The organism is Micromonospora sp. NPDC049171 (genome assembly GCF_040648275.1).
Classification (GTDB): domain Bacteria; phylum Actinomycetota; class Actinomycetes; order Mycobacteriales; family Micromonosporaceae; genus Micromonospora.
The window spans coordinates 1-47,794 of the sequence record NZ_JBEZDJ010000044.1 but is presented as its reverse complement, the minus strand read 5'-3'; the positions used below and the strand labels follow the sequence as shown (position 1 = coordinate 47,794).

Sequence of the window (47,794 nt, the reverse complement as noted above, 5' to 3'; positions counted from 1 at the left end):
GTCGAGCCGAGGCGGAGTCCGGGCGGCGATCCGGCAAGGCGCGGTTTCGTCCGGATACCGGTGTCGTATCCGGACGAAACCGCAACGCCGCCGGTCGTCGTCCGGGCCCGCCGCAGGCCGGCCAGTCCTTATGAAACAGGCCCGAGGGGCCCTGGCCGACGCCAGGGCCCCTCCTTCGTCAGTAGACGCGGGAGCCGATGAAGTCGTCGTGCCCGTAGCCGACCGGGTTGGCGGCGGTACGGGCCTCGTACGACCACTGCTGTCGGGTACTGCTTCCGCAGGTGGCCAACCGCAGGCGGGAGCTGCCCAGCAACGGGTTGTCGAACGCCACGCAGAGGTTGCTCGCCGCCGCCGGCCGGAGCTGGTTGCCGACGAACACGAACTGCTGGGCGCCGGTGCCGTTGCAGTCGTAGATGTTGATCGCGGTGCCGGCGGTCATCGAGCTGTTCGACACGTCCAGGCAGCGGTCGTGGGACAGCTCCGAGTGCAGCGACCGCCGGGTCGAGTCGTACCAGAAGCCCTGGTTACGCCCACCGTGGCAGGAGTGCGGCTGCTGGACTGTGCCGTTGCGGGAGTCGTAGCCCCGGCCGTCGACGCAGGTGCCGGTGGCCAGGTTGCGCAGTTGCTTGAACTCCAGCAGGCCCGGGTAGAGCACGCTGCCGCCGGTGCTGGCCGGGTCGACGCAACTGGCCCGCTCCTGGCCGGAGTTCCAGAACTGGGTGATGCACTGGGCGAACATGCCGTGCCCCCGGGCGTTCGGGTGGAACGACTGGCGGGCGGCGTTCTCGTTCCAGATCCCGACCTCGATGAACAGGCCGCGGACCGAGGTGTTGTCGGTGCACACCTCGTGCCCGTGGAAGAGTCGGCTGGCGTCCAGGTAGCGGGTGCCGGTCGCGGTGGCGGCGGCGCGCAGCGCCGACTCGAACAGCGGCACGGCCTTGTTGCGGGCGAACGCCGCGTCGGCCAGGTAGAGCAGACAACCACCGGAGTACCAGCCGGGGAAGTTCGGGTTGTCCTCCACGTCCGGGCTACCCGGGCTCGGGTACGACATGAGCACCAACTCGTAGTCCGAGCGTAGGTAGCCGGCGTTGGTCATGGTCTGCCGGATGTCGGTGAGCGCGTCGGTCACGGCCTGCCGACTGCCGTCGGTGCGGATCGTCCACTGGTCGGTGTAGGTGGGATAGCAGGCGCCCTGGAAGAACACCCGACGGATGGCGCAGTCGGTGGCGACCGGGCCGAACTGGATGGTGCCGTCACCGTTCGCGCCGACCACCACCCAGATCAGCTTCACGTGCGTGTTGCGCGCCTTGATGCCCAGGTAGTCGCCCTGGTTCAGCTCGTTGTGCTGGGTGGGGCCGCCGGCGATGAGGTTCCACGGGGTGGCACCGGAACAGGCGATGTTGTACTGCGTGTCGGACGGGATGCCGGTGCGGAAGACCGCCTGGTCGTACGAGCGGTCACACCAGTTGCCGTCCTGGTGGGTGCCGGGGACGTAGTTGCCGACGCCTTCGCCGGAGATCTCGCTGTCGCCCATGGTGACCAGCGCGGTGCGGCGTTGCTCGATCGGGCGGATCGCCGGGCTGCCGTAGAGGGCGGTGGCCTCGGCGGCGCGGACGGCCTCGAGGTTGGCGGGGAGTGGTTGGACGGCCGGTCGGTCGGCGGCGGCGGCCGGTCGGTCGGCGGCGGCGGGGGCGGCAGGTCCGGCGAGCATCGGTAGCACGAGAGCGGCGACGGCGACGACCACGGTGCTGGCCCGTCGTCGGGTCGCGCGTTCGGGCCTGGCGGGGATTGCAGGCATCGACGCACTCCTTTCGGCTCAGTCGCGGGACGTCGACTGAGTTACCAGACGGTAACGTGCGGATCAACCGATGTGAATGCGTCTCGGATCCTTGCGCGCGGGCTGCCGAACCGCCCGGATCGGACGATCCGGGCGCCGGCCGCCTGGCGGTGCGGGTCCGGTCCGAGTGTCCGGCCGGATCAGCGGCCGGGTGGCAACGCGTAGCCCACGTAGTCGCGGAACTCCAACCGCCAGCCGGCCGGAACGAGCTTCGCGCAGGCCGCCTTGGCGCCGGTGCAGACGATCGCGTCCACCGAGGTGGGGTCGGCCGGCAGCCGTTCCGGCAGCACCGACTGCAACGACACCAGCTCCGGCGAGCGGCCGTCCGGCTGGCGCAGCAGCAGCCACCACGGGTACTCCCAGTTGTCGTTCTGCTCCACCAGCCCGATCCGCCGCGCGCCGCTGTCGCGGACCGCCCCGGCAGCCCAGCGGAACTCGTCGGCCCACTGCGGGCGGCGCAGGAACCGGGTGTCCCAGTCCGAGGTGGTGAAGACCGAGCCGGAGCCGACGAGTCGGCGCGGGAAGCCGTACGACAGTGCGAGCATCCCGGCCAGCGCCGAGGTGACCAACACGACGACCACCGTCAGGGTGGCCAGCGACCGTCGCCGCCCACCCGGGCCGGCCGTGTTCGTCGCGTTCCGGGCGGCGCTGGCGCGGCGCCGCAGGAGCGCGTCCAGCCACAGCCCGGCGAGCGGCACGGCCAGCACCAGGGCGTAGAGAAGTAGTCGGTTGCCCCACGGCTGCCACTTGATCATCGCGGTGTGCAGCAGGACTGTCGCGAGCACCACCACCGCGTACGCCCGCAGCGGCCCGACCTGCCCGCTGTCGATCCGGCGCGGTCGGGCCAGCGCGACCACCGCGCCGATCAACGCCAGCGCCCCGGCGATCGGGAACGCCACCCGGTCCTCGTCCGGGTACCAGGCGGGTTCCGGGAAGATCTCCCGGCCGAACGTGATCGCCCGGTCCTGGGGGTCGACCCCGATCGCGTCCGCGCCGCCGATGATCGCCTTCCCGCCGACATTACGCAGCGGCGCCAGCGGCGTGTCGAACGCGGTGTGCCCGATCCGCAGCGCGTTGACCAGGATCGACGGCGGGTCGTGCCGTTCCATCGGGATCGACTCCCGCAGCCGGGGCGGGCCCAGCGGATGCCCGAACTCGGCAGTGACCCGGGCCAGGAACGGGCCGACCACCACGGCCGCGACCAGCAGGATCAGCACCGAACCACCGATGACGCGCGCCGCGCCGGCGACCGGGCGGGCAGTCGACCCCTCGGCAGCCGGTGCCCGGCTGGCCAGGGCCAGTCGGAGCTGCGCCAACCCCCAGAGCACGAGCAGTGGACCCACCGCGATCAGGCCACTGGTCTTCGTCACCGCGGTCAGCCCGGTGGCCGCCCCCAGCCCGAGCAGGGTGCCCCAGCCGGTCCGCCGACGCAGCCCGTCCAGCACCAGCGTCGCCGCGCAGGCCACCCAGGCCGCGCAGACCAGGTCGGTTTGCGTGCTTGTCGCCTGGAGCACCACCATCGGCGTGGTGGCCAGCACGAACGCGGTCAACAACTGAGCCCGCCGGCCGCCGCCGAGTTGCGCGGTGATCCGTGCGGCCACCAGCAGGCAGAGCACCCCGGCGGCCCACTGCACCAGGTTGTGCAGGTGGTCCCCGCCGGTCAGCAGGCGCAGGTGCAGCAGCAGGTACTCGGCTCCGGGCGGGATGGTCACCTGCCGGTGGATGGCGGTGGGCCAGAAGTCCAGGTCGCCCTGGGCCACCCAGTGCTCCACCTTCGGCAGGTGGTACGTCTGCGAGTCGAAGTTGTTCGGCTCGGCCAGCAGCGCGACGAGCAACTCCACCAGGACCAGCCCGCCGACCGTGCCGGCGAGCAGGCGCTCGCCCCGCCCCGCCGTACGCCACCTGTCCAGTGCCCTGGCGAGCAGGCCGCCGCGGGACCGACCGACCGGCCGGTCCCCCCGCCCGGCTGGGCCCTCGTCGATGCTCGGCGCGGGCAGCTCCGGACCGACGCCGGCGGCCACCGCCGCGCCGACCGGCACCCGTCGGGGTGTCGCGGCGGGCTGCCGCGCGGCGGTGGCGTCCCGACGCCAACGCACCCGAGCCGCCGCCGCGCAGGCGCACAGGAAGAGCAGCCAGGCGGCGACGAACGCCGGCCGGGTCAGCGCGTGCGACGCGCCGAGCACCTCGACGACGAGCACCGCGTACGCCCCGCTGAGCAGGGCGGCGCGCACCACGGCGAGCCGCAGCGGTGCCACCCCGGCGGCCCCGCGCGGCCTCGTCACGACGGTGAGCAGGAGCACCGCGGCGGCAGGCACCACCGCGAGCAGGGAGCCGGCAGCCGACATGGCGGGAAGTAAACACCATCGGTCTGGGACTGCCACGTCGACTGCCCGGCGGTGGCGGCCACCGTCGCGCTGACCAGCCGGGCTAGGCTATGCCCGACGTGTCGTCGCCACCGTGGAGATTCCCGTGAAGCTCTCGATCCTCATGCCGGTCTTCAACGAGGAAGAACGCATCGCGGATGCCCTCAAGCAGGCATTGGCGGTGGACTACCCGTGCGAGATCGAGCTGGTCGTCGTCGACGACGGGAGCCGGGACGGCACCGGCGAGGTCCTCGGTCGCGCCGACGACGCACGCCTGCGGGTCATCACCCACCAGCGCAACGCCGGTAAGGGTGCCGCCATCAAGACGGCCGTCGACAGCGCCGAGGGCGACTACATGGTCATCCTCGACGCCGACCTGGAGTACGACCCGCAGGACATCCCCAAGCTGCTCGACCCGGTGCTCGACGGGCGCGCCACAGTCGTCTACGGCAACCGCACCTTCGGCAGCCACAGCGCCTACAGCTTCTGGTACGTGATGGGCAACAAGGGCGTCACGATGGCGGCCAACGTGCTGTTCAACTCGTACATCGGTGATCTGGAGACCTGCTTCAAGCTGATGCCGGTGGCGCTCTACCGGTCGCTCGACGTGCGCTCGCGCGGCTTCGGCATGGAGGCCGAGGTGACCGGCAAGCTGCTGCGTCAACGGATCCGCCCGTACGAGGTGCCGATCAGCTACCGGGCACGTGGCCGGGAAGAGGGCAAGAAGATCACCTGGAAGGACGGCGTCGAGGCGATCTGGATCCTCGGCCGCGAGCGCGCACGCCGCCGTCCCGCCAAGTCAGCCGCGCGTTGAGCCCAGGAACGCGCTGATCGACCGCCGCAGACCGGCGGCGTCCAGGCCGTGCCACCGGGTGTGGTCGGCCGGGCTTCCGTAGCGTCGCAGGTCGGTCCGACCCACCCCGAGCGCGAGCAGCCGATGCGGCACGTCCGCCATCGCCCGGCTGACGAGGGCGCTCGACGTGCCCGCCAGGTACGGCTCGACGAGCACCACCTCGGTCCCGGCGAGCGCCCGTAGCCCGAGGGTGTCGAGCGGCCGGGGCGTGTGGGTGTACGCGACTGTCACGTCCATCGCCTCGGTCGCCGCCAACGTGGCATCGAGCATCGGCCCGACGGCCACCACCAGCGGCGCGCCCGGCCCGCCCCGCCGCAGCACCCGCAGCCGGTCCGCATCCGGGTACGCCTCGGCGTTGCGCTGCTCACTGAGCCGCAGGTAGATCGGGTCGTCACCGGTCGCCGCGTGCCGGAGCAGCGGGGCGACCTCGTCCGGGTGGCCGGGCACCCGCACCCTCCAGCCGTCGCCGAGCGAGTCGAAGAGCGCCACGTCCCCGGGCGACTGGTGGGTCCGGCCCTCCGCCGACCCGTCGTACGACGCGCCGATGCTGACCAGTACGGCGCCCATGCCCTGGTGGTCCAGATCCAGCTTGATCTGCTCGTACGCCCGATCCACCAGGAACGTCGCGTACGAGTGCACGATCGGGCGGAGCCCGGTCAGGGCGAGCCCACCGGCCACACCGATCATCAGTTGTTCCCGGATGCCGACGTTGAGCACCCGGTCCGGGTGCCGGTGACCGGCCGGCGCGAACTGGCTGGCCGAGATGTCGGCCACCACGAGTGCGGTACGCGGGTCCTCGTCGAGAAGGGCGGCGGTGGTGTCGATGAAGGCGTTACGCATGACTGTCATCCCCTGCTCTCGACCCGGGCGACCACCAGGTGCGGCAGTCGTGGCCGGTGCCCGGTCAGCGCCGCGTACAGGGCGGTGTGGTCCCGGCCGTCGACGGTGTCGGCGGTCCAGCCGTTGACGGTGAACCGGCTGGCGATCCCGCCGGCCCAACCATGGGTGGCGGACGAGTTGTCCACCACGATCGCGGTGAGGCTGTCCAGGCCGGTCGCCCCCGCGTACGCGATCGCCTCGTGGTTGGCGCCCTCGTCGAGTTCGGCGTCGCCGAGCAGCACGTACACCCGGGGGGTGAGCAGCCCCTGGGCTCGCAGGCCGAGGGCGGTGCCGACGGCCAGCCCGAGCCCGTGACCGAGTGAGCCGGAGCCGATCTCGACGCCGGGCACCAGCACCCGGTCCGGGTGGTGGCCGAGCCGGCTGTCCGGCCCGGCCAGGTCGTCGAGCCAGGCGTCCGGGATGAAGCCGTGCGCGGCGAGCACCGCGTAGTAGGCCGCCGGCCCGTGCCCCTTGGAGAGCAGGAACCGGTCCCGCTCCGGGTCGTCGGCGGTGTCGGGGGTGACCCGCAGCACCCGGTCGTAGAGCACCTGGAGCACGTCGATGGTGGAGTGCGCGCTGGGCGCGTGCTTCTCGTCGCCGGTCAGTCGTCGGATCAGCCCGGGAAGCCGGGCGCCGGTGTCGGTGGTCAGTGTGGTGGTCATGCCACTACTGTGTGACTTGAAGTGGACTTCAACTCAAGGGCCTGGTGATGCAGGATCTACTGACCATCGGCGAGTTGTCCGCCCGCTCCGGTGTGGCGCCGTCGGCGCTGCGCTACTACGAGCGACTCGGGCTCATCCGCGCCGACCGTACCGGCGGCAACCAGCGCAGGTACGCCCGCGCCGAGTTGCGCCGGGTCGCCTTCATCCGGATCTCCCAACAGGTCGGCGTCTCGCTCGACGAGATCCGGGCGGCGTTGGAGTCGCTGCCCGAGGCCCGCACGCCCAGCCCGCAGGACTGGGCGCGGCTCTCCGCGAGCTGGCGCGGCCGGTTGGACGAGAAGATCCGGCTGCTCACCAACCTCCGCGACGACCTGGACGGCTGCATCGGCTGCGGCTGCCTGTCCCTGCAACGCTGCACACTCAACAACCCGGGTGACGCGCTGGCCGGCGAGGGGCCGGGCGCCCGTCTGATGCTGCCCCGCCCGGCGGACGACACGCTCGTCTGATCACCCGCGGGTGAGCAGCACCTTGCCGAAGTGGTCGTTCGACTCGACGAGCCGGTGGGCCGTCGGCGCCTCGCTCATCGGCACCCGCCGGTCCACGATCGGTCGGACCGTGCCGGCCTCGATCAACGGCCACACCTCGTCCCGTACGCCCTGGACGATCTCCGCCTTCTCGGCGAGCGGTCGGGAGCGCAGTGACGTCGCCGCGACGCTGGCCCGCTTCGTCAGCAGCGCGCCGAGATCCAACTCGGCCTTGCGCCCACCCTGCATCCCGATCACCACCAGCCGGCCGCCGGTGGCCAGCGCGGAAACGTTCCGGCCCAGGTAGGACGCACCCATGATGTCCAGGACGACATCCGCACCCCGACCGTCGGTGACCCGCCGGACCTCCTCGACGAAGTCCTGCTCCCGATAGTCGATCGTGTGGGCCGCGCCCAACTCCCGCAGCCGGGCGTGCTTGGGCTCCCGCGCGGTGGTCAGGACCGTCGCGCCGAGAGCCGCCCCGAACTGGACCGCGAACGTGCCGATCCCGCTGCCCCCGCCGTGCACCAGCAGCGTGTCACCCGCGCCGAGCCGACCCACCTGGATCAGGTTCGACCAGACCGTGCAGGCCACCTCCGGCAGCGCCCCGGCGTCCACCGGGTCGCAGGCCGGCACCGGCAACAACTGCCCGGCGGGAACTGCGACCCGCTCGGCGTACCCCCCACCGGCCAGCAGCGCGCACACCTGCTGCCCGACCGCCCACCCGGCGACCTCCGACCCCACCTCGGTGACCACCCCGGAGCATTCCAACCCGGGGTACGCGGACGCACCCGGCGGTGGCGGGTAGTGCCCCTGCCGTTGCAGCAGGTCAGCGCGGTTGACCCCGCTGGCCCGCACATCCACGATCACCTCGTCGGGGCCCGGCTCCGGGTCGGGCACCTCGGCCCAGACCAGCGCGTCGGGTCCACCGGGCTGCGGAATGGTGATGGCTCGCATGGGCCCAGTCTTCCCGATCTCGTCGGGTGCCGCAGGCGCACCCTTCAGCCCACTGTGGACGGCCGAGATGGCCTGGTCGTCGCGTTCGGGGAGGGACGCCGGGCCGACCGGAGGGAGTCGTGGCAGACTGTGCGTGGCCGTACGCCCGCGGGTGGCGGCTCAGGAGGGTTCGCCTAGTGGCCGATGGCGCTGGTCTTGAAAACCGGTAAGGCAGCGATGTCTTCGTGGGTTCGAATCCCACACCCTCCGCCTGCTGGTGATCTACGTAGACGCAGCTCAGCCCCCGTTTCCCGACGAGGGCTGAATGCTGCTGGGGGGCTGGTGGGGGTACTCCGCGCCGCCGTTGCCGCTGATGGATCGAAGTGTGGCGATGGGCTGGGTCTGCTCATCGTGTGCGTTGGCCTCAGCGGGGGACGGCCGAAGCACCACCCGATGTGTCGGTAGACGACGAGCGCCCCCAGCCATCACAGCCGAGGGCGCATAGTAGGGCGTTAGATCATGCCTCTTGCAGCTCCCGCAGGTTGCGGTCGGTCGCTACGTACTGCGGCCAGTCGTCAGTGTGGCACTCGGCCGCGTGTAGGGCTGTGCGGATCTGGACCAGCAGGGCGTTGGCGGCGCTCTCGAAGTCAGGGGCCTTGATGCTCGTGGCGAACTCGACCGTGCGGTCAGCGAGACTCGCGGCCATTTGCACCTCGTGCTCCAGCTCGTCCAGGTGCTCCTGGACGGCGTCGAGGAAGTCTTCGTACTGGGCGTCAGTTCCGTGAGGGTCGCTTTCGAGCGTCATCTGGATCGCGATGCGATGCTGCCGCATGATCAACCTTTCTCCCAGCATGTAGCCCGCTTGAGCTGCCCGATCAGGTCTCTCAAGTAGTTCGCCCCCGAGGGGGTGCACTTCACGGTCTTCCAGTGCTTCTCCGGACAGGGGCAGTACATCTTGAAGTAGCTCTTCCCACCGCCGGTGATCCTCCAGTCCTTGCGCTCGGCGTCCTGGAGAACGTCCTCAAGTTCTTTGTACCTGTGCTTGGGGCGTGACACTTGGTAAACGCTCCTTGCCTCTTGAGGTTACATACCCAGAAGATCGACTAACAGGCGCGCTCGGTCACAGCCACTTGAACGGGATAAGACCGAGACTGAGCACGGTATGAGACACCTGCGGCGAAACGCCCTACTCGGGTCGTCAATGCGACAGTCCAGGAGTTCGTAGGCATAACGCGAAGCGCCCCGGCCGGTATGACCGGGGGCGCTTCCGTGTGTCGGTGGTGGCGGTTACTTCCCACACCCTCCGCCAACCCGAATGCCGAGCTTGATCCACTCGGCTTCCCGGAAGCCGGGGTGTTCGGTGTCAGGAATACCCGACACCAGTGAATGCGAGTCGATCAACTGCCGCAGCGAGTAGGCATCGACGGGCACCTCATCGCGGCGTACGGTCAGGGGTACTCGATGTACCCAATGCGGCGAGGTGCCTCATGGCGGATCAGCAACCCACCCCCGGCCAGCGCGTCGAGCGGCTTCGTCGAGCCGCCGGCCTCTCCCGCGAGCAGCTTGCCGGCCTTGCCGGACTGTCGCCGACCACGATCAAATTCGTGGAGAACGGGCGTCGGAGCCTGACCTTGCGGGCCGCCCAGCAGATCGCCCCGCACCTCGGCGTTCGTGACCTTGGTGATCTGTTCGGGCCGCAGGTGACCCTGTCTCTGGATGGCCGACCCAGCCACCCCGCGATCGGCGATGTCCGTCGGGCGTTGACCGCCTGGCACATTTCTGTCTCTGGTGAGCCGGAGTCCCCCGACTATCTGCGCGGCGCTGTCGACTCCGCGTGGCAGACCTGGCACACCTCTCGGCATCAGCGCACAGAGGTGAGCGTGGTCCTTCCCGGGCTGCTCGGAGCAACTCAGCGAGCGGCGCGGCTGCACACCGGCGACGATCGGCGTGACAGTCTCGCTCTGCTCGCCCAGGCGCATCACCTCGCGCAGGCTTACCTTGCCTGGCACGGTGATCGCGAGCTGTGTTGGCTCACCGTCGACCGCGGTATGGCTGCGGCCCTCGATGCTGATGACCCCCTGGCCATTGCCCAGTCCACCTGGTACGCGGCGCACCTGTTGCGCGCCGTCGGCCGGGGTGACGAGGCGTTGGAGCGTTTGCGGGAGGCTCGCGGCCTGATCGAGCCCCGAGTTGCCGATGGTGGCAGCGAGTGGGCCGAGATGTTGGCCGACCTGCATCTCTGTACGGCGTTGACGCGGGCTCGTGCCGGTGACCAGGGCGCCTGGTCCGACTGGGATGCCGCTCGTCGGGTGGTCGAGCAGGCCCTGCCGACCGGTTTCGTTGGCCTTCGCACCCGGGTGTCGCGGCCGTTGGTCGACGTGTACGCCGTGATGTGCGCGGTCGACCTGGGTGATCCTGACGAGGCGCAACGGCGGGCGCACTCGCTCGACCCGGCATCGATTCCGTCGACTGAACGGCGCGGCCGGCACTACGTGGAGTTGGCGCGCTCCGCCGACCTGGAAGGGGCACGAGAGGCGACGCTTCACCTGTTGAGCCTCGCGGAGTCCACCTCTCCCGAGACAGTCCGTTACTCACCAGCGGCACAGGAGTTGGCGGGCCGGCTGGCCAGGGAGGCGCCGGCCGCCATCCGCGACGAGGCGATCCAGTTGGAGAGCAGGATCGCGGTGCCGGAGTTGTAGGGGTACCTCCTGTCGCCGGGTACACCGCGTACCCTTCACGCCCTTCGTCGCTGCATAACGTGTTCTCGCGATTGCAGTGGGTGTGCGGCATTAGCTCCGAGTTGGGGCGATGCCCGCCACTTCTGAGACGGGAGGGCACCGCAATGATGTGGCCGTTCAACCTGCTCCGTCGGCACGCCAGACGACTGGCGGCTTCTGTACCGCTCGGTGCCACCGGCCCGGCGATTCAACGCGCGGAGCAGGAAGCTGCGCGGGAACGCTTGTTGGCTCAGGCTCGGCGTCACTCCGCCGGCAAACGCGACGGCGGGGCTGGCCGATGATGGGCGAGGTCCCCACCACTGTCAGAGCGGCCACGGATGCCCGATCGGTACAGGGGCAACGGGCTGCCGCTGTTCTGGCGAGCCGCCTCGCCGACCAACACATTCCGCGCCGGCCCGAGTGGACCTGCCGTACCTGCGAGCAGGACACCCCGTGGCCCTGCGCGCCAGCCCGAGTACGGCTGTCCGAGGCGTATGGCGGTGATCGGGTCGGTCTGTCGATGTACCTGGGCAGTTTGCACGTGGTGGCGATGACTGAAATGCCCGCCATCCCGGCGGCTGAACTGTTCGAGCGCTTTGTTCGGTGGGCGTGTTGAGCAGCCCGCTCACTGTGCCCCGCCGTTCGTCGCGGATCGCCTGGTCCACGCCTCGTAGCTGAGGAGGGCGACGAGGAACGCGGTGAGCAGGCCGAGTGCGGCCAGACCGGGCAGGTATCGACCGACGGGCAGCAACAGCAGCGCCAGACCGGGCGCGACATACTGCTCCAGCCGCACCGACTGGCCGCTGAGACCCAGGAAGATCGCCCTGCCCACGAGGTACAGGGCGGCCCCGCCGAACAGCGCGATGGTCGGGGCCCAGTTCAGGGTGGCGTGGGATTTCTCGTGCGTCAGGGCGGCGAGCACCTCCTCGACTCCCAGCGCCACGTAGATCGTCCCGGCGAGCAGCGGGAGGTGGGCGACGCTGTAGGCGTTGCCGGCCACGAAGCCCCGTCGCAGCCCGGGCGCCATCGTCAACGCTCGTTCGGCGTGCGCCGTGTTCGCGGAGTACAGCCAGTACAGGCAGATCGTGAGGACGAGGGTGAGCAGCGCCGCCACCAGGGTCGGCGTGCGGATCATCCGAGTGCCGATCCCGGCACCGACCGAGATCAGGGACTCACCGAGCGCGATGATCACCACGAGGCCGTGCCGCTCCACGAAGTGACCGGGGCTGCGTACCGGCCACCCGCTCACCAGCAGGGCGAGCACCCCACCGCTCATGTCGACGATGAGTGCCGCCGCCCAGAGCAGGAGTTGCGCGGTGCCGCCGAGCACGGCCCCGAGGACGAGCGGTAGCCAGGACAGCGCGGTGGTGAGGGCGTAGAGACGAACGGTGCGGCTCAGTCGGGGGTCGTCCGCCGCCGCCCAGTGGAAGAGGGCGGAGTCGATCACTCGCACCACGACGTACGCCAGCACCAGGATCAGACGTGGTTTCGTCGTATGCGGGCCGGTCTGCCAGGCCTCGGGGATGACAAGCGCGATGAGGAAGACAGCGGCCATCGCCACGGTGACGCCGGCCCGGGTGAGCCCGACGTCGAGCCGGACGTAGTTGCCCAACCAGGCGTAGACCAACCAGGAGTTCCACAGCAGCACGAGGACGAGGAGCCCCTGCGTCAGGGTCTCCGACGAGGGCCGCTCGCTCATGAACGTGGTGACCCGGATGAGCCCGAAGACCAGCACCAGGTCGAAGAAGACCTCGAACAGCGTCGGTCGGTGTTTCTCCGCCGTGACTACCGGCCGCGGCCAGGAGATCCACCCCATCGGGTCATCTTGACTGTTCGTCCCGAAGCGGCTCGCCGCCTCGCGTCCCGGTCACTCTGGCGGGTTCGCGGCCCGCCGCTCCTCGCGGATCGTCTCGTCGGCCAGCCGCTCGACCGCACGTCGCCGTTCTCGGGCGAGCGACTGCTCGTCCGGCTTGCGCAGCGCGGTGACGACGGCGATCAGGAAGTCACGCCAGATGCTCAAGAATTTCCCCCGTGGACTGTTGCGGCGATGATCGTATCCGCGCGGCGTTCCCCGGCAGCGCCCAACCGGTCGTCGGCGGCCCCTCGACGGGGTAAGAAGAGGCGGAAAGCTCCGCACACCGGAAGGACGCGTCCCGATGACCCTGGAACGACCGATCGCCCCGGACCCGTACGAGCTGCTGCCGACGCTGCCCTCGTTCACGCTGACGAGTGACGACGTGCAGAACGGTGAGCCGATGGACGCCCGGCACGCGCATGGCAGCACCGGGGGTGACAACGTCTCGCCGCAGCTCACCTGGTCGGATTTCCCCGCCGAGACGAAGAGCTTCGCGGTGACCTGCTACGACCCCGACGCGCCGACCGGCAGCGGTTTCTGGCACTGGGTGCTCGTGAACGTGCCGGTCGAGGTCACGCAGTTGCCCAGCGGCGCCGGTGGCGCGGCCGGCACCGACCTCGGCGGGGCGTTCGCGGTCCGCAACGACTACGGCGACCAGGGCTACGGCGGTGCGGCCCCACCCCCCGGCGACCGCCCGCACCGGTACGTCTTCGCGGTGCACGCGGTAGACGTCGACCGCCTGGACCTGACCCCGGACGCAAGCCCCGCCTACGTGGGCTTCAACCTCACGTTCCACACCCTGGCCCGAGCGGTGATCCGCCCGACTTACCAGATCAAGGAGTGACCCGTACCCCGCGATCTTGCACTTTCAGCCCCGACGATCTCCGCGTAAAGGAACGTTTGGGCGACCGGAAGTGCAAGATCGCGGGGGCGGGGCGCGTGGGGGTCTAGGACGGTACTCGGGCTACCGCGAAGACGGACTGGCCGAACGGGGGGCGTACCAGTTGCTCGGCGGCCTTGGTGGCGGGCAGGACGACTGTGTCGTACACCTTGACCATCGGGCCCTCCTTCGGCATCAGCCGGAAGACCTTGGTGGCCATGAAGTAGCCGATCAGGCCCAGCGCGTTGGCGTAGTGGATCTTCTCGACGGTCAGGCCGGCCTCGGTCATCGCCGCGTGGAGGGTCTTCTTCGTGTAGCGGCGGACGTGCCCGGTGGCGACGTCGGCCGGGCTCATCGCGAACTGGAAGGCCGGCACGATGATGATCACGGCACCGCCGGGTCGGACCAGGTCGCGCATGCTGCTCAGCGCACCCACGTGGTCCTCGATGTGCTCCAGGACGTTGTACGAGACCGCGGCACTGTAGTTGCCCCGGTCGCTCTGCGGCAGCAGCATCTGCCGGACGTCGATGTTGGGTCGGTCGGCGAGGCGCTCCTTGAGCTGCACCAGCCGGTCCGGGTCGGCCTCGGTGGCGGTGAACCGGGGCAGCAGCTCGGACCACTCCAGCGCGTAGTCACCGAGGCCGCTGCCGATCTCGATCGGGTCGTCGCCGAGGTACGGCACGGCCAGCTCGATGAACCAGCGCCGGTGGTTGACAGCCGTCGCGAGGCCTTCCAACACCTCGGACTGAACGCGCTGATCCCCAGTGATTTCTGCCATGCGTCGATTCCTCACGATATGAACTCGACCCGTGCCTGGACCGACAGAGTGAATCATCCGCTGGGACGGCAGAAGAATCGGGGCATCGGGGGTGGCCGAATTATGGTCGGGGGTGGGCTCGTGATCGGCGGTCGGCGAACCCGGCACATAGTACGGCAGTACCCGGAAACATGTCACGGCAGCGTCAGGCCCTGACTACCCTGTGAATTGTCATGACTACTCCTGAGTCGGCCTCGCCCAGCGGCAGCGACGGGCCGGCCGCCGCGTCGTCGGCGCGGGGGAGCCCTGGTCGTGCCCGGCCTTCCCGTGGGGGCAGGCGGACGGACCTGTTCGCCGTGCTGAGCTTCGCGCTTCTCGGCCTGTGGGTGACCGCTCGGCTCTGGTTGGAGCCGGGCAGCGGCGTGCGGGACAACCGGTCCGACCAGTCGCAGTTCGAATGGATGATGGCGCACGGTGCGCGAGTCGTGACGCACTTCGCGTACCCGTTTCATTCCAATCAGATGAACGTCCCGGACGGCGTCAATCTGATGGCCAATACGTCCGTATTATCCATTTCGCTGCCACTGGCGCCGGTCACCCTGCTCCTGGGGCCACGTGTGGCATTCCTGGTCTTTCTCACCCTCGGCATGATTGCCACCGCCACCGCCTGGTATTTCCTGCTCTCCCGGGTGCTGATCGGCAGCCGGGGGCCGGCGTGGCTGGGCGCCGGCTTCTGCGCGTTCGCGCCGGCCATGGTGTCGCACGCCAACGGGCACCCGAACATCGTGTCGCAGTTCGTCGTCCCGTTGATCATCTGGCGCACCCTGCGACTCGGCGACCCGGGCCGCTGGCTGCGCAACGGGATCCTGCTCGCGCTCGTGATCGTCTGGCAGGCCTTCCTCAACCTGGAGATCCTGCTGATGACCGCGATCGGGCTCGGCGTGATCGTCGGCGTGCTCGCCGTCGGTCGGGCGGATCTGCGCTCCCGCGCCCGGTCCTTCCTCGCCGGTCTCGCCGTCGCCGCCGGGGTCGCCGCGCTGCTGCTGGCGTACCCCCTCTACGTGCAGTTCTTCGGACCGGACGCGTACTCCGGGTTGTCCCGGCTGATCCGCGGCTACTCCAGCGACCTGGCGTCGTTCGTCGCGTACTCCCGGGAGGCACTCGCCGGCAGCCCGCGCACCGCCGCGGGCCTGGCCAAGAACCCGACCGAGGAGAACAGCTTCTTCGGCTGGGCGCTGGTGGTGCTGGTGGTCGGCCTGGTCTGGTGGCTGCGACGCTCGGTCGTGGTGCTCGCGCTCGCCGCGCTCGGGCTGCTCTTCGCGGTGCTCTCGCTGGGTCGGGAGGTCCGCTTCGACAACCGGGGTACGGGCGTGCCGGGCCCCTGGGCGGCACTGGAGAACCTGCCGATCCTGCACTCGGTGGTGCCGACGCGGTGGGCGTTGGCGATCACACCGATCATCGGGCTGCTCCTCGCCTACGGCGCCGAACGCGCCCGCGAACTGGCCGACGCGCACCCGGCCGCCCGGGGGCAGGTCCGCATCGTCACCGCCATCGTGCTCACGATGGCCCTGTTGCCGATCGTCCCCACTCCGCTGCCGGTGACCCGTCTCGACCCGGTCCCCACCTTTGTGACGAGTGGTGCCTGGCGTCCGTACGTGACGGGTGGGCGCAGTGTGGTGACCCTGCCACTGCCGGACACCACCTACGCGGAGCCACTGCGGTGGTCCGCGGCAACCCGGCTGGACATGCCGCTAGCCCGTGGCTACTTCCTCGGCCCGGACACCCGCCCGAACGCCGAGGCCCCGCGCGTCGCGCTGTTCGGTGCGCCGCCCCGCCCCACCAGCAGCTTCTTCGCCACCATCCGGCGTACCGGGGCGGTGCCGCCGATCACCCCGCAGGGGCGGGTTCGCGCGGTCGACGACCTGCGCTTCTGGCGGGCGGGTGTGGTCATCCTCGGGCCGCACGAGCACGAGGCCGCGCTGCGTCGGGGGATGACCGAGCTGACCGGGCTCCAGCCGAGCTTCACCGGCGGCGTGTGGGTGTGGGACGTCCGGTCGTTCACCGACTGAGCCGACGAGTGGCTAGCGGACGCAGCAGCCCTGGCAGACCTTCGGACGGGGCAGGGTGAAGGCGAGGCAGCAGGTGCGCCGCTGCACGGTCGGCTCACCGGTCGGCCCCGGCACCAGCTCGATCAGATCGGCCAGGTCGAGCGCGCCGAGCAGGGTGTCGATGGTCTGCACCGTCGAGCCGGGCAGACCGTCGGCGGCCCGCAGGATGCCGTGCGCGATGCCGGATGCGACCGAGCCGAGCAGCGTCCGGGTGCCCACCCGGACCTCCGACTGGATCGCCGTGATGAGCGGTGCGAGGTGGGCGTCGAGCAGGGAGGCGCGCAGTGCGCCAAGCAGCTCCGCCTCGTCGGCGACGACCCGCACCTCCGGCAGGCCGGCGAGCGCCAGGGGGTCGTTCGGCAGCACCGCGACTGTGGTGCCACGACGCAGGCCCATGGTGAGCAACGGCCGGTGGTCCTCGAAGTGGATCAGCACGTCGGCCGGATCGAGCAGCGGCACCCGTCGGGCGGAGGCCCAGCCGAGCACGACCGGCAGCGCGGTCCAGTAGCTGTACGACTTCCAGGCCAGCGCGGCGCAGGCGTGCGGGGTGCCACCCCAGCGGACGGCGGCGCCGCGCAGCAGCTCCGGCAGCCGACTGCCGTCGAGCAGGGTGGTGGCGGGCGCCCAGCCGAACTCGTCGTCGACGACCAGGCCCGGGGCGAGCCCGGGAACGTCGTCGGTGCCGAACATGGCCCGCAGCGCTGCGGTGACGGGGGCGAGTGGCGTGGCGACGGCGCCCCGCCTCGGCATCACCGCTGTCACCTGAGTCATCCCCCGTCTGCGTGACCGAGGAGTACGCCCCGGCGGACGAGCCAGTGCCGTCCTGAGCTAAGGCTAGCCTAACCAAGCTTGCCGGGATACCCGAGTGGCTGTAATTCGAGCGACACATGCTGCCGGATTCCGGCAGACGGGGAGGCCCCGGACCGCGTACCGCGATCCGGGGCCTCGTAAACGCGACTCAGTCGTTCAAGCCGCAGTCCTTCGCCGGGGTGGGCTGGCAGGGCAGCTTCCGGTAGTCGGCCGGAGGAGTCACCGTGACCTTCGCCAGGTTCGCCTCGCTGCGGGGCAGCCACTCGTAGTCGCTGGTGGTGGTGCCGGTGAACAGTTTGTTGATCACCCGCACCGGCCGGTAGGAATCCGCGTCGACCCAGATCTGCATGGACTCCTCGGCGGCCTTCGCCGCGTCCATGGCGCTGTCCGGGCCGCCCAGCCACTGCAGGTGCAGGGTCTGCCTGCCGTTCAGCTGCTCCTTCCCGACGAGCGTCACCTTCCCGCTGTCGACCGCGCGCTTCAGGTCGGCGGGGTTGAGCGACGGCGGCAGGTGCTGGACCTGGTTGGTGTCGAGGGGCTTGAGCGAGCTGATCTGGTAGGTCCACCACTTCTTCTTGTCGTGGTTCAGCTCGACGGCGGTGGAGCCGTCCAGCGCCAACGTGTACGAGCGGACGTCGCCGAACAGGATCTTGTTGTCCTGCCGATCCCGCTTGGTGGAGGGGTCGGCCCAGAGTTCGATCGAGCTCGCCGGCTTGCCGTCACGGCCCTGGTGCTGGGCGGTCTCGTGCTGGACGTACCCCGGAAGTTCACTCAGGGCGGTGGCCGTCTGCTCGGCGACGTAGCCGACGGTGATCATGTCCGGCCTCTCCGCCGTGGTGCCGCCGCCTCCGGTGCCGCCGGGAGTGAGGGCCAGCGAGGCCCCCAGCGCCACGGCGGCGATCACCGGCGTGGCGACGGCGAGGCCCAACGCCCGGGTACGGCGCCTGTTCCTGCGGTGCAGGGTCTCGGTGAGATCTGCTGGTGCGGTCATCGTGTACATCTCCTCGTGGAGCCGGTCGCCCAGCAACCGGCCAAGCTGTTCGTCGTCGAGAGCGGTCATCGCAAGGTCCTTGCCTCTTCGGTCTCGTGAAGGTCGCCGAGTAGTTCGCGCAGCCGCGCCAGCGCACGGGAGGTGTACGACTTGACCGTTCCGATCGAGCAGCCGATCAGCTCCGCCGTCTGCTCGATGGAGAGGTCTTCGAAGTAGCGGAGCACGATCACCTGTCGCTGCCGCACGGGAAGTTGTGCGAGCGCGGCGGCGACCGTCTGCCGCTCCCCGATGCCGTCGAAACCCGCATCACTGGAACGGAACGCATCGGGGTTGTCCGGCAGCGCGGTCTCGCGTGGCCGCCGCAGGAGATCCCTGATCCGGTCCCGGGACAGGTTGACCATGACCTGCCGGACGTACGGCTCAGGTGCCTCGCGGGCCTTGGACCAGCGACGCATCGTGCGGAGCAGGGCGGTCTGCAGCAGGTCCTCGGCGTGGCCCCGGTCCCCGGTGAGGAGGTACGCGAGCCGCAGGAGCGCTGCCGACCTCTGCTCGACGAAGCTGTCGAAACTCGGATCAACTCTCACGCGGATAAGGACTCCGGACGCTCGACGGGGGTTGCCATGAACAGCCACTGTCACAACCGACGTTCGCCGGTGAACTGTCAAGTGATGTGTCGAAAACATGCCAGATATGTGTGCACTTGGCCACGGAACGTGAAACTGATACTCCCGGCCGCGAGGAAGCCGATGACGACCTCACCCCTCGAACGGGCTGCCGAGTCCTTCGCGGCCGAGCTTGCCCGCCAACGCACCGGGCGCGGGCTGTCCAAGAAGCAGTTGGCCGTCCTCATGGGGTTCGACCCGTCCTACGTGAGCCACGTCGAAGGGCGCCGGCACCGCCCGACCGAGGACTTCGCCCGCCGTGCCGAGGCCGTCCTCGAAGCCAACGGCGCGATCTGGCAGCGCTTCCGGGAGTACAACGATCTCCGGCACGCCCGCAGCGGTCAGCCGCACCGCGAGTCGTACCAGCCCGGGCAGTGGCTGCCACCCGGCACCGGCCTCGTCGTGGAACGGGAACTCGCCACCCTCACCCACACCGACGCCGGCTACCGGTGCGTCATCCACCGTGAGTTGTACAACGCCGGGACCGAGCCGGTCACCCGTTACCTGGCCCGGGTCGCCGTCGACCGCTACCCGAACGATCCCGGCCGCTCCAACCGACACCACCGGGAGCACCAGCTCACGTTCGCCGAGCTGCAACTACAGGCCCGTCGAGACGACGGCAGCGGCGACCCGGAGCCGATGCACTGGCGAGCCAAGCACGACCGGGACGCGTTCAAGGAAATCTGGCTGCTCTTCGAGAACGGGGAACGGCGCTTCCCGCTCTATCCGGGCGACCGGGTCACCATCGAGTACGAGTACAGCGTCGGGCACGAGAAGTGGGGCCCCTGGTTCCAGCGGGCCGTCCGGCTACCCACCCGACACCTCGCCGTCCGCCTGGACCTGCCCACGGCGCTCGACCCACAGGTCTGGGGCGAGGAGACCTCGCTCTCCGCCGAGGAGGGCCCGCTGCGGACGGCACCACAGCGGCACGACGAGGGTGACCGGGCGATCTACGAATGGCAGACCGACGACCCGCCGCTGAACGCCCGCTACCGGATGCAGTGGCGCTTCCGTGCCCGCCCCGACACCGAGCCAGACCCCGGCCCCGGTGGTGTCCGGGTGCGGCCCAGCGACCGGATGCGCGGCCTCGGCATCGTGCAACGCGGCGCCGACCTGCTCCGCCAACACACCCGCCCGTTCGACCTGCCAGCGGAGGAGCAGGTCGCGCGGGACGTCGTCGACCGGCTCACCACGACCCTGGCCAGACTCGACGAACTGCACCCGTTCAACAAGGGGGTCGGCGTCGCCGCCCCGCAGTTCGGCATCGGCCGGGCCGCGGCAGTGGTGCGGCCCCCGGACCGCTCGGCCGAGCCGGTCGTGCTGCTCAACCCCCGGGTGGTCGACGCCGCCACGGACACCGACGAACAGTACGAGGGCTGCCTGTCCTTCTTCGACCACCGAGGTCTGGTGCCCCGGCCGCTGCGCCTGGACGTGGAGCATGCCCAGTGGGACGGCAGCCGGATCATCACGTCGTTCGAGTTCGGCATGGCTCGGCTTGTCGCACACGAGATCGACCACCTGGAGGGCCGGCTCTACGTCGACCGGATGGCACCCGGCGTGCCGCTGGTGCCGGTCGAGGAATACCGGGAGACCGGGCACCCCTGGCGCTACTGACCAAGAAGGGACCGGGGCGCGTGCCCCAGGGGGCGGGGGCACGCGCCCCGGTGTGGGGGGAGGAAGGTCTAGAGGTCACCGAAGGTGTCGTAGCGGATGTGTGGCGGTGGCACCTCGTCCGCGGCGAGCACCCGCAAGGTGGACCGGACCATCCGCGCCGAGCCGGAGACGTAGCAGTCGTGCGTGGTCCACGGGCCGTACCGGGCCACCACATCCGGGATGTCGCCCAGCTCACCGTCGAAGTCCGGGTCCTCGCTGCACGCCGCGGTGACCGACAACCACGGGTGCGCGGCGACCAACTCCTGCAACCCGGCCAGGCCGTACAGGTCGGCTGCCTGCCGGGCACCGTAGAAGACGTGCACCCAGCGGGTGCGGTTGCAGGTGGCCAACTCCTCCACCAGCGCCTTGATCGGTGCCAGGCCGACCCCGCCGGCCACACAGAGGATGTCCCGTTCCGAGGAGCGGTCCAGGATCATCGACCCCATCGGCGCCGCCAGGCGGAGCAGGTCACCCGGCCGCACCCGACGCACCAGCGCGCCGGACACCCAGCCAGCTCCCGGCGACCGCACGTGGAACTCCAGCACGTTGTCGTCGTTCGGGGCGTTCGCCACCGAGTAGTTCCGCCACTCCCGGGGGTGGTGGCGCGGCACCTCCAGGCTGACGTACTGCCCGGCCTTCCAGCGCAGTGGATGCTGCAACGCCTGGCAGGTCAGCACGGCGGTGTCCGGGCCGTACCGTCTGTGGGTCAGCACCTCGGCGTGCCAGAACGGCGGGCCGTCGTCGTCGGTCGCCCCGGCCACCATCAGCGCGGCGACCGCACCGTACGCCTCCCGCCACGCCTGGTCGTACTCCAAGTTCCAGCCGTCGCCGGCGGTGCTGCGCAGCGCGTCCAGCAGCGCGACGCCCATCGTGGCGTAGTGCCGATCGTCGACGTGGTACTTCCGGTGGTCGCGGCCCAACGCCCGGAGAAACTCGTCGAAGCGCTCCGGGTCGTCGACCGAGTGGATCGCCGTGATGATCGCTTCCAGGAGCCGGTCGCCCTGGCCGCTCATCTGCACCGGGAAGAGGTGCCGCAGGGCGGGGTCGAGCAGGAACACCCGGGCGTAGAAGTGGGCGCTCAGCCGAGCCCGATCGTCCTCGACCAAGGTCCAGCTCTCCTTCAGCAACCGTGCGAGGTTGTCCACGGGGCGCTCCTCCTCCAGTCGGCAGCGGATCGGGCGCCCATAGAATCTCCACGGAGAGTGTCGACTGGTCGCACAGAATGTGCGATCCGCTCATGCTGGCTGGTCAGTCGTGTCACAGGTGCCGGTCGTCGGGCAGAGTGGTGCGGTGACAGTTGAGCTGACCCGCCCGGTGTCCCGCCGTGTGCTGGGCACCGAAACGCTGCTGGTCCTCGGCCTGTCCCTCGGCCAGTCGGCGGTCTACGCGCTGGTCTCGATCATCGCGAAGTTGACCGCCGAGGGTCCGCTCTCCAAGCAGACCGCCTCGCTGAACACCTCAGCGTCGCCGCGGCCCTGGCTGGACCTCACGTACCAACTGCTCGGCATCGTGTTCGCGCTGCTTCCGGTGCTGCTCGCCGTACACCTGCTCAGCCGGGACCCCGGCGACCCGGCACGGACCCTCGGCGTGGACGTGCGGCGGCCCGGCCAGGATCTGGCCCGTGGCGCCGGCCTGGCCGCGCTGATCGGCCTACCCGGGCTGGCGCTGTTCTTCGTCGCGGCCCAGCTCGGCCTCAACGCCACGCTGGTGCCGGCCGCGCTGCCACCGGTCTGGTGGGCCATCCCGGTGCTGATCCTCGCCGCCGTGCAGAACGCCGTGCTGGAGGAGGTGATCGTGGTCGGCTACCTGGTCACCCGGCTGCGCCAACTCCAGTGGCGGCTCGCCGCGATCATCGCGGCCAGCGCGCTGCTGCGCGGCTCGTACCACCTCTACCAGGGCTTCGGCGCGTTCGTCGGCAACGCGGTGATGGGCGTGATCTTCAGCCTCTTCTACCTGCGTACCCGGCGGGTGCTGCCGTTGATCATCGCGCACACCCTGCTCGACGTGGTCGCCTTCGTCGGCTACGCGGCACTGCCCCGGGAGTGGTTCGACTGGCTCTGACCGGTCAGCGCGGCCGGTAGACCGCCACCGTCCGGGCCGCGAGCCGGTCGGCCGCCGCCGCGTCACCAAGCGCCGCCGCGAGCACCGCCGCGCCCGGCAGTAGCCGGGCCACCAGCCGCAACGCCACCCAGCCACCAGCCTGCGCGGTGAGCGGCGCGGCCAATCGCCAGGCCGCCTCCGCCGCCCGCGGCCAGGGCCCCTCGACCGGATCGCCCGCCGTCTGCGCCGCAGTCAGGGCCTCCCGTGCGCTGGCCGCGTCCGGATGCACCTGGGTCAGCACCAGCAGCTCGACGGCTCGATCGGGATGTGCGGGATCCTTGCCGTACACCGCCGCCAGGTGCAACACCAGGTTCGCCTGCGTCCACAGCACCGAGGCCAACTCGGCGAGCGGCGCGAAGAACCCGGCCAACGCCGCGGTCGCCCCACCCGCCCCCGCCGCCCGCACGTACCGCCGGGTCACCAGCCGGGCCAGGCCGTCCGCCGGAGCGTCCGGATACCTGTCGCGCAGCCGCGCGACCCAGTCGGCCGCGCCGGGCCCGAGCGACCGCACCGCCGCCAGAGCCAACAGCTCCGGCGCGAAGCCCGGGTGATCGAGCACGCGCGCGGCGACCGCCCGCAGCTCCGATTCCGGGGTACGCCCCGGCACCGTTTCACCGACCAGCGCCGGGGCCGCCGTGGGTTGTGGTGTTGGGGTGCTCTGGGGTGGGGGCGCTGCGGTCGGTGTTGCTGGAGTGGTGTCGGTGGGCGCGGCGTGCTGCGGCGGGGTCGGTGTTTGGGTGGGTTCCGTGCGCGCGGGGCCCTGGGGCGGCGTCGCCGCGAGTTGTGGTGCCGGGGTGGTTTCCGTGGGGGCGGCGCTCCGGCGCGGGGTCGCGGCGCGCTTGGCGGCCGAGGCGGTGCGCCTGGCCGGGGTGGCGGCCTGCGTCGTCGGGTTGGTCGCCTTCTCGGTCGGGGCGGCCGCCCTGGTGGGCGCGGCTCGCTTGGCCGGGGTGGCTTTCCTGCTCGACGCGGCCCCCTTGACCGGGGCGGTCGTCGTGCTGACCGGGGTCGTGGGTTGCTCGCCCGGGGTTGGCGCTTGTCCGGCCGGGCCGTCCGTCGTGCCGGCGACTGCGGGGTCGGCCGGGGCTGCGGCGGTCGACGTCGCGGTCTTCCGAGCGGTGGCCTTACGAGGGGTGGCGCGGGCCGTCGGCGTGCGTGCCGGCGGTGCGGTGGATGGTGGCCGGCTGCCTGCCGGTGGGCCGCCCTGGTCGGCGGCCGGTGGGGTCTCCTCGGGTGAGCCGGCCTGGGCGGCGGCCGGTGGGGTCGTCTCGGATGGGCCGGCCTGGGCGGCGGGCGTGGCCTCGGCGGATGGGCCGGCCTGGGCGGCGGGCGTGGCCTCGGCGGGCGGACCGGCCTGGTCGGCGGCGGGTGCGGCGCTTCGCGAGGACGACGAGCGGGCCGGCTGCCGAGGCAGCGGGCGGTCCGGCTCCGGTGGCTGGAAGAGCACCGCCGGGGCGGCCTTGGCCCGTCGAGGGCGCGGGCTCGCCGGGGCGGCCGCCGGTGGTGCCGCCGTCTCCCCGGGCTGCTCGGCGGCGGTCGGCGGTGTGAAGGTGGGCCGCGGGGAGCGCCGACGCGCCCGTTCAGCAGGCTCTCGACGGGTCGACTCGCTCGGCGGCTGCTCCTGCATATCGATGGAGCGTAGTCCCGATCACGCCGCCGCACAGCGTCGAAACACGGGGGCGGGCGGCTGCGGTGGGCGTACCCCGGAAGTCGTTTTGCTCCCGGCGGGGGGCGACCTGTATTCTCGGGCGCGGTGGTCTGCGGATCACCAGGGAGACTTCGCCTAGTCTGGTCTATGGCGCCGCACTGCTAATGCGGTTGGGGTCTTAAAGCCCCTCCCGGGTTCGAATCCCGGAGTCTCCGCGCGAAAGCCGGGTGTGTAGACTGGCTGAGCACGAGCGCCCGTAGCTCAATGGATAGAGCATCTGACTACGGATCAGAAGGTTAGGGGTTCGAGTCCCTTCGGGCGCACAAGATCATCAGGGGTCCGACCCGCGGTTGAGCGGGTCGGGCCCTTTTTGCTGTCTGGCTCTTCGCGACCGTGGCTGTCACGTGGGTGTGCTGTGGGTGTCGTCGTTTGTGCTGGCCTGCCACCGCGCTTCGGCGTCTTGACCTGCGACTTCGTGCCGTGAGCGGGGAGTGGCTGGGGTAGGGGCACCTGTTTCGGTCGGGGGTTCGGCGATGGTGGCGAGATGGACAAGGCCTAGCGGAGCCGGCCTCTGAGCCCGGATCGCCTGCCCGACGGCGCCGACGTGAGGCCGCCAACCACCCACCGGTAGCAGCACAGGGCTCGGGACTTCGCCCGGTGGCACTCCAAGCGGTCAGGGAGCGAATCGACCAACATCCGCGGGTCCCATGCCACGTTGGCCTCGGTGTACGACTCTCGGCTGGCTGGCCGGGCACGTCGTCCGGCCCACCCGGGAAGGCATCCCAGGTGGGCCGGACAGCGGCTATCCGTGCGTTAGGGGACAGTGACCTGGACGCTGCGGTTGGACCCGGAATGCTCGGTCACCCGGACCGTCACGCCGGCGACGGTGACGGCGTGGTTGACGGCCGTGAGGGTGGCATTGGCGAGTTCGGCCGCACGCGCGTCGCAGCCCGCGATCGTCGAGTTGGGCAGCCTGTCGGCGACGCGGATCGGTCGCGGACCGCCCGGGACGGGGGTGTTGCTGCCCGGCGGGATGCCGCCCCCGCCGACCTTCGTGGTCACCTGGTACACGAGCACCCCCGGCTGGAAGCAGGAAGAGCTCACATCGAGCTGGCTGACCTGCCGGTTCTCGACCACGACCGCGTCGCGCTCGCCAGTACGGACCACCAGCGCCTTGGTGCCGCCGCTCGCGCCCAGCGGCGTCAGCGTGGCGGTCGTGCTACCCGAGCCGGCCTGGCAGACGATCTGGTTGTCGGCCAGCCAGCCGAGCTTCCACTTGTGCCAGGCGAGCAGATCGGGCGCGGGACCGGAGATGAGCCCCATCAGGTCCCAGCCGCCGGCCGCCTGGTGCTGGTCGGCGGCGTACGAGTAGAGGTCCGGCAGCCCGAAGACGTGGCCCGTCTCGTGGTTGAGGACCTTGTAGCCCCAGTGGGACAGGTCCTGGCCGAACGTGGCCCCGTGTCGCAGCTCGACGCCGTCGGCCCACGCACCCCAACCCACGTTCGCGATGAACGACGGCGAGTTGGGTATCGACGACGCATTACTCGGGGCCACCACGTAAACGAGGTCGTACTGGCTGAAGTCGATCGCGGCGTCTGCGACATTCACCGCGTCCTGCACGTACGCCCGTTGGGCGTTGAAGTCCACGTTGTAATCGCTGTACGCGGTCTGGGAATTCGGCAGCTGACGCCACACCGTGTCGAAGGTGAGTTGGAGCGTCATCCCGCCGTACGAGGACTGGCTGAACCAAGCCGGCGCACCCGACAGCAGGCTCGTCCGCTGCGCCAGCTCGCCAGCGGGCGGAGTCACACCAGGAAACCCCGCGAACAGCACGATCCCCCGCAACGTACCGGTCGGTTGGAGCCAGCGTGCGTAGTCGGTCGGTCCCTCATGCTCGTTGTAGACGTCGGCAGCGGGTAACAGGCAGTCCGCCGGCGACGCCGGAACCGCCGCGGCCTGATTCGACCCGGCCGGGCCGGCTGCGGGCGGGGCCGATTCCGCCGGGGTCGCCGTGATTACGAGGGCGACGGCGACCGCCGCCGAGACGCCAGCGACCGCTCTCGATCGGAGAGACATTCGCATCCGGATCCTCCTATGCGTAGCGCTAACTGATCACAGAGCCGATCCTGCCAACGGGTTGGCGGGTTCGCGTCGGCAGAAGTTGCCTAGTTATTGGGGCGGCTGCGGTCGTGTTTCGTTCGGACGCCGACGCGGCAGCAGGCGGGCCGGTATGTCTCGGCGCTGGCCTGTGGGGCGCCCAAGCGCAACGGGTGGGCCATCGCGGAGCAGGTCGGGACCGCGGGTCGCGTCTACGCGGCTGTGACCGACTTCGACACAGGCTCTGGCCGGAGATCAGGGCCTCGAAGCTGGTCGGGCGCCGTTGTCAGTCGAGGACCGTCGAGCGAGCGGCGACCAGGGGCGCGCGGAGCAGTGTTGAAGAGCCACGTTGCGGTGTGGGGGCCTGCGCCCTAGCGTGTACGACAAAGATAAACAGGAGTCAATGCTCGGGGGCGTGAATGCGTGCGATAGCCGCTGTCGTTGTCGCTTGCCTGGCCATGACCGTCGCCCCAGCCCCAGCCCGAGCGGCCAGCGGGGCGACCCTCGCGTGGCGGGCCTGCCCAGGTGTCGATGACACGCGCCTGCGCTGCGCCACCGTCCAGGTGCCGCTCGACCACGCGCGGCCAGCCGGCCCAACGATCGACATCATGATCTCTCGGCTCCCCGCGACCGACCCGGCGCTTCGCCGCGGTGTGCTGATGACCACGGGCGGCGGGCCGGGTGGTGCCGGTGTCCCCGAGCCGCTGAACCTCGCCGCCATCGTCGATCCCGCGGTGCTCGCCCGGTACGACATCGTCGGGTTCGACATGCGCTTCGTCGAACGCAGTACTCCGATCACCTGTGGCCAGCCGGAGGAGGAGCCGGGCGGCTACTGGGTGCGCACCGCGACATACCAGTCCCTGAAGGACACCGCCGCGCAGGCCCGCGAGTACGCCCGCGCCTGCGCCCGGCACGCCGGCTGGGCGCTGCCGTTCGCCACGACCGCACAGGCCGCCCGCGACATGGACGTCATCCGGGCAAGCCTCGGCGAGCGGAAGCTGTCCTTCCTCGGGGGCTCCTACGCGGCGATGCTCGGCGTCGCGTACGGCACACTCTTCCCGCACCGGGTGGACCGGTTCGTGCTGGACAGCCCGGTCAACTACGACCTCGCCTGGCGTCCCTACGAGCTGAACCGGATCCCGGCCTTCGAGGAGAACTACGCCGCTTTCACCGCGTACCTCGCCGAGAACAGCGCGGCGTTCGGGCTCGGCGCGACGCCGGCCGAGGTCGTGGAAACTCTGAGCCAGGCTCTCGCCGAGGCGGCGATCGAGCCGATCGTGGCCGGAGATCACGCCTGGACCACCGGCGAGCTCGGCTCCCTGATGGTCATCGCGACGTACTTCGAGCATCTGTGGCCGGTGGTCGCGACCAACCTGGCCGCCATCCTCGCCCGCACGCCGCCGCCGATCCCGCTCGACCCGCGACCGGCCGCCCTGCCCGGGACCCCGGGCGTGCCGCCGGACAACCACACCGCGGTCAACATGGCCTTCCGCTGTGGCGACAACGCGTGGCCGCGTGACCTGGCGACCTACCGCCACGACTTGGCCCACCTCGGCACCCGCTATCCCGTCTTCGGCCCCTCGATCGCCAACCTCAACCCCTGCGCCTCCTGGTCGGTGAGCCAGGACAACACCCCGCCGCTTGCCAGCAACCGGGCGCCGCCGGCGCTCGTCGTCGCCGCGCTGCGCGACGCCTCGGTGCCGCCGGCCAACTCGATCGCGACGGCCCGGTCCATCACCGGCTCCCGGCTGGTCACCGTGGACAGGCAGACACACGTGCCTCTGCTCAGTGGTCAGGCCAACGCCTGCCTGACCGGCACGGTCACCGCGTACCTGGTGCACGGGCACCTGCCGAGGCAGAACACCGCCTGCTAGGCCGCGTGTCGGAGGCGGGTGCGCTGGTGGGTACGTGGAGCCGTGTCAGTGGGCCCGGTCGGCCGGCTCGGGCCGGCCAGCATGAACTCGTCCGCGTCGGCCCCGGACGACCCAGGCCCTCCCCGTACTCATCTTTATATTTCCGTTTGTCGATGTTAGCGTTAACTTCTGTCGTCGTCTGCCGGCCTGCGTGATCTTCGGCGGAGGGCCTGTGGGATCGGAGAACGCTTATGACCACGTCCGGCAGGATTCTCCGGGTGCGCTCGGTGGCGGCGGTGACGGTGTGCGCTCTCGCCGCCGCAGTTCCGATGACCTCTGCCGCGTCCGCGGCCGCGACCATCACCGTGGCCGCCGACGGCAGCGGCAACTACACGACCGTGCAGGCGGCGATCGACAGTGTCGCGGCGAACAACGGCGTCCCGGTCACCATCACCATCAAACCCGGCACCTACCGGGGCGTGGTCACCATTCCCGCCAACAAGCCCCACCTCACGTTGGCCGGGGCCGGCGGCTCCGCCGCCCAGGTGGTGATCGTCGAAGGGCACGCGTCCGGCCAGACCAAGCCCGGTGGCGGCACGTACGGCACGTCCGGCAGTGCCTCGGTCTTCGTCAACGCCAACGACACCACGATCAAGAACCTGACCATGTCGAACGACTTCAACGAGGCCGCCAACAACCTCGACGCCGAGCAGGCCGTCGCCGTGAACACCTCCGGTGACCGGGTGCAGTTCGACACCGTCCGGATCCTCGGCAACCAGGACACGCTGCTGGTCAACGCACCGAGTGTCAGCGCGGTCCGGCGACTCTACGTCCGGAACTCCTACGTGGAGGGCGACGTCGACTTCATCTTCGGGCGGGGCACCATGGTGTTCCAGAACGGCACCGTGCACTCGCTCACCCGGGGCTCCTCGTCGAACAACGGCTACGTCACCGCCGCGGCCACCGACATCAACAACAAGTTCGGCTTCCTGTTCTGGGGAACCACACTGACCAGCAACGCTCCCGCCAGGACCGTCTATCTGGGCCGGCCCTGGCACCCGAGCGGCGACGTCAACGCCCGCGGTCAGGTCCTCTACCGGGGCGTCGCGATGGGCGCACATATCCGCACCGATCCCTGGACCGACATGTCCGGCTTCTCGTGGAAGACCGCCCGGTTCGCCGAGTACGGCAGCACCGGGGCCGGTGCCGGCATCAACGCCAACCGGCCCCAGATGAGCGCCTCCACCGCCACCCAGTACACACCCACCGCCTACCTGGCGGGTTACGACGGCTGGAACCCGATCCGATGACGAAGATCCGCGCCCTCGAACCGGGTCATCGTCTGGTGCGCCCGCGCACCAGACTCGGGACATTGGTGAACGCGCTGACGAGGACACGTACCGCGGCGCTCATCGCGGTCGCGGCCGGGGTGCTCGCCGCAGGTTTGCCGGTCCTCAGCGCCGAGGCCGCGGTCGGGGACGGCACGCCGACCGACTCGAACATCAGTTTCGTCGGCCGGTGGAACAAGACGAACACCTCGGCGTACGTGCCCTACTGGGCCGGCGCCTACCTGCGGGTCGGATTCACCGGCAAGACGGTGAAGCTCAGGCAGCGCAACACCATCCAGCTGTGGGCCAGCATCGACGGTAGGGCGTTCACGTCCTTCACCGGCTCCGGCACGATCAACCTGACGCCGACCGCCCTGGCCGCCGGCAACCACACGTTGATCGTCAGCTACCGGCAGGTGGCCGGCTCCTACACCGGTGACGCGGTCTTCCAGGGGCTGATCATGGATTCGGGCGCGCGAACGTTCCAGCCGCCGGCCCGCCCCAAGCTTGTCGAGTTCGTCGGTGACTCGATCACCGCAGGCGCCACGAGCAGTCAGCTCGCCGTGACGGACTACGGCTTCAAGGTTGGTGAGAGGCTCGGCTACGACCACACCCAGATCGCGATCGGGGGCATGTGTCTGGCCGAGACGACCGATGGATGCTGGGCGCAGTCGACGCGCTACTGGATGTCGTCCGGTGGTCAGGTCGGCACCGACCAGTGGGACTTCTCCCGCTACACGGCCGACGGCGTGGTGATCAACCTGGGCACCAACGACAAGAGCCACGGCGTGAGCGCCGCGGCCTTCCAGGCGACGTACACCACCTTCCTCACGAGGATCCGGGCCAGGTTTCCGAACGCCAAGCTCTTCGCCATGCGGACGTTCATCGGTCGTTATGCGGCGGAGACGGAGGCGGCGGTGCGGGCACGAAACGCCGCGGGCGATGCCAACGTGTTCTACGTGGACACCACCGGCTGGCTGCCGTCCGGCGGTCTGAGCGACTCGGTGCACCCGAACGACGCTGGCCACCAGGCCATCACCGACCGGCTGGCCCCGGTCCTCAGCGCCGCACTGAACACGACCCCGTCCCCCACGCCCGCGCCGACCACGCCCGCGCCGACCACGCCCGCGCCGACCAGTCCCGCGCCGACCAGTCCCGCAGGCGGAGACTGCGCGGTCAGCTACCGCAAGACCGGTGACTGGGGTACGGGTGCCCAGTTCGACGTGACGCTCAGCAACACCTCCACCGTCCCGGTCGACGGTTGGACACTGACCTGGTCCCTGCCGGGCAGTCAGCGGATCACGCAGTCCTGGAATTCCACGGTTACCCAGTCCGGCGCCGCGGCCACGGCGGTGAACGTCTCCTGGAACGCGGTGATCCCGGCCGCCGGTTCGACAAGCTTCGGATTTGTCACCGACAGCCCGCTCGGCGGAGCCACAGGTTTCGCCCTCAACGGCTCCCCGTGCACCGCCGCCACGTGATGGCGAGTTCTCCGATCAAGGCAGGAGTGACCCGATGAAGGTTCGCCGATCGCGTCTCGTGGTCCTGGTGGCAACGGTCCTGACCGTCGTGGCCGGCGGGCTCGGCTTCGCCACCGCCCAGGCCGCCACCCCGGCGTGCGATGTCGCCTACCGGGTCACCAGCCAGTGGACCGGCGGGTTCGGAGCCGATGTCGTCGTCACGAACCTCGGTGACGCGGTGACCAGCTGGGCCGTGGGTTGGAGCCTCGCCCCCGGGCAGGGCGTGACGCAGGCGTGGAACGCCGCCGTCACGGTCACCGGCACGGCGGTGACCGCCACCAACGTGAGCTACAACGGTGCCATCGGCACTGGCGCCTCGGTCAACTTCGGCTTCACCGGCTCGTGGAGCGGCAGCAACCCGGTGCCGTCGTCGTTCTCGTTCAACGGCATCACCTGTGCCGGTCCACCGACGCCCACGCCGACGCCATCGCCGACGTCGACGCAAACACCGACGTCAACACCAACGCCGACGGCAACGCCGTGCCCCAGCCCGAGCACGCCACCGGTGACGCCCTCCGACTCACCGGCACCCGCGCCGGTCAAGGTGTGGATGGCCGGCGATTCCACGATGATGAACGCCAGTTCCTGTCCGATCGGCTGGGGCAGCCAGTTCGCGTCCTACCTCACGTCGAACGTCACAGTGCAGAACAGCGCCGTCGGCGGTCGCAGCATCCAGACGTGGCTGTACGAGGGCAATGTGACAGCCACCAAGAACTCGGCCGGCGAGTGCACGCTCAGCTCGACTGCCTACAGCGCGCGGTGGGCGGCGATGCTGAACAACGACAGCGGCTTCAAGGCCGGCGACTATCTGATCATCCAGTTCGGCATCAACGACGGTGACTCGGCCTGCCCGCGGCACGTCGGCACCAACCGCTTCAAGGAACTGCTCGGCGTGATGGCTACGGCTGCCAAGGCCAGAGGCGTGAAGCCGATCTTCGTCACCCCGGTCGCGGCGATCACCTGCAGCGGCAGCACCGCCGTCGGCAATCGCGGTTTCGTCACCGAGACGACGGCTGCGGCCGCCGCCAACGGCGTACCGGTCATCGACCTGCACGCGAAGAGCGTGGCGCTCTACAACACGCTCCGGCTGTGCCCGAACAACGGTAACTACTCGACGGGCGCGGTCGGTGCGTTCTTCTGCAACGACCACACCCACTTCGAGGCCGCCGGGGCCAGACAGATCGCCGGCCTGATCGCCACCGCCCTCCGAGCGCAGAACATTCCGCTCGCCGCCCACCTGAGGTGACAGCCACCCCTCCAGCCATGTGACCCGGCCGCACGACGTGACCCTGCCATCATCGGGGCCATGGGCGACTGGGAGCAGTTCCGCCACGAGGTTTCATGGTTCCTCCGACCCGGAGAGAGCGTCGCGGTGGATAGAGGTGTGCGCCGCGACATGGCGCCAGCAGTAGGCCAGTGCGGGAGCCGACTCGCCGAGTGAGAGCACTACTGCCGATTCCACGCGATCACGGTCGTCCGGCCAAGCCCTGGACGGCTGGTCGGCGAGGTCACCCGGGCAGGCGACCCTGCGCTAACGGCACAGCTGCGCGTGCAGGGTGTCGTATACCCACTGCTCCCAGCGGTCTGGAGTCCAGCCTCGGTCGCGGATGAACAGCAGGTACAGCTGCGGGCTCAGCAGGCCGTAGAGCAGGTCGGCGGCGTGTTCGACGGTCAGGTCTGCCGTGGCGCCGGGCTTGGCGACGAGGCTGCGCGCGGCTGCGGTCTGGACTTCGAGGCGCGGATCGGTGTCCTGCTGCCACATCCCGGCCAGGCTTGGGTCCTGTGCTCCGGCAGCGCGTAGGACATCCATGATCGGTGCCACCCGCTGAAGCACCTCGCAGGTGCCGGCCACATGTGCCCGCAACTGCGCCTCGGCGGTGTCAGCCGCCAGAGCGTCGCGGAACCAGGCCCGCTGCATCGTGGGAATCGGCTCGTCGTCACCGGCGATGGTGACGTCAACCAGCTCCTTGAGCAGCGACGGCTTGTTGCCGAACGCGAAGTAGATGGTCTGCACCGCGACACCGGCCCGCTCCGCGATGCCCTGGAGCGTGGTGGCCCCGTAGCCCTGATCGACGAACAGCTCGTACGCAGCCTGCAGGATGCGCCGCCGAGTCTGCCGCGACTTCTCGCCCTTTTTGCCGGTGCTCTTGACCAGTGGCATGACTGCACTGTAACACTAGAGCTCAACTCTAAGAATGGGCTCTATAGAAGGGGTGCAGCAATGTCTCTCATCCGGACCACCCGGTTCACCGCCGACGCAGCGGAGGCCGACCTCGTGCTGGAACGGCGCGGCCAGCTCATCGCGGCGATCAGAGCGCAGTACGGCGGCCCGACCGAGACCAGGCTGATCCGCGTCGACGAGCGGACCTGGGTGGACATGTGGCGGTGGGACTCGCCGGAAATCCTGAGCGCGGCCCTGGCCGGCGCGCCGCACCTGCCGGAGGCCGCCGCCGCCTTCGCCGTCGCCCGCGATGTCACCGCGGAACAGGGCGAGCTGGTCGCCGAGGACGGCTGGACCCGATGACCAGTTCCAGCCCGCTCGCCGTCGAAGCCACCGGCCTGGTCAAGACGTTCGGCGGCACGCGCGCTGTCGACGGCATCGACCTGAACATCCCCGCCGGCACGGTACATGCGGTACTGGGCCCCAACGGCGCCGGCAAGACGACCACCATCCGGATGCTGGCAACGCTGCTGCGCCCGGACGAGGGCACCGCCCAGGTGTTTGGCCACGACGTGGTCCGCCAGGCCGCCGCCGTACGGGACCGGATCAGTTTGACCGGACAGTACGCCTCGCTCGACGACGGCCTCACCGCCCGCGAGAACCTTGTCCTGCTCAGCCGGCTGCACGGTTACTCCCGGGCGGCCGCGGCGAACCGGGCTGAGGAGCTGCTGGCCGCGTTCGCCCTGGCCGAACCGGCTGACCGGCTGGTCAAGACGTACTCGGGCGGCATGCGGCGCCGGCTGGACATCGCCGCCGGCCTCATCATCACACCCGACCTGCTGTTCCTGGACGAGCCCACCACCGGACTGGACCCACGCAGCCGCAACGACGTGTGGACCATGATCCGCGGCATCGTCGCCGAAGGCACCACCGTTCTGTTGACCACCCAGTACCTCGACGAGGCGGACCGGCTCGCCGACCGCATCGCCGTCATCGACCACGGCAGGCTCGTCGCCCAAGGCACCAGCGGCCAACTCAAGGCCGCGGTCGGTGGCGGCACGCTTCGGGTACGACTGGCCGAACCTGGCGTCCGGCCAGCCGCCGAACAGGTGCTGGCACGGGCGTTCGGTGACTGCGTAGCGCTGGACGCCGACCCGGTCGCCCTGACCGCGCTACTCCCGGAGGCGGGCCCTGCGGGCGCCGCGTCCGCAGCACAGGCGCTGGCCGAACTGTCCCGGGCGCAGATCGAGGTCACCGAGTTCACCCTCGGCCAGCCGAGCCTCGACGAGGTGTTCCTCGCGATCACCGGCAACCCGACCAGTGTGGACACCAGACCGACGGGAGATCCCGAATGACCACGATCGACACCGTCACCGAGGCCCGCCTGTCCGGTGCGGTGCTCACCCGCGCACGGCCGGCCCGGCCCAACACAGCGACGGCCAGCCTGGCGTTCGGCCGCCGCGCCCTGCTCAAGATCAGGCGTACGCCCGTCCAGATCTTCGACATCGCCGTGCACCCGGTCGTGTTCACCGTGATGTTCACCTACCTGTTCGGCGGCGCCGTGGGCGGATCGACCGGCGAGTACACCGGCTACCTGGTCCCCGGAATCCTCGTGATGACACTGCTGGTGACCACCGGCACCACCGGCGCCGCGCTGAGCATCGACCTCGCCAGCGGCGCGTTCGACAGGTACCGCACGCTGTCGATCCGGCCCGCCGCCCCGCTCATCGGCGCGATGCTCAGCGACGCCGTGCGATACCTGCTCGCCTCCACGGTGGTGATCGGGCTCGGCCTCGCGCTCGGGTTCCGCCCGGACGGCAACGCCCTCGGCGTGGCCGCCGCGGTGCTCCTGGTCGTCCTCTTCAGCATCAGCCTGTCCTGGCTCTGGACCACGCTGGCGTTGGCCATGAGGTCGCCCGGCGCTGTGCTCGGCCTGACCCAGGCGCTGCTGTACCCGCTGTCGCTGTTCAGCAACATCTTCGTCGACCCGGCCACCCTGCCCGGATGGCTGCAAGCGTTCGTCGACGTCAACCCGGTCACCCACCTGGTGACCGCCGCCCGGGACCTCATGTCCGGCGGCACGCCCGGCGGCGAGGTCGGCTGGCTCCTGCTCGCCTGCACCGCGCTGACGACGATCTTCGGGCCGCTGTCGGTGCGCCTGCTGCACACCAGATAGCGATCAGGAGAGGACCGAACCGATGATCGACACGACAACCGCCAAGCAGCGTTGGCTCGACGCCCGCTGGCCGTTCGTGCGCGCCCACCTGCCACCGGCACCGGCCCGCGTGCTGGAGATCGGATGCGGCCCGGAAGGTGGCTTCGTCCCGGCCATGCGGGAGCAGGGCTTCGACGCCGTGGGCGTGGACCCGGTGGCACCGTCCGGACCCGGATACCACCGGACGGAATTCGAAGAGCACCAGCTGAGCGGGCCGGTCGACGTGCTCGTCGCCTGTACCTCGCTGCACCACGTCACCGACCTGGACGAGGTCCTGGATCGGGCCGCCGCGGCGCTCACGCCGGGCGGCGTACTCATCGTCGTCGAGTGGGCCTACGAGAGGTTCGACGAGGCGACCGCACGCTGGAGCTTCGACCGGCTGCCCGACAACGGCGAGCGCGGCTGGCTGCACAGCCACCACGAGCAGTGGCGCACCTCCGGGCAACCCTGGCACGACTACCTGGAAGGCTGGGCCGGGCGGGAGGGCCTGCACCGCGGCGACGCGATCAGCCAGGCGCTCCAGGCCCGCTTCCACACCAGGCTGCTCACCCACGCACCGTACTTCTTCCCCGACCTGCACCCCGTCAGCGAAGCCGACGAACAGGTGGCCATCAACGCCGATCGGATCCGGGCCACGGGCATCCACTACGTCGCGACCTGGGGAACAGCCACGGCTGGTGGCTCGGTGACCGGCCGAGGATCACACGGTCAGGGGCTGCGTGACAGGTATCCGGACGGTGAAGGTCGACCCGACGCCGAGGGTGCTGTCGACCGAGATCGTGCCGCCGTGCGCCTCGGTGAGTTTGCGGGCGATCGCCAGGCCCAGTCCGCTGCCGCCGGTGCTCCTGGCGCGGGAGCTGTCCGCGCGCCAGAACCGGTCGAAGATCTTGGGTGTGTCGTCGGGGGCGATGCCAGTGCCGGTGTCGGCGACCTCGACCGTTAGTTGGCCGTCGGTGACCCGGGAGGCGATGGTGACGGTGCCACCGACGGGAGTGTGTCGGATGGCGTTGGACACCAGGTTGCCGACGAGTTGGCGCAGCCGTACCGGGTCGACGACCACCTCCGGGTCGCCCTGCGCCTCGGTGCGCAGACGTACGCCGGCGGTGTCGGCGGAGCCACGGTGGGCGTCGGCGACCTGACCGAGTGCGTCGTTCAGGTAGACCGGTTCGGGGTGCATCCGCAGGGTGTCCGCGTCCGCGGACGCGAGATCACGCAGGTCGTCGATGATGTGTTGCAGTTGCACGGTCTCGTCCAGCAGGAGGGCCAGCAGTTGCGGGTCGGCGGGGGCGAGGCCGTCCTGCGCGGCCTCCAGCCAACTGCGCATGTTCGTCAGCGGGGTGCGTAGCTCGTGGGCGACGTCGCTGACCATCGCCTTGCGTTGCTGCTCGGTACGCTCCCGGCGCTGCGACAGGTCGTTGAGTGCGGTGGCGAGGTAGCCGATCTCGTCGTTGGTGGTGACCGGCACCCGGGCCTGGTCCTGGACCGGTCGGCGGGCCGCCTCGGTGAGTGTGCGCAGCGGGCGGACCAGACGGGCCCCGACCAGGATCGTGACCAGGATTGCCAGCAGCAGGACGGCGCCGGTGACCGTGGCGATCCTGATGATGTTGGGCCGGGACAGGTTGAACGTCGGCTGTGTCGTGCCGTTGGCCGGGTCGGTGACGAACAGCAGCGCGGGCGGGGCGACATACGGTTGAAGTTGGGTCTGGCGCGACTTCAGCACGCAGGCGTTGACCTCGCGGCCACGGGTGACGCTGCCGCGCTTGCCGACCTCACCGAACGTCGGCGTGAAGTCCGTCTCGATGGCCAGTTTCGCCTCCGCGGGATCGGCTCCCAGGCAGGCCAGGGTCATGTCTCTCAACGTGGACAGGGCGACCTGTTCGGTCCTGGTCAGATCATCGAGTGTCTTCTCGTTGCCGCAGGACAGCGAGGTTGTCCGTGGTTCGCCGTCCGGCCAGCGGACCGCGGACCGGCCCGTCGCCGTCTCGACCACCTCTGCGGGCACCCCTTCGACCCGCAGGCAGGAGGCCAGCCGGTCCGCGGCGGCACGTAGTTCCCGTCGCTCGGCACTCTTCAGCCGGTAGGGACCGACCGCGCGGGGATCGATGCGCTGCGTGCCGCCGGCCAGTTTCGGATCGAGGCGCAACGGGTCCACGGTCGCCGAGGGTCGGGCCGTGTCCAGCGACGGCCCGTCGGCCGAGTCGGCGATGACCTGCCGGTCTTCGGTGGTCAGGGTGATCCGGCGGCCGAGTTTGTGGGCCTGCTCGTCGACGATCGGCCCCACCCCGGACCAGTCGGTGTGGGTCGCGGCGTAACCGAGCAGCACGTCGTAGACGCTTGTGTCGTCGGACAGCGACCGGCCCTGCTCCTGACGGACCGCCCGGGTGGTCGACTGCACCACGAGCCACGCGGTGGTCACGGTGGCGCAGACCGCCACCAGGATCGAGGTGGCCAGCAGCCGGACGATCAGGCTCCGGCGCAGGGGTACGCGGTGGGCACGCATCAGGTCGGGCCGCTGGTCAGCTTGTAGCCGATCCCGTACACGGTGAGCAGTTGGGCCGGGCGCCGCGGATTGGCTTCGATCTTGCGACGCAGATTCATCACGTGCACGTCGATGGTCCGTTCCGTGGAGTCGCGGTCCAGGCCGCTCGTGTGTTCCAGGAGTTGGCCGCGGGTGAAGACCCGATCGGGTTGCTCGGCCATGGCGGCGAGAAGGGCGAACTCACCGGGGGTGCAGTCGACCCGTACCCCACCGGCGGTCACCTCATGGCGATGCGGATCGATGCTGAGGCGGCCCACCCGGCGTATCCCCGCCGGGTTCGGGGCACGCCGGGCCCGGCGCAGCAGGGTCCGGACCCGGGCCGTCAGCTCACGAGGACTGTAGGGCTTGGTGAGGTAGTCGTCGGCGCCGAGCTCAAGACCCAGGATCAGGTCGTCCTCGCTGGAGCGGGCGGTGAGCATCAGCACCGGCACCTCGGATTCGCCGCGCAGGATGCGGCACACGTCGAGGCCGTCGAGGTGCGGCATCATGACGTCCAGCACCACCAACTCCGGTTGCCGGGCTCGAACCTGGTCGAGCGCGGACCGCCCGTCGTGCACCACGACCGTGTGGTGCCCGTCGGCCTGGAGATACCGGCGCAGCACCTCGGCCTGGCGATCGTCGTCCTCCGCGACCAGCACGTATGCGCACATGCGGCCGACTATAGGACGGGGGCGGTGCGGATCTCGCCGCCCGAATCGTGGCCGAGGCCTAACAGGTTCCTCACAGTGCGCGGCCATGATCGCCGCCATGTCGAAGACAGTACGGACCTGGCTGGCTGCCCTCGTGGCCGTCGCCGGACTGGCCGGCGCAGCGGTGGTGTGGGCCGGACGGCCAGCCGCGACCAGGACGCCCCACGACAAGCCGGTCGCCGTTGACACCACACCGATCGTCAGGACGGACCTGTCCACCGCCGAGGCGTTGCCCGGCGATCTTGGCTTCGGCACCGCACAACCGCTCAAGGGTGTGCGGGACGGCATCGTGACGTGGCTGCCATCCCCGGGAACGACGATCACGCGCGGCAAGCAGCTCTACCGCGTGAACAACCGGGCGGTGCCGCTGTTCTACGGTGCGATGCCGCTGTTCCGGACACTCGGTGAGGTCAACACCGTCGGGCCCGACGTCCAGCTGGTCGCCACCAACCTGCGGGCGCTGGGTTACGCGATCGGTGCGCAGCCGCGTACCGGCGCATCGATCGTCGTCACCGACGCGGACCCGCAGCCGGCCCCCGCGGCGGGTGGCGAGCCTGCGTCGCGGCCGTCCACCTCCCCGAGCACCTCGGCGGCCCTGCCGCCCACGACCAGGCGGGTCGTCGTCGGGGCGGACGATGACGTACTGACCACCGCGATGACCAGTGCGATCCGGCGCTGGCAACGCGACAACCGACTGCCGGTCACCGGCCGCATCGACGTCGGGGACGTCCTGGTGCTGCCCGGCGCGATCCGCGTCGACTCGCTCGCCGTGCAGCTCGGTGATCCCGCCCAGGCCCCGCTGATGGCGGTCACGCCGACCGCGAAGGTGATCACCGTGCCGGTCGAGGCGGCCCGGGCCGCCACGATCAACCGGGGTGACACGGTCACCGTCGCCCTGCCGGAGGGTGCCACCACGGGAAAGGTCACCGCCGTCGGCACCGCGCTGAAGGTCGAGGAGGGCGGCTTGGACGGGGCGCCGCCGAAGCTCACCGTCACGGTCACGGTCGACGACCCGGGAAAGATCGCCCGCCTGGACTCCGCGGAGGTGCCTGTCGACTTCGTGGGCGAGACCCGCGAGGGGGTGTTGGCGGTGCCGGTCGGTGCGCTTGTCGCGCTCAGCGAGGGCGGGTACGCCGTTCAGGTCGCCGGCGGCACCCTGGTCGCGGTCGAGACGGGCATGTTCGCGAAGGGGCTCGTCGAGATCACCGGCGAGGGCCTCACCGAGGGGACGAACGTGGTGACCACCTCATGAGAACGGCCGGGATGCGCGGAGACGCCGTACGTCTGACACCCCTGGACCTGCTCGGCCTGGGCCTGCTCGGGCTGCGTACCCGCAAGACGCGGGCGGCGTTGTCGGCGCTGGGCATCTCCATCGGCATCGCCACGATGATCATCGTCACCGCCATTCCGGCCTCCAGCCAGGCGGCCCTGATGCGGGAACTCTCCGCCCTGGGCACGAACACGCTGCAGGCCGTGGGCACCCCCAACCAGGACCCGCCGGTGTTGCTGCCGAAGGAGTCGGTGGGCATGGTCGCCCGGATCGGCCCGGTCACCCGGGTCAGTGCGGTCGCCAACACCCACACGCTGGTACGTCGCTCCGATCGCACCGATCCGCGGGACGGCTCCGGGCTGACCGTCCTCGCCGCCCGCCTCGATCTGCTGCCCGCCATCAACGCCCGGGTCCAGATCGGGCAGTGGCTGACCACGGTCACCGAGAAGTTCCCGACCGTGGTGCTCGGCTCGGTGGCTGCGGCCCGCCTCGGAATTCCCGACGTGCCCCGGGGTGGACCGGGTCCGCAGGTGATGATCGGCCGTACCTGGTTCACCGTGGTCGGCATCCTGGCCGCCACCCCGCTGCTGCCGGACATCGACAGGTCCGTGCTTGTCGGCTGGCCGGCCGCCGGTGAATTTCTCAGCTTCGACGGCCACCCCACGGTCCTCTACATCCAGTCGTGGGAGGCGTCGCTGGAAGCGGTACGTGCCGTCCTGCCGGAGACGATCCATCCCGAGCAACCCGGGCAGGTGCAGGTCAGTCGCCCGTCGGACGCACTCGCCGCGAAACGCGCCACCGAGAACGCGTTCTCGGCGCTCTTTCTGGGCCTGGCCGCGGTGGCGCTGCTGGTCGGCGGGATCGGCGTGGCCAACACCATGGTCATCTCGGTGCTGGAACGTCGCTCGGAGATCGGCCTACGCCGGGCGCTGGGCGCCACCCGTGGTCAGATCCGCGGCCAGTTCCTCACCGAATCGGTGGCACTGGCCACCCTCGGCGGCATCGCGGGCACCGCCCTGGGCGTGCTCGCCGCGGCCGGCTACGCCGCCTACCACGGGTGGCCGGTGGTCGTCCCGCTGTCCTCGACGGTGGCCGGCCTGGCCGGCGCGGTCCTGGTCGGCGTCCTCGCCGGTGTGTACCCGTCGATGCGTGCCGCCCGACTGACGCCGACCGAAGCGCTGGCCACCACGTGACCAGCGCTCCGGCGGCACAGGCCCTAACTCTGCGCGGCGACCTCGCGCTCGCAGTCGTCCAGCAGATCGCCGGTCATCGAGATGGAGCCCGCGTCGTTGCCCGCGCCGCCAGCGGCGACACCGACACCGCCCGGTGCGGCCTCGACCTCCTTGACCCCCTTGCCCTTCAGGCACTTCACCACATCACGCGTGAAGTCCTTGGCCTGCGGGTTTGCCGAGTCCAGCTCCCAGGGCGGCAACGGCCAGTAGGTCTCGCAGGCTTTCTGCGCCCTGAGCTGCTCCTTCGGAGCGCCGTCACCGCTGGCCCATCCCGACGTCCCCTTCTCGTCGGTGATGCCCTGAGCCTTCATGCACTTCTTGTACGGCTGTAGGAGCGCCTGATAGTCCGCTTCGGTGTCGTCGAGGCGCTGCCGGGGGCGTTCCTTGGCAGGTGCCGACGCGGATGCGGACCCGGCGGCGGAGGTCGAGGGCTTGGCGCCGGTGGCCACCTGAGGCGGTCGCGCCTCAGGCTCCCCGCCGGAGCAGCCACCGAGACCGAGGACTGCGACAAACGTCAGCAGACCGAGGCCCGCAGATCTCACCGTCACTGTTTCTCCCTTGCTGAGCGTGAACGTGCAGCAAGGATCACGAAGAGTTGTCAGAAAGCTGTGAGGCCCGGAAACCCGTGGTCAACCTCGGGACCGGGGACCACGGTGGGTGGCCACGGGCAGCGGGACGACTGGTGTGGTTCATGCGCCGACCAGCAGCGCGGCGACCGCCTCCGGGGCCTCGCGCATCGCGTCGTGGCCGGTCGGCAGGTCGTGGACCTGCCAACCGGGATCAGTGCTGAGTCGAGCACGGAGGTCAGCGAAGGGCGTCCGGTCCCAGCCGGAGCAGTAGACGAACTCGCGTCTCGGGACCTCGGCGACAGCGCCGGTGAGCCGGATCGTTTGCAGGAACGAGGCGAGAGGGTGGGGGCGGCGCCGGGGATCACCGCCCTCGGGTGGGCGGACCGCGTAGCCGGTGGCCGCGGCGCCGGCCGCGAAGACTTCCCGGAAGTGCTCGCTCGTCGCCGACCAGCACGACTCGCCGTCGAGCGGTACGTAGGCGTCGAGATGCACCAGTCGTGAGACCCGGCCGTCAGCGCGGTCCGCCGCGGCGGCGATCACCATCCCGGCGTAGCTGTGGCCGACGAGCGTCGCGCTGGTGATGTGGGCGCGATCGAGGTGTCGCAACACGTCGTCGGCGTGCGTGTCGAGGTTGGCGGTCGCGACCGTCGCGTTGTCGTCGTCGGGCCGCAGACCGGTCAGGGTCAGGGCGTGCACGGTGTGACCAGCCCGCTCCAGCAGCGGAACCACCGCCTCGAACGCCCAGGAGCCCTTCCACCCGCCGGGCACGAGGACGAACGTCGCCATGGGGTTCTCCTTCTCTTGAGCTGCGGCATCGAGGTACGCCGCATCGATGCCAGGTGGCTCGGTCCGGCGTCCTCCGCGGCGCGGAACCACGGCCCGAGGATAGTTTCGCCGCACCTGGCGTGGGTGGACGGCATCGACGGGGTTTGGTGGGTGGGCGATAGGCTGCGGGCGGCGTCCGAGTGACCTAAGGGGTACGGGTGATAGGCGGAACAGCTCGCGCGGCGGTCACGGTCTGCGGGCAATCGACGTGAGCGACGGCTTGCGTCGCGGGGACCCGACCCGCCTCGGTGGGTACGACGTGCTTGACCGGCTCGGCGACGGGGGCATGGGCACCGTCTTCCTGGCCCGGTCGCCGCAGGGACGGCGGGTGGCGGTCAAGGTCGTCCGTCCGGAGTTCTCGCATGACGAGGAGTTTCGTGGTCGGTTTCGCAGCGAGGTGAACCGCGCCCGCCAGGTGCCACCGTTCTGCACTGCCGAGGTCCTGGACGCCGACCCGGACCACAACCCGCCGTACCTGGTGGTGGAGTACGTCGAGGGCCCCAGCCTGGCCCAGGTGATCCGGGAGCAGGGGCCGCTGGGGGCCGCGCAGGTGCACAGCATCGCGGTCGGGGTGGCTACCGCGCTCACCGCCATCCATGGCGCCGGGGTGATCCACCGGGATTTGAAGCCGGCAAACGTCCTGGTCGCACCGGGCGGGATCAAGGTCATCGACTTCGGCATCGCCCGAGCGTTCGAGGCCACGAGCCAGCACACCCGGACCAACCAGGTGGTCGGGACCGTCTCGTACATGGCCCCGGAGCGGTTCGACGCGACGTCCGGCCACCCGGTGGGCCCGCCGGCGGACATCTTCGCCTGGGGTGCCCTTGTCGCTCACGCCGCGACCGGCCGCAACCCGTTCGGGGGCGACTCGCCTACCGCCACCGCGATGCGGATCCTCACGCAACCGCCGGACCTGGCCGGCCTCGGCGGTGCGTTGCGGGAGTTGGTCTCCCGGGCCCTGGAGAAGGACCCCGCTGCCCGGCCCACCGCCCGGGAACTGCTCGACGGACTGTTGACCGTGGCGAATCAGGGGGGTGCCGCCGGGGCGGCCCAACGTTTGGCGGAGATGTCGACGGTGCGCGCGGCGAGCGCTGGCGGTGGTGCTGACCAGGGGCAGCGGTCGACGCCGTCGGCCGGAGGCGCGGGCTCGGGACGGCGTGGCTGGCTCATCGCTCTGGGGTCGGTCGCCGCGGTGGTCGCGGTGCTGGTGCCGGCCTTCGTGTTCGGCCCGAAACTGCTGGACGACCAGGCCAAACCAGGCCCGACCGGTTCGACGGCGGCGGGGAGCCCGGCAGCCGGCGGTGCGTCGGCCGCCGCGTCCACGCCGGCGGCGGCCCCGTCGACCGGGTCACCGTCGGCCGCCGCCGACCCCACCCAGGCCATCCTTGCCGGGCAGCGGCGAATCCTGCTGCACGTGGTGGAGATCGACCGCGACCTGTCGCTGCCGTCGCACGGCGAGCTTGAGGTCGGCGACGGGACCGGCAAGGAGGCGCTCTTCGTGCTCGAACCGGTCGGTGTCGACTTCATGATCAAGTCGGTGAACCCGGAGATCGCCCACCGACCGTGCCTCGGCGTCAAGAGAGACGGCGAGGGGGAAAAGTCGCTCGTGGGAGCCGACTGCCGGCCGACCAAGGCCACCCTGTTCTCGATAACCCGCGAGGGCAGGGACGACAAGGGGCGCACCTCCTACGCCCTCGTCAACGAGGAGTACGGCCCGGTGCAGTGGAGCCCGACGAGAAAGGTGATCTACGTCGAGTTTCTCGGTGACGCCCCGCTCGACACCACCTTCAGCATGGTCGACCGGGGCGCGGTCTGACGACTGGGAAGACCCGACCGTCGCCGAGAGTCGGCGTCGCATTCCGCCATTGCCGGCCGTGGAAATCCGGCACCGAATGGGCCGTCGGCCGGTGCGGCCCGGCCGCAGTGATCTATAGTTCGCCGCGGTCACGCAGCCAGTCGAAGATCAGCCCGTCCACTGGGGATGACTTCTCCCTGTCGGAGTAGTCGAGCCAGGACATCTCCTCGATCTCCGAACCCGGCGTGAGGTCACCCTGGTAATCGGCGCGATAGCAGGTCATCCGGACGATGACGCCCTCGGACTTTCCGTGCGCCTGGGCCTCGAAGACCTTCATCGGCTCGATGGATTCGCTGATCAGCTCGACGCAGAGCTCTTCTCGGATTTCGCGCTTGAGGGCCTCGTGGTCCGTCTCGCCCGCTTCCCGCTTGCCGCCCGGAATGTACCAGGCATCTTTGCCGTACGACCTGGTGCTCAGGATCTTGCCCTCTATCACGTGCACCCACGCGAGTTTGTCGATGACCTGCATTCTCACCTCTCGCCCATGTGGTCGACCATTGACTTGATGCGGTCGCGGTGGGCACAGCATTGCTGGATCAGTGCCAGCTCGGTGGCGAATTCCGCGCACAGTGCGGCCCAGTGACCGAGCAGGCCACGATGGCGCTCGGCTGGGGAAACTCCCGCAGGCCCCAGCGTAGACGCCGCATCGTTCCAGCCGGGCGATCGGGTCGTGGACAGAGCCGACCCGGAACTCCGATTCACCAATGCGGCGCACACCGGACCCTGCCCAGGTCGAAGCGACGGTAATCGTGGTCGGCGCGCTGCGAGACGGAAACGAACGACGTCGGGTCCGGCGAGGACGGTCGGGGCCGGCGCCTACCCGTCCGTGCAAAATTCGGCGAAACATTGATCGGTCTGCGCATTCTGTCCGTGCATAAGGAAAGTGGGTGCGGATGCGCCCCTTGGAGCGGAGGAATCGCATGCTCAGCACGTCTCACTCTCGGGTCCGGGCCCTCGCGGTCATCAGCATGGCCGGTGTCGTGGCGGCGATCGGCGCGGTGACCCACCAAGCGTCCGCCACCGAGGTGGCCGCGCCGGCAGCCGTGGCCGCGCCGGCAGCCGTGGCCGCGCCGGCAGCCGTGGGCGCCGACGCACGCCGGGTCGACATCCCGCGCATCGCCTCGGCGATCAAGCCGCCGGCGGGGGCGCGCCCCGTCGGCGCGTACGTCGTCACGCGCGGAACGCAGACCTACACGTGTGCCGGCGGTGTGTTCACCGGCGCGTCCGTGCCGGAGGCTCAGCTCCTCGGCACGGGCGGCCGGGTCCACCACTTCGGGGGCCCGAGTTGGCAGTCCGAGCGGGACGGCTCACTGATCACGGCGAAGAAGACCGCGGAGAGCCCGCGGCCGGGGACGATCCCCGAGCTGCTGTTGACCGTGGACACCCACAGCGGCACCGGCATTCTCGGCAACGTCGCGTACATCAGCCGTCTGTTGACCTCGGGTGGCGTCGCCCCGGCCGGCGCCTGTGTCGACGGCGCGACGGCGGCCGTGCCGTACGGGGCGGTCTACGTCTTCTGGGCAGCGAAGCGCTGACGGCCGCGTCCCGATGCCGCCGAACGTGGTGAGCCAGGGATCGTGCCTCATGGGTGGCCATCGATGTTAACGTAAACGATCGGTGGTCTTCAACGGGCCGGCCGCAGTCCTGCTCCGACGGGTTGGGTGGCGGTCTGTGGTTGATCAGTGCGAAGTCATCGCGCCCTGGGTCGCGGCGCGCCACCGCCTGATGTTCCCAGCACGTTACGTCTTGACGAACGACATGTTATCGCTCACAGTCGATGGCTAAGGACGACGACACCTTCGGCTTGCCGGGCAAGCCTGCTTCGTCGACCTCGAACCAGGCGTGCGTCAGGGTGTGCAGGTGTCTTGTTAGCGCTAACTTCCTCGACGCATGCACCCGGGCACGTGTCGCGGTGCGCCCATCTCGGGCAGGCCGTTTGGCTTTGGTCACTGAAGGAGGATCATGTCTGCCCTCGATAGGTCTCCATCGATCGCGCCGCCGACGCGGCGGCGTTGGTGGTTGCCCCGCATTATCGCCGCTGGCGCGGCGGCGATGCTGGTCGGCGCTGCCGCAGTAGCGGTGGTATCGTCGCCCGCTGCCGCAGCGACGGTCGACACGAGCGCGTGGTACGTGCTGATCAACCGCAACAGCAACAAGGCCCTGGACGTGTACAACCTGGCCACGAACGACGGTGCCCGGATCACCCAGTGGACCCGCAACAACGGCAACCAGCAGCAGTGGCAGTTCGTCGACTCCGGCGGTGGCTACTACCGGGTGAAGTCGCGGCTGTCCGGCAAGGTGCTGGACGTCTCCGGCCGCTCGACCGCCGACGGCGGGCCGATCGTGCAGTGGAGCGACAACAACGGCACCAACCAGCAGTTCCGGTTGGCCGACTCGGACAGCGGCTACGTCCGGCTGATCAACCGCAACAGCAACAAGGTGATGGAGGTGCAGGGCGCCTCGACCGCCGACGGCGGCAACATCGTGCAGTACGCCGACTGGAACGGCACCAACCAGCAGTGGCAGCTCGTCCGCGTCGACGGTGGGAGCAACCCCACCACGCCGCCGCCGACGTCGCCCCCGCCGGGTGGCGTGTGCGACCTTCCCTCGACGTACCGCTGGTCGTCGAGTGGCGTGTTGGCGACTCCGAAGTCGGGTTGGGTGTCGCTCAAGGACTTCACCGTGGCCCCGTTCAACGGCCAGCAGCTGGTCTACGCCACCACGCACGACTTCGGCGACAGCTGGGGTTCGATGAACTTCAGCCTCTTCTCGAACTGGTCGCAGATGGCCTCGGCCACCCAGACCGGGATGAACTCGGGGACCGTCGCGCCGTCGTTGTTCTACTTCGCGCCGAAGAACATCTGGGTGCTGACCTACCAGTGGGGGGCCGGGGCGGCGTTCCACTACCGCACCTCGACCAACCCGACCAACCCGAACGGCTGGTCGGCGGCGCAGCCGATGTTCACCGGGAGCATCACCGGTTCGGGTACGGGGCCGATCGACCAGACGGTCATCGCCGACGACACGACCATGTACCTGTTCTTCGCCGGCGACAACGGCAAGATCTACCGGACCAGCATGCCGATCGGGAACTTCCCCGGTAACTTCGGCAGCAGCTACACGACCATCATGAGTGACACGCAGAACAACCTGTTCGAGGCTCCGCAGGTCTACAAGCTGCAGGGTCTGAACAAGTACCTCATGATCGTCGAGGCGATCGGTTCGACCGGCCGCTACTTCCGCTCGTTCACGGCCACCAGCCTGAACGGTACGTGGACGCCGCAGGCCGCGAGCCAGAGCAACCCGTTCGCCGCCAAGGTCAACAGTGGTGCCACCTGGACCAACGACATCAGCCACGGTGAGCTGCTGCGCACCAGCGCCGACCAGACCATGACTGTCGACGCCTGCA

General features: G+C 70.1%; 41 protein-coding genes, 3 tRNA genes and 1 pseudogene. 23 read left to right on the top strand and 22 right to left on the bottom strand.

Annotated features, from left to right (window positions below; translation table 11 throughout):
• Positions 1 to 178 precede the first annotated feature (178 nt).
• Both AB0B14_RS35105 and AB0B14_RS35100 read right to left on the bottom strand, forming a co-directional pair.
• Positions 179 to 1,798, bottom strand: coding sequence for a ricin-type beta-trefoil lectin domain protein (locus tag AB0B14_RS35105; protein ID WP_357526385.1), 1,620 nt, complete (start codon positions 1,796 to 1,798; stop codon positions 179 to 181).
• A 179-nt stretch (positions 1,799 to 1,977) separates the two neighbouring features.
• A complete protein-coding gene (locus AB0B14_RS35100; protein ID WP_357526383.1) occupies positions 1,978 to 4,182 on the bottom strand; it encodes a glycosyltransferase family 39 protein in 2,205 nt (734 codons plus the stop codon).
• Positions 4,183 to 4,306: 124 nt separating this feature from the next.
• Between AB0B14_RS35100 and AB0B14_RS35095 the strand changes: the two genes are divergently transcribed.
• Positions 4,307 to 5,014, top strand: coding sequence for a glycosyltransferase family 2 protein (locus AB0B14_RS35095; RefSeq protein ID WP_357065789.1), 708 nt, complete (start codon positions 4,307 to 4,309; stop codon positions 5,012 to 5,014).
• On the opposite strand, the gene AB0B14_RS35090 is transcribed toward AB0B14_RS35095, so the two are convergent.
• Positions 5,000 to 5,893: a transketolase gene (locus tag AB0B14_RS35090; protein ID WP_357526381.1), complete on the bottom strand. Its 894-nt coding sequence runs from the start codon at positions 5,891 to 5,893 to the stop codon at positions 5,000 to 5,002. The two genes, AB0B14_RS35095 and AB0B14_RS35090, sit on opposite strands and share 15 nt — an antisense overlap.
• Before the next feature lie 5 nt (positions 5,894 to 5,898).
• Positions 5,899 to 6,594: a transketolase gene (locus AB0B14_RS35085; RefSeq protein WP_357526379.1), complete on the bottom strand. Its 696-nt coding sequence runs from the start codon at positions 6,592 to 6,594 to the stop codon at positions 5,899 to 5,901.
• A gap of 47 nt (positions 6,595 to 6,641) precedes the next feature.
• Here AB0B14_RS35085 and soxR point away from each other — a divergent pair, with 47 nt between their 5' ends.
• On the top strand, positions 6,642 to 7,100 hold the full coding sequence (gene soxR, locus AB0B14_RS35080) for a redox-sensitive transcriptional activator SoxR (protein ID WP_357065783.1): 459 nt from the start codon (positions 6,642 to 6,644) through the stop codon (positions 7,098 to 7,100).
• Here soxR and AB0B14_RS35075 read toward each other — a convergent pair whose 3' ends face one another.
• Positions 7,101 to 8,075, bottom strand: a complete 975-nt coding sequence (locus AB0B14_RS35075) for an NAD(P)H-quinone oxidoreductase (RefSeq protein ID WP_357526377.1) — start codon at positions 8,073 to 8,075, stop codon at positions 7,101 to 7,103. It abuts the gene before it with no gap.
• 162 nt (positions 8,076 to 8,237) lie between these two features.
• Between AB0B14_RS35075 and AB0B14_RS35070 the strand changes: the two genes are divergently transcribed.
• Positions 8,238 to 8,324, top strand: a tRNA-Ser gene (locus AB0B14_RS35070).
• A gap of 247 nt (positions 8,325 to 8,571) precedes the next feature.
• Here the strand turns inward: AB0B14_RS35070 and AB0B14_RS35065 are convergent.
• Positions 8,572 to 8,892, bottom strand: coding sequence for a hypothetical protein (locus tag AB0B14_RS35065; RefSeq protein WP_357526375.1), 321 nt, complete (start codon positions 8,890 to 8,892; stop codon positions 8,572 to 8,574).
• Positions 8,889 to 9,110, bottom strand: a complete 222-nt coding sequence (locus AB0B14_RS35060) for a hypothetical protein (protein WP_355004433.1) — start codon at positions 9,108 to 9,110, stop codon at positions 8,889 to 8,891. Before AB0B14_RS35060 ends, AB0B14_RS35065 begins: the two co-directional genes overlap by 4 nt.
• Positions 9,111 to 9,541: 431 nt before the next feature.
• Between AB0B14_RS35060 and AB0B14_RS35055 the strand changes: the two genes are divergently transcribed.
• Positions 9,542 to 10,753: a helix-turn-helix transcriptional regulator gene (locus AB0B14_RS35055; RefSeq protein WP_357526373.1), complete on the top strand. Its 1,212-nt coding sequence runs from the start codon at positions 9,542 to 9,544 to the stop codon at positions 10,751 to 10,753.
• 643 nt (positions 10,754 to 11,396) lie between these two features.
• Here the strand turns inward: AB0B14_RS35055 and AB0B14_RS35050 are convergent.
• Positions 11,397 to 12,587 carry a low temperature requirement protein A gene (locus AB0B14_RS35050; protein ID WP_357526372.1) on the bottom strand — a complete coding sequence of 397 codons (1,191 nt, stop codon included), beginning with the start codon at positions 12,585 to 12,587 and terminating at the stop codon, positions 11,397 to 11,399.
• Positions 12,588 to 12,638: 51 nt separating this feature from the next.
• Positions 12,639 to 12,791 carry a hypothetical protein gene (locus AB0B14_RS35045; RefSeq protein WP_357065771.1) on the bottom strand — a complete coding sequence of 51 codons (153 nt, stop codon included), beginning with the start codon at positions 12,789 to 12,791 and terminating at the stop codon, positions 12,639 to 12,641.
• A 136-nt stretch (positions 12,792 to 12,927) separates the two neighbouring features.
• Between AB0B14_RS35045 and AB0B14_RS35040 the strand changes: the two genes are divergently transcribed.
• Positions 12,928 to 13,470, top strand: coding sequence for a YbhB/YbcL family Raf kinase inhibitor-like protein (locus AB0B14_RS35040; protein ID WP_357065769.1), 543 nt, complete (start codon positions 12,928 to 12,930; stop codon positions 13,468 to 13,470).
• A 103-nt stretch (positions 13,471 to 13,573) separates the two neighbouring features.
• On the opposite strand, the gene AB0B14_RS35035 is transcribed toward AB0B14_RS35040, so the two are convergent.
• The gene (locus tag AB0B14_RS35035) at positions 13,574 to 14,284 is read right to left on the bottom strand and encodes a class I SAM-dependent methyltransferase (protein WP_357526370.1); all 711 of its coding nucleotides are present in this window, start codon (positions 14,282 to 14,284) and stop codon (positions 13,574 to 13,576) included.
• A gap of 212 nt (positions 14,285 to 14,496) precedes the next feature.
• Here AB0B14_RS35035 and AB0B14_RS35030 point away from each other — a divergent pair, with 212 nt between their 5' ends.
• On the top strand, positions 14,497 to 16,332 hold the full coding sequence (locus AB0B14_RS35030; RefSeq protein WP_357526368.1) for a hypothetical protein: 1,836 nt from the start codon (positions 14,497 to 14,499) through the stop codon (positions 16,330 to 16,332).
• A gap of 12 nt (positions 16,333 to 16,344) precedes the next feature.
• Here the strand turns inward: AB0B14_RS35030 and AB0B14_RS35025 are convergent, their stop codons facing one another.
• The 3 genes from AB0B14_RS35025 to AB0B14_RS35015 all read right to left on the bottom strand — a co-directional run bounded on the left by AB0B14_RS35025 (position 16,345) and on the right by AB0B14_RS35015 (position 18,762).
• Positions 16,345 to 17,121, bottom strand: coding sequence for an IucA/IucC family C-terminal-domain containing protein (locus AB0B14_RS35025; RefSeq protein WP_357526389.1), 777 nt, complete (start codon positions 17,119 to 17,121; stop codon positions 16,345 to 16,347).
• Between the two features lie 208 nt (positions 17,122 to 17,329).
• Entirely contained in the window at positions 17,330 to 18,241 is a 912-nt protein-coding gene (locus AB0B14_RS35020; RefSeq protein ID WP_357526366.1) for a hypothetical protein, read from the bottom strand.
• A complete protein-coding gene (locus AB0B14_RS35015) occupies positions 18,238 to 18,762 on the bottom strand; it encodes a SigE family RNA polymerase sigma factor (protein ID WP_357526387.1) in 525 nt (174 codons plus the stop codon). The genes AB0B14_RS35020 and AB0B14_RS35015 overlap by 4 nt, the downstream gene beginning before the upstream one ends.
• Positions 18,763 to 18,918: 156 nt before the next feature.
• On the opposite strand from AB0B14_RS35015, the gene AB0B14_RS35010 reads away from it, so the two are divergent.
• Positions 18,919 to 20,448 (top strand): peptide deformylase, encoded by a 1,530-nt coding sequence (locus tag AB0B14_RS35010; RefSeq protein ID WP_357065759.1) that lies wholly within the window; start codon positions 18,919 to 18,921, stop codon positions 20,446 to 20,448.
• 68 nt (positions 20,449 to 20,516) lie between these two features.
• Here the strand turns inward: AB0B14_RS35010 and AB0B14_RS35005 are convergent, their stop codons facing one another.
• Positions 20,517 to 21,632 (bottom strand): globin domain-containing protein, encoded by a 1,116-nt coding sequence (locus AB0B14_RS35005; protein WP_357526364.1) that lies wholly within the window; start codon positions 21,630 to 21,632, stop codon positions 20,517 to 20,519.
• A gap of 145 nt (positions 21,633 to 21,777) precedes the next feature.
• Here AB0B14_RS35005 and AB0B14_RS35000 point away from each other — a divergent pair, with 145 nt between their 5' ends.
• Positions 21,778 to 22,548 carry a CPBP family intramembrane glutamic endopeptidase gene (locus tag AB0B14_RS35000; RefSeq protein WP_357065752.1) on the top strand — a complete coding sequence of 257 codons (771 nt, stop codon included), beginning with the start codon at positions 21,778 to 21,780 and terminating at the stop codon, positions 22,546 to 22,548.
• Between the two features lie 4 nt (positions 22,549 to 22,552).
• Here AB0B14_RS35000 and AB0B14_RS34995 read toward each other — a convergent pair whose 3' ends face one another.
• A complete protein-coding gene (locus tag AB0B14_RS34995; protein WP_357526362.1) occupies positions 22,553 to 24,211 on the bottom strand; it encodes a hypothetical protein in 1,659 nt (552 codons plus the stop codon).
• 145 nt (positions 24,212 to 24,356) lie between these two features.
• Between AB0B14_RS34995 and AB0B14_RS34990 the strand changes: the two genes are divergently transcribed.
• Both AB0B14_RS34990 and AB0B14_RS34985 read left to right on the top strand, forming a co-directional pair.
• Positions 24,357 to 24,447: transfer RNA gene (locus AB0B14_RS34990), tRNA-Ser, on the top strand.
• 35 nt (positions 24,448 to 24,482) lie between these two features.
• Positions 24,483 to 24,555, top strand: a tRNA-Arg gene (locus AB0B14_RS34985).
• A gap of 490 nt (positions 24,556 to 25,045) precedes the next feature.
• On the opposite strand, the gene AB0B14_RS34980 is transcribed toward AB0B14_RS34985, so the two are convergent.
• Positions 25,046 to 26,041, bottom strand: coding sequence for a M6 family metalloprotease domain-containing protein (locus tag AB0B14_RS34980; protein WP_357526360.1), 996 nt, complete (start codon positions 26,039 to 26,041; stop codon positions 25,046 to 25,048).
• Between the two features lie 896 nt (positions 26,042 to 26,937).
• Between AB0B14_RS34980 and AB0B14_RS34975 the strand changes: the two genes are divergently transcribed.
• The 4 genes from AB0B14_RS34975 (at position 26,938) to AB0B14_RS34960 (ending at position 32,276) form a co-directional block, all read left to right on the top strand.
• Complete coding sequence (locus tag AB0B14_RS34975; protein ID WP_357526358.1) at positions 26,938 to 28,203, top strand: alpha/beta fold hydrolase; 1,266 nt, start codon at positions 26,938 to 26,940, stop codon at positions 28,201 to 28,203.
• 308 nt (positions 28,204 to 28,511) lie between these two features.
• Positions 28,512 to 29,492: a pectinesterase family protein gene (locus tag AB0B14_RS34970; RefSeq protein WP_357526356.1), complete on the top strand. Its 981-nt coding sequence runs from the start codon at positions 28,512 to 28,514 to the stop codon at positions 29,490 to 29,492.
• 65 nt (positions 29,493 to 29,557) lie between these two features.
• Positions 29,558 to 30,991 (top strand): cellulose binding domain-containing protein, encoded by a 1,434-nt coding sequence (locus AB0B14_RS34965; protein ID WP_357526354.1) that lies wholly within the window; start codon positions 29,558 to 29,560, stop codon positions 30,989 to 30,991.
• Positions 30,992 to 31,025: 34 nt separating this feature from the next.
• A complete protein-coding gene (locus tag AB0B14_RS34960) occupies positions 31,026 to 32,276 on the top strand; it encodes a cellulose binding domain-containing protein (protein WP_357526352.1) in 1,251 nt (416 codons plus the stop codon).
• 285 nt (positions 32,277 to 32,561) lie between these two features.
• Here AB0B14_RS34960 and AB0B14_RS34955 read toward each other — a convergent pair whose 3' ends face one another.
• Positions 32,562 to 33,191, bottom strand: coding sequence for a TetR/AcrR family transcriptional regulator (locus AB0B14_RS34955; protein WP_357526350.1), 630 nt, complete (start codon positions 33,189 to 33,191; stop codon positions 32,562 to 32,564).
• A gap of 60 nt (positions 33,192 to 33,251) precedes the next feature.
• Between AB0B14_RS34955 and AB0B14_RS34950 the strand changes: the two genes are divergently transcribed.
• From AB0B14_RS34950 to AB0B14_RS34935, 4 genes and pseudogenes are all read left to right on the top strand, one after another.
• The gene (locus AB0B14_RS34950) at positions 33,252 to 33,554 is read left to right on the top strand and encodes a hypothetical protein (protein WP_357065729.1); all 303 of its coding nucleotides are present in this window, start codon (positions 33,252 to 33,254) and stop codon (positions 33,552 to 33,554) included.
• Positions 33,551 to 34,546 carry an ATP-binding cassette domain-containing protein gene (locus tag AB0B14_RS34945; protein ID WP_357526348.1) on the top strand — a complete coding sequence of 332 codons (996 nt, stop codon included), beginning with the start codon at positions 33,551 to 33,553 and terminating at the stop codon, positions 34,544 to 34,546. Before AB0B14_RS34950 ends, AB0B14_RS34945 begins: the two co-directional genes overlap by 4 nt.
• Positions 34,543 to 35,367, top strand: coding sequence for an ABC transporter permease (locus AB0B14_RS34940; protein ID WP_357526346.1), 825 nt, complete (start codon positions 34,543 to 34,545; stop codon positions 35,365 to 35,367). The genes AB0B14_RS34945 and AB0B14_RS34940 overlap by 4 nt, the downstream gene beginning before the upstream one ends.
• A 22-nt stretch (positions 35,368 to 35,389) precedes the next feature.
• Positions 35,390 to 35,809, top strand: a pseudogene (locus AB0B14_RS34935) (class I SAM-dependent methyltransferase); the annotation flags it as partial.
• A gap of 297 nt (positions 35,810 to 36,106) precedes the next feature.
• Here AB0B14_RS34935 and AB0B14_RS34930 read toward each other — a convergent pair.
• Both AB0B14_RS34930 and AB0B14_RS34925 read right to left on the bottom strand, forming a co-directional pair.
• Positions 36,107 to 37,906, bottom strand: a complete 1,800-nt coding sequence (locus AB0B14_RS34930; protein WP_357065719.1) for a HAMP domain-containing sensor histidine kinase — start codon at positions 37,904 to 37,906, stop codon at positions 36,107 to 36,109.
• On the bottom strand, positions 37,906 to 38,595 hold the full coding sequence (locus AB0B14_RS34925) for a response regulator transcription factor (RefSeq protein WP_357065716.1): 690 nt from the start codon (positions 38,593 to 38,595) through the stop codon (positions 37,906 to 37,908). The genes AB0B14_RS34930 and AB0B14_RS34925 overlap by 1 nt, the downstream gene beginning before the upstream one ends.
• Positions 38,596 to 38,692: 97 nt before the next feature.
• On the opposite strand from AB0B14_RS34925, the gene AB0B14_RS34920 reads away from it, so the two are divergent.
• Both AB0B14_RS34920 and AB0B14_RS34915 read left to right on the top strand, forming a co-directional pair.
• Positions 38,693 to 39,886 carry a peptidoglycan-binding domain-containing protein gene (locus AB0B14_RS34920; protein ID WP_357526344.1) on the top strand — a complete coding sequence of 398 codons (1,194 nt, stop codon included), beginning with the start codon at positions 38,693 to 38,695 and terminating at the stop codon, positions 39,884 to 39,886.
• On the top strand, positions 39,883 to 41,097 hold the full coding sequence (locus AB0B14_RS34915) for an ABC transporter permease (protein ID WP_357065711.1): 1,215 nt from the start codon (positions 39,883 to 39,885) through the stop codon (positions 41,095 to 41,097). Before AB0B14_RS34920 ends, AB0B14_RS34915 begins: the two co-directional genes overlap by 4 nt.
• 23 nt (positions 41,098 to 41,120) lie before the next feature.
• On the opposite strand, the gene AB0B14_RS34910 is transcribed toward AB0B14_RS34915, so the two are convergent.
• Both AB0B14_RS34910 and AB0B14_RS34905 read right to left on the bottom strand, forming a co-directional pair.
• Positions 41,121 to 41,585, bottom strand: a complete 465-nt coding sequence (locus AB0B14_RS34910; protein WP_357065708.1) for a hypothetical protein — start codon at positions 41,583 to 41,585, stop codon at positions 41,121 to 41,123.
• 240 nt (positions 41,586 to 41,825) lie between these two features.
• Entirely contained in the window at positions 41,826 to 42,491 is a 666-nt protein-coding gene (locus AB0B14_RS34905; protein ID WP_357065705.1) for an alpha/beta hydrolase family protein, read from the bottom strand.
• Between the two features lie 247 nt (positions 42,492 to 42,738).
• Between AB0B14_RS34905 and AB0B14_RS34900 the strand changes: the two genes are divergently transcribed.
• Entirely contained in the window at positions 42,739 to 44,346 is a 1,608-nt protein-coding gene (locus AB0B14_RS34900; protein WP_357526342.1) for a serine/threonine-protein kinase, read from the top strand.
• A gap of 112 nt (positions 44,347 to 44,458) precedes the next feature.
• Here the strand turns inward: AB0B14_RS34900 and AB0B14_RS34895 are convergent, their stop codons facing one another.
• Positions 44,459 to 44,854, bottom strand: a complete 396-nt coding sequence (locus tag AB0B14_RS34895; protein WP_357526340.1) for an NUDIX domain-containing protein — start codon at positions 44,852 to 44,854, stop codon at positions 44,459 to 44,461.
• A gap of 451 nt (positions 44,855 to 45,305) precedes the next feature.
• Between AB0B14_RS34895 and AB0B14_RS34890 the strand changes: the two genes are divergently transcribed.
• Both AB0B14_RS34890 and AB0B14_RS34885 read left to right on the top strand, forming a co-directional pair.
• On the top strand, positions 45,306 to 45,920 hold the full coding sequence (locus AB0B14_RS34890; protein WP_357526338.1) for a DUF3455 domain-containing protein: 615 nt from the start codon (positions 45,306 to 45,308) through the stop codon (positions 45,918 to 45,920).
• A 427-nt stretch (positions 45,921 to 46,347) separates the two neighbouring features.
• A partial coding sequence (locus tag AB0B14_RS34885) for a non-reducing end alpha-L-arabinofuranosidase family hydrolase (RefSeq protein WP_357526336.1) occupies positions 46,348 to 47,794 on the top strand: 1,447 nt, incomplete at its 3' end.

Bases quoted from the DNA above. Each gene is read 5' to 3' on its own strand.
- AB0B14_RS35105 (WP_357526385.1), bottom strand. From the start codon at position 1,798: ATGCCTGCAATCCCCGCCAGGCCCGAACGCGCGACCCGACGACGGGCC.
- AB0B14_RS35100 (WP_357526383.1), bottom strand. From the start codon at position 4,182: ATGTCGGCTGCCGGCTCCCTGCTCGCGGTGGTGCCTGCCGCCGCGGTG.
- AB0B14_RS35090 (WP_357526381.1), bottom strand. From the start codon at position 5,893: ATGCGTAACGCCTTCATCGACACCACCGCCGCCCTTCTCGACGAGGAC.
- AB0B14_RS35085 (WP_357526379.1), bottom strand. From the start codon at position 6,594: ATGACCACCACACTGACCACCGACACCGGCGCCCGGCTTCCCGGGCTG.
- soxR (WP_357065783.1), top strand. From the start codon at position 6,642: ATGCAGGATCTACTGACCATCGGCGAGTTGTCCGCCCGCTCCGGTGTG.
- AB0B14_RS35075 (WP_357526377.1), bottom strand. From the start codon at position 8,075: ATGCGAGCCATCACCATTCCGCAGCCCGGTGGACCCGACGCGCTGGTC.
- AB0B14_RS35055 (WP_357526373.1), top strand. From the start codon at position 9,542: ATGGCGGATCAGCAACCCACCCCCGGCCAGCGCGTCGAGCGGCTTCGT.
- AB0B14_RS35050 (WP_357526372.1), bottom strand. From the start codon at position 12,587: ATGGGGTGGATCTCCTGGCCGCGGCCGGTAGTCACGGCGGAGAAACAC.
- AB0B14_RS35040 (WP_357065769.1), top strand. From the start codon at position 12,928: ATGACCCTGGAACGACCGATCGCCCCGGACCCGTACGAGCTGCTGCCG.
- AB0B14_RS35035 (WP_357526370.1), bottom strand. From the start codon at position 14,284: ATGGCAGAAATCACTGGGGATCAGCGCGTTCAGTCCGAGGTGTTGGAA.
- AB0B14_RS35030 (WP_357526368.1), top strand. From the start codon at position 14,497: ATGACTACTCCTGAGTCGGCCTCGCCCAGCGGCAGCGACGGGCCGGCC.
- AB0B14_RS35025 (WP_357526389.1), bottom strand. From the start codon at position 17,121: ATGCCGAGGCGGGGCGCCGTCGCCACGCCACTCGCCCCCGTCACCGCA.
- AB0B14_RS35020 (WP_357526366.1), bottom strand. From the start codon at position 18,241: ATGACCGCTCTCGACGACGAACAGCTTGGCCGGTTGCTGGGCGACCGG.
- AB0B14_RS35010 (WP_357065759.1), top strand. From the start codon at position 18,919: ATGACGACCTCACCCCTCGAACGGGCTGCCGAGTCCTTCGCGGCCGAG.
- AB0B14_RS34995 (WP_357526362.1), bottom strand. From the start codon at position 24,211: ATGCAGGAGCAGCCGCCGAGCGAGTCGACCCGTCGAGAGCCTGCTGAA.
- AB0B14_RS34975 (WP_357526358.1), top strand. From the start codon at position 26,938: ATGATCTCTCGGCTCCCCGCGACCGACCCGGCGCTTCGCCGCGGTGTG.
- AB0B14_RS34970 (WP_357526356.1), top strand. From the start codon at position 28,512: ATGACCTCTGCCGCGTCCGCGGCCGCGACCATCACCGTGGCCGCCGAC.
- AB0B14_RS34960 (WP_357526352.1), top strand. From the start codon at position 31,026: ATGAAGGTTCGCCGATCGCGTCTCGTGGTCCTGGTGGCAACGGTCCTG.
- AB0B14_RS34955 (WP_357526350.1), bottom strand. From the start codon at position 33,191: ATGCCACTGGTCAAGAGCACCGGCAAAAAGGGCGAGAAGTCGCGGCAG.
- AB0B14_RS34950 (WP_357065729.1), top strand. From the start codon at position 33,252: ATGTCTCTCATCCGGACCACCCGGTTCACCGCCGACGCAGCGGAGGCC.
- AB0B14_RS34945 (WP_357526348.1), top strand. From the start codon at position 33,551: ATGACCAGTTCCAGCCCGCTCGCCGTCGAAGCCACCGGCCTGGTCAAG.
- AB0B14_RS34940 (WP_357526346.1), top strand. From the start codon at position 34,543: ATGACCACGATCGACACCGTCACCGAGGCCCGCCTGTCCGGTGCGGTG.
- AB0B14_RS34930 (WP_357065719.1), bottom strand. From the start codon at position 37,906: ATGCGTGCCCACCGCGTACCCCTGCGCCGGAGCCTGATCGTCCGGCTG.
- AB0B14_RS34925 (WP_357065716.1), bottom strand. From the start codon at position 38,595: ATGTGCGCATACGTGCTGGTCGCGGAGGACGACGATCGCCAGGCCGAG.
- AB0B14_RS34920 (WP_357526344.1), top strand. From the start codon at position 38,693: ATGTCGAAGACAGTACGGACCTGGCTGGCTGCCCTCGTGGCCGTCGCC.
- AB0B14_RS34915 (WP_357065711.1), top strand. From the start codon at position 39,883: ATGAGAACGGCCGGGATGCGCGGAGACGCCGTACGTCTGACACCCCTG.
- AB0B14_RS34905 (WP_357065705.1), bottom strand. From the start codon at position 42,491: ATGGCGACGTTCGTCCTCGTGCCCGGCGGGTGGAAGGGCTCCTGGGCG.
- AB0B14_RS34895 (WP_357526340.1), bottom strand. From the start codon at position 44,854: ATGCAGGTCATCGACAAACTCGCGTGGGTGCACGTGATAGAGGGCAAG.
- AB0B14_RS34890 (WP_357526338.1), top strand. From the start codon at position 45,306: ATGCTCAGCACGTCTCACTCTCGGGTCCGGGCCCTCGCGGTCATCAGC.